Origin of the sequence: Streptomyces durocortorensis, assembly GCF_031760065.1 — a bacterium.
In the GTDB taxonomy this organism is placed as follows: domain Bacteria; phylum Actinomycetota; class Actinomycetes; order Streptomycetales; family Streptomycetaceae; genus Streptomyces.
Genome location: NZ_CP134500.1, coordinates 6,305,907 through 6,363,577 on the forward strand (window position 1 = coordinate 6,305,907; position 57,671 = coordinate 6,363,577).

The 57,671-nt window shown below is 71.7% G+C and carries 50 protein-coding genes (2 of these 50 cut by a window edge); 31 read left to right on the plus strand and 19 right to left on the minus strand.

The features are described from left to right. A protein-coding gene (locus RI138_RS27830; protein WP_311122092.1) for an alpha-mannosidase crosses the window boundary here: on the minus strand, positions 1-696 show its 5' portion. 2,418 nt of this gene lie to the left of the window's left edge; only the first 696 of its 3,114 coding nucleotides appear in the window; its start codon is at positions 694-696; its stop codon lies beyond the left edge, outside the window. Positions 697-1,039: 343 nt separating this feature from the next. Between RI138_RS27830 and RI138_RS27835 the strand changes: the two genes are divergently transcribed. After that, positions 1,040-1,405 carry an ATP-binding protein gene (locus RI138_RS27835; RefSeq protein ID WP_311123037.1) on the plus strand — a complete coding sequence of 122 codons (366 nt, stop codon included), beginning with the start codon at positions 1,040-1,042 and terminating at the stop codon, positions 1,403-1,405. Positions 1,406-1,429: 24 nt separating this feature from the next. On the opposite strand, the gene RI138_RS27840 is transcribed toward RI138_RS27835, so the two are convergent. Both RI138_RS27840 and RI138_RS27845 read right to left on the minus strand, forming a co-directional pair. Continuing rightward, the gene (locus RI138_RS27840; RefSeq protein ID WP_096625510.1) at positions 1,430-2,530 is read right to left on the minus strand and encodes a DUF2637 domain-containing protein; all 1,101 of its coding nucleotides are present in this window, start codon (positions 2,528-2,530) and stop codon (positions 1,430-1,432) included. A gap of 228 nt (positions 2,531-2,758) precedes the next feature. Then, positions 2,759-3,607, minus strand: a complete 849-nt coding sequence (locus RI138_RS27845) for a (2Fe-2S)-binding protein (RefSeq protein WP_311122093.1) — start codon at positions 3,605-3,607, stop codon at positions 2,759-2,761. A gap of 145 nt (positions 3,608-3,752) precedes the next feature. On the opposite strand from RI138_RS27845, the gene RI138_RS27850 reads away from it, so the two are divergent. Next, positions 3,753-4,532, plus strand: a complete 780-nt coding sequence (locus tag RI138_RS27850; RefSeq protein WP_311122094.1) for a GntR family transcriptional regulator — start codon at positions 3,753-3,755, stop codon at positions 4,530-4,532. Positions 4,533-4,649: 117 nt separating this feature from the next. Continuing rightward, positions 4,650-5,162: a hypothetical protein gene (locus tag RI138_RS27855; RefSeq protein ID WP_311122095.1), complete on the plus strand. Its 513-nt coding sequence runs from the start codon at positions 4,650-4,652 to the stop codon at positions 5,160-5,162. A 173-nt stretch (positions 5,163-5,335) separates the two neighbouring features. Here the strand turns inward: RI138_RS27855 and RI138_RS27860 are convergent, their stop codons facing one another. After that, entirely contained in the window at positions 5,336-6,118 is a 783-nt protein-coding gene (locus RI138_RS27860; protein WP_311122096.1) for a hypothetical protein, read from the minus strand. 182 nt (positions 6,119-6,300) lie between these two features. Further along, on the minus strand, positions 6,301-8,091 hold the full coding sequence (locus RI138_RS27865; RefSeq protein WP_311122097.1) for a PucR family transcriptional regulator ligand-binding domain-containing protein: 1,791 nt from the start codon (positions 8,089-8,091) through the stop codon (positions 6,301-6,303). Between the two features lie 325 nt (positions 8,092-8,416). On the opposite strand from RI138_RS27865, the gene RI138_RS27870 reads away from it, so the two are divergent. From RI138_RS27870 to RI138_RS27895, 6 genes are all read left to right on the plus strand, one after another. Next, positions 8,417-9,307, plus strand: coding sequence for an FAD binding domain-containing protein (locus tag RI138_RS27870; protein WP_096625502.1), 891 nt, complete (start codon positions 8,417-8,419; stop codon positions 9,305-9,307). 2 nt (positions 9,308-9,309) lie between these two features. Then, the gene (locus RI138_RS27875; protein WP_096625500.1) at positions 9,310-9,909 is read left to right on the plus strand and encodes a (2Fe-2S)-binding protein; all 600 of its coding nucleotides are present in this window, start codon (positions 9,310-9,312) and stop codon (positions 9,907-9,909) included. Continuing rightward, positions 9,906-12,323 carry a xanthine dehydrogenase subunit D gene (pucD, locus tag RI138_RS27880; protein ID WP_096625498.1) on the plus strand — a complete coding sequence of 806 codons (2,418 nt, stop codon included), beginning with the start codon at positions 9,906-9,908 and terminating at the stop codon, positions 12,321-12,323. Before RI138_RS27875 ends, pucD begins: the two co-directional genes overlap by 4 nt. Before the next feature lie 328 nt (positions 12,324-12,651). Next, positions 12,652-14,109, plus strand: a complete 1,458-nt coding sequence (locus tag RI138_RS27885) for an NCS2 family permease (RefSeq protein ID WP_311122098.1) — start codon at positions 12,652-12,654, stop codon at positions 14,107-14,109. A gap of 35 nt (positions 14,110-14,144) precedes the next feature. After that, positions 14,145-15,287, plus strand: coding sequence for an XdhC family protein (locus RI138_RS27890; protein ID WP_311122099.1), 1,143 nt, complete (start codon positions 14,145-14,147; stop codon positions 15,285-15,287). A 393-nt stretch (positions 15,288-15,680) separates the two neighbouring features. Continuing rightward, entirely contained in the window at positions 15,681-16,352 is a 672-nt protein-coding gene (locus tag RI138_RS27895; RefSeq protein WP_311122100.1) for a hypothetical protein, read from the plus strand. Positions 16,353-16,380: 28 nt separating this feature from the next. On the opposite strand, the gene RI138_RS27900 is transcribed toward RI138_RS27895, so the two are convergent. The 4 genes from RI138_RS27900 to RI138_RS27915 all read right to left on the minus strand — a co-directional run bounded on the left by RI138_RS27900 (position 16,381) and on the right by RI138_RS27915 (position 19,869). Next, the gene (locus RI138_RS27900; RefSeq protein ID WP_311122101.1) at positions 16,381-16,752 is read right to left on the minus strand and encodes a hypothetical protein; all 372 of its coding nucleotides are present in this window, start codon (positions 16,750-16,752) and stop codon (positions 16,381-16,383) included. Between the two features lie 64 nt (positions 16,753-16,816). Next, positions 16,817-18,370 carry a peptidoglycan-binding protein gene (locus tag RI138_RS27905; protein WP_311122102.1) on the minus strand — a complete coding sequence of 518 codons (1,554 nt, stop codon included), beginning with the start codon at positions 18,368-18,370 and terminating at the stop codon, positions 16,817-16,819. Positions 18,371-18,607: 237 nt separating this feature from the next. Then, positions 18,608-19,339, minus strand: coding sequence for a nitroreductase family protein (locus tag RI138_RS27910; protein WP_311122103.1), 732 nt, complete (start codon positions 19,337-19,339; stop codon positions 18,608-18,610). Between the two features lie 83 nt (positions 19,340-19,422). Beyond that, a complete protein-coding gene (locus RI138_RS27915) occupies positions 19,423-19,869 on the minus strand; it encodes a nitroreductase family deazaflavin-dependent oxidoreductase (protein WP_096625482.1) in 447 nt (148 codons plus the stop codon). Positions 19,870-20,121: 252 nt separating this feature from the next. Here RI138_RS27915 and RI138_RS27920 point away from each other — a divergent pair, with 252 nt between their 5' ends. The 3 genes from RI138_RS27920 to RI138_RS27930 are packed head-to-tail and all read left to right on the plus strand — an operon-like array spanning position 20,122 to position 22,539. After that, positions 20,122-20,355, plus strand: coding sequence for an acyl carrier protein (locus RI138_RS27920; RefSeq protein WP_311122104.1), 234 nt, complete (start codon positions 20,122-20,124; stop codon positions 20,353-20,355). Beyond that, a complete protein-coding gene (locus RI138_RS27925) occupies positions 20,352-21,614 on the plus strand; it encodes a beta-ketoacyl-[acyl-carrier-protein] synthase family protein (RefSeq protein WP_311122105.1) in 1,263 nt (420 codons plus the stop codon). The genes RI138_RS27920 and RI138_RS27925 overlap by 4 nt, the downstream gene beginning before the upstream one ends. Positions 21,615-21,636: 22 nt before the next feature. Beyond that, complete coding sequence (locus RI138_RS27930) at positions 21,637-22,539, plus strand: alpha/beta fold hydrolase (protein ID WP_311122106.1); 903 nt, start codon at positions 21,637-21,639, stop codon at positions 22,537-22,539. Between the two features lie 82 nt (positions 22,540-22,621). Here RI138_RS27930 and RI138_RS27935 read toward each other — a convergent pair whose 3' ends face one another. Next, the gene (locus RI138_RS27935; RefSeq protein ID WP_311122107.1) at positions 22,622-25,030 is read right to left on the minus strand and encodes an endonuclease/exonuclease/phosphatase family protein; all 2,409 of its coding nucleotides are present in this window, start codon (positions 25,028-25,030) and stop codon (positions 22,622-22,624) included. Positions 25,031-25,483: 453 nt separating this feature from the next. Then, positions 25,484-26,575 (minus strand): glycoside hydrolase family 5 protein, encoded by a 1,092-nt coding sequence (locus RI138_RS27940; RefSeq protein ID WP_311122108.1) that lies wholly within the window; start codon positions 26,573-26,575, stop codon positions 25,484-25,486. Between the two features lie 160 nt (positions 26,576-26,735). On the opposite strand from RI138_RS27940, the gene RI138_RS27945 reads away from it, so the two are divergent. Together RI138_RS27945 and RI138_RS27950 are read left to right on the plus strand one after the other, a co-directional pair. Next, positions 26,736-28,250 (plus strand): MFS transporter, encoded by a 1,515-nt coding sequence (locus RI138_RS27945; RefSeq protein WP_311122109.1) that lies wholly within the window; start codon positions 26,736-26,738, stop codon positions 28,248-28,250. Beyond that, positions 28,247-29,266, plus strand: coding sequence for a glutathione S-transferase family protein (locus RI138_RS27950; protein ID WP_311122110.1), 1,020 nt, complete (start codon positions 28,247-28,249; stop codon positions 29,264-29,266). The genes RI138_RS27945 and RI138_RS27950 overlap by 4 nt, the downstream gene beginning before the upstream one ends. Positions 29,267-29,401: 135 nt before the next feature. Here the strand turns inward: RI138_RS27950 and RI138_RS27955 are convergent, their stop codons facing one another. Then, on the minus strand, positions 29,402-30,280 hold the full coding sequence (locus RI138_RS27955; RefSeq protein ID WP_311122111.1) for a DMT family transporter: 879 nt from the start codon (positions 30,278-30,280) through the stop codon (positions 29,402-29,404). 121 nt (positions 30,281-30,401) lie between these two features. Here RI138_RS27955 and RI138_RS27960 point away from each other — a divergent pair, with 121 nt between their 5' ends. Beyond that, positions 30,402-31,571 (plus strand): winged helix DNA-binding domain-containing protein, encoded by a 1,170-nt coding sequence (locus RI138_RS27960; RefSeq protein WP_311122112.1) that lies wholly within the window; start codon positions 30,402-30,404, stop codon positions 31,569-31,571. Positions 31,572-31,681: 110 nt separating this feature from the next. On the opposite strand, the gene RI138_RS27965 is transcribed toward RI138_RS27960, so the two are convergent. Next, entirely contained in the window at positions 31,682-32,524 is an 843-nt protein-coding gene (locus tag RI138_RS27965) for a response regulator transcription factor (protein ID WP_096625465.1), read from the minus strand. A 131-nt stretch (positions 32,525-32,655) separates the two neighbouring features. On the opposite strand from RI138_RS27965, the gene RI138_RS27970 reads away from it, so the two are divergent. Both RI138_RS27970 and RI138_RS27975 read left to right on the plus strand, forming a co-directional pair. Beyond that, entirely contained in the window at positions 32,656-34,332 is a 1,677-nt protein-coding gene (locus RI138_RS27970; protein ID WP_311122113.1) for an AMP-binding protein, read from the plus strand. Continuing rightward, the gene (locus RI138_RS27975) at positions 34,329-35,954 is read left to right on the plus strand and encodes an AMP-binding protein (protein WP_311122114.1); all 1,626 of its coding nucleotides are present in this window, start codon (positions 34,329-34,331) and stop codon (positions 35,952-35,954) included. The genes RI138_RS27970 and RI138_RS27975 overlap by 4 nt, the downstream gene beginning before the upstream one ends. A gap of 15 nt (positions 35,955-35,969) precedes the next feature. Here the strand turns inward: RI138_RS27975 and RI138_RS27980 are convergent, their stop codons facing one another. Continuing rightward, entirely contained in the window at positions 35,970-36,545 is a 576-nt protein-coding gene (locus RI138_RS27980; protein WP_096625532.1) for a GNAT family N-acetyltransferase, read from the minus strand. A 93-nt stretch (positions 36,546-36,638) separates the two neighbouring features. Beyond that, complete coding sequence (locus RI138_RS27985; protein WP_311122115.1) at positions 36,639-37,349, minus strand: hypothetical protein; 711 nt, start codon at positions 37,347-37,349, stop codon at positions 36,639-36,641. Between the two features lie 260 nt (positions 37,350-37,609). Between RI138_RS27985 and gcl the strand changes: the two genes are divergently transcribed. Beyond that, positions 37,610-39,394, plus strand: coding sequence for a glyoxylate carboligase (gcl, locus tag RI138_RS27990; RefSeq protein WP_096625459.1), 1,785 nt, complete (start codon positions 37,610-37,612; stop codon positions 39,392-39,394). A 620-nt stretch (positions 39,395-40,014) separates the two neighbouring features. Here gcl and RI138_RS27995 read toward each other — a convergent pair. The 3 genes from RI138_RS27995 to RI138_RS28005 all read right to left on the minus strand — a co-directional run bounded on the left by RI138_RS27995 (position 40,015) and on the right by RI138_RS28005 (position 43,529). Next, complete coding sequence (locus RI138_RS27995) at positions 40,015-41,472, minus strand: catalase (protein ID WP_311122116.1); 1,458 nt, start codon at positions 41,470-41,472, stop codon at positions 40,015-40,017. A gap of 243 nt (positions 41,473-41,715) precedes the next feature. Continuing rightward, positions 41,716-42,609 (minus strand): 2-hydroxy-3-oxopropionate reductase, encoded by an 894-nt coding sequence (locus RI138_RS28000; protein ID WP_096625455.1) that lies wholly within the window; start codon positions 42,607-42,609, stop codon positions 41,716-41,718. An 80-nt stretch (positions 42,610-42,689) separates the two neighbouring features. Continuing rightward, the gene (locus RI138_RS28005) at positions 42,690-43,529 is read right to left on the minus strand and encodes a TIM barrel protein (RefSeq protein WP_096625453.1); all 840 of its coding nucleotides are present in this window, start codon (positions 43,527-43,529) and stop codon (positions 42,690-42,692) included. A 301-nt stretch (positions 43,530-43,830) separates the two neighbouring features. Between RI138_RS28005 and RI138_RS28010 the strand changes: the two genes are divergently transcribed. The 9 genes from RI138_RS28010 (at position 43,831) to RI138_RS28050 (ending at position 52,081) form a co-directional block, all read left to right on the plus strand. Then, positions 43,831-44,082 (plus strand): hypothetical protein, encoded by a 252-nt coding sequence (locus RI138_RS28010; protein ID WP_311122117.1) that lies wholly within the window; start codon positions 43,831-43,833, stop codon positions 44,080-44,082. Positions 44,083-44,219: 137 nt separating this feature from the next. After that, positions 44,220-44,540 (plus strand): helix-turn-helix domain-containing protein, encoded by a 321-nt coding sequence (locus RI138_RS28015; protein ID WP_311123038.1) that lies wholly within the window; start codon positions 44,220-44,222, stop codon positions 44,538-44,540. Between the two features lie 155 nt (positions 44,541-44,695). Continuing rightward, positions 44,696-45,232 (plus strand): 2-oxo-4-hydroxy-4-carboxy-5-ureidoimidazoline decarboxylase, encoded by a 537-nt coding sequence (uraD, locus tag RI138_RS28020; RefSeq protein ID WP_311122118.1) that lies wholly within the window; start codon positions 44,696-44,698, stop codon positions 45,230-45,232. 20 nt (positions 45,233-45,252) lie between these two features. Next, positions 45,253-45,642 carry a hydroxyisourate hydrolase gene (gene uraH / locus RI138_RS28025; protein WP_018514694.1) on the plus strand — a complete coding sequence of 130 codons (390 nt, stop codon included), beginning with the start codon at positions 45,253-45,255 and terminating at the stop codon, positions 45,640-45,642. Positions 45,643-45,649: 7 nt separating this feature from the next. Then, positions 45,650-46,573, plus strand: a complete 924-nt coding sequence (pucL, locus tag RI138_RS28030; RefSeq protein ID WP_006128585.1) for a factor-independent urate hydroxylase — start codon at positions 45,650-45,652, stop codon at positions 46,571-46,573. Positions 46,574-46,641: 68 nt separating this feature from the next. After that, positions 46,642-48,045 (plus strand): nucleobase:cation symporter-2 family protein, encoded by a 1,404-nt coding sequence (locus RI138_RS28035; RefSeq protein ID WP_311122119.1) that lies wholly within the window; start codon positions 46,642-46,644, stop codon positions 48,043-48,045. A 45-nt stretch (positions 48,046-48,090) separates the two neighbouring features. Continuing rightward, positions 48,091-49,479: an 8-oxoguanine deaminase gene (locus tag RI138_RS28040; RefSeq protein ID WP_311122120.1), complete on the plus strand. Its 1,389-nt coding sequence runs from the start codon at positions 48,091-48,093 to the stop codon at positions 49,477-49,479. Between the two features lie 338 nt (positions 49,480-49,817). Next, positions 49,818-51,272: a nucleobase:cation symporter-2 family protein gene (locus RI138_RS28045; RefSeq protein WP_311122121.1), complete on the plus strand. Its 1,455-nt coding sequence runs from the start codon at positions 49,818-49,820 to the stop codon at positions 51,270-51,272. A gap of 143 nt (positions 51,273-51,415) precedes the next feature. After that, on the plus strand, positions 51,416-52,081 hold the full coding sequence (locus tag RI138_RS28050; protein ID WP_311123039.1) for an alpha/beta fold hydrolase: 666 nt from the start codon (positions 51,416-51,418) through the stop codon (positions 52,079-52,081). Between the two features lie 33 nt (positions 52,082-52,114). On the opposite strand, the gene RI138_RS28055 is transcribed toward RI138_RS28050, so the two are convergent. Further along, positions 52,115-52,732 (minus strand): TIGR03086 family metal-binding protein, encoded by a 618-nt coding sequence (locus RI138_RS28055; RefSeq protein WP_311122122.1) that lies wholly within the window; start codon positions 52,730-52,732, stop codon positions 52,115-52,117. Positions 52,733-52,862: 130 nt separating this feature from the next. Here RI138_RS28055 and RI138_RS28060 point away from each other — a divergent pair, with 130 nt between their 5' ends. From RI138_RS28060 to RI138_RS28075, 4 genes are all read left to right on the plus strand, one after another. Next, positions 52,863-53,855, plus strand: a complete 993-nt coding sequence (locus tag RI138_RS28060) for a fibronectin type III domain-containing protein (protein ID WP_311122123.1) — start codon at positions 52,863-52,865, stop codon at positions 53,853-53,855. A gap of 103 nt (positions 53,856-53,958) precedes the next feature. After that, complete coding sequence (locus RI138_RS28065; RefSeq protein ID WP_311122124.1) at positions 53,959-55,332, plus strand: M20/M25/M40 family metallo-hydrolase; 1,374 nt, start codon at positions 53,959-53,961, stop codon at positions 55,330-55,332. Further along, positions 55,329-56,861 (plus strand): YfcC family protein, encoded by a 1,533-nt coding sequence (locus tag RI138_RS28070; protein WP_311122125.1) that lies wholly within the window; start codon positions 55,329-55,331, stop codon positions 56,859-56,861. Before RI138_RS28065 ends, RI138_RS28070 begins: the two co-directional genes overlap by 4 nt. Before the next feature lie 650 nt (positions 56,862-57,511). Then, positions 57,512-57,671, plus strand: partial view of a hypothetical protein gene (locus RI138_RS28075; protein ID WP_398863891.1) — the 5' portion only. Its footprint extends 437 nt past the window's final position; the window shows 160 of its 597 coding nt (coding positions 1-160); it begins with the start codon at positions 57,512-57,514; its stop codon lies beyond the right edge, outside the window.

Below are 57,671 nucleotides of genomic sequence, written 5' to 3' on the forward strand. Positions count from 1 at the left end.
CGCGGTGCCGGAGACCTCGTGCAGGTCCAGCGCGTCGAGCATGGACTCCAGGGCCCGCAGGATCTCGTGCCGCCGCGACCGGTCGGCGGGCAGCTCGTACATCAGCTCGGACAGCACCTCGATGTCCAGGACCAGCTGCCAGACCTCCTCGTCCAGCACCGAGAGGTCGGCCGAGGCGAAGCGGTACAGGGGGCGGTCACCGGAGGTCAGGACGTCACCGAGCGGGGTCGGCTCGAAGCCGTGCTCCAGGACGGCCGGATTGGCCGCCGCCTCCAGGAGGAGAGCGACCGGTTCGCCGCCCGCCGCCGGGCGGGCGACGGTCAGGTGCCGGTTGCGGGGATGAACACCCTTGAGGGGGACGCCCAGATGGTCGTACAGCATCCCCTCCGCCTGGAAGCCGGGCCCCTGTCCGGTGAACCCCGGGTCCACGACCACCTCCACCCGGCGCCCCGCCCAGACCTCGGGCACTGTTCCTTCGAGCCGGAACCAACTCGTGGACCAGGGCCTTCCCCACTCCGTACCGACCGAGAAGGGTTCGAAGCCCGCGCCCCGGGCCTCACCTACCGGCACCGGCTCGCCCGGCACATGCCACACGGACAGGGCGAGCGGAGTGCGGGCGGCGTACTGCGCCGGGCGGAGGAACTGGTTCAGGGCCCGCTCCAGGCGGCCCTCCACCAGGGTGCGGTCGTCGTGCATCACAGCTCCTCGGGGGAGGGGGCGTCCTGCGTGGTAGCTCAGTCTCGTGCTCCGGCCGGGGCTGCGCCCGGGTGATGACGGTGTGCGCGGGTGGGGTGTCCCGTGCGCCCCTCACCGCTCCCGCCCATTCACTTATTGATGAGTCGACAAGCGTGACCGTGTGCGCACAGGGGCATGCATCCCGTGAGGCTGTTCGAGGGGGCAGCCGGACGGAGGAGGTCGGTTCACTGTGCGGGCGGGGGAAATGGCGAAGCGTCAGAAGAGGGCCGGCGTCGTCGAGGGGTGCGGCCCCCGGGGCCGGAGACCGGGTCAGGCGCCGCAGGCGGCCCGGATGCGCCGCAGAGTGGGTCATACGGAACGGTCGGCGGTGGGGGAAGTACGCCGAGAGCTGCGGGAGTTCCTGCGACATCGCTCCTGTCCCCTGGAGCGGACGGAGGAGGCGGAGCTCCTGGTGAGCGAACTGGTGACCAACGCGCTGATCCACACCCGGCACGGGGCGGTCGTCACCGCGACGGCGACACCCGCCACGCTGCGCGTGGAGGTTCAGGACTTTGAAGCGGACCTGCCCGCGCCGTACGTACCGAACGCCGACGACGGTACGCACGGCAGGGGCCTGATCCTGGTCCGCAGCCTGGCCGACGCCTGGGGCGTGGAGGCACGGGCCCTGGGCAAGGTGGTCTGGTTCGAGCTGCACGGCGAAAGGCCCTGAGGGTCCCTCCACCGCGCAGTGAGCTCAGCCGAACTGCTGCTCCAGATCCTTGAGTTTCTGTTCCAGTGAATCGAGCCGCGGAAGCGTCTGGGTGTCGTCCTCGGCGGTGAGGTCGACCGTCCGCGGGTCATGTCCCTGGTTCGAAGCGTCCAGGCTCTTCGAGCTCGAACCGTCCGCCGACGGCTTCGGGCCGACGGCTTGCAGGGATGGCCGGGGTCGCAGAGGCAGCTGTCCCGGCTCTGCTATGGCAGGCTCCGCGACGGGCGGCGGGGCGCCGCCCGAAGCCGGGGGGAGGCTCTGGACCTCCATCCGGTGGCCGGTGCGGCCGCGCCCCCAGGCGCGGTTCTGCCGGTTCAGGGCCTTGATGCGGGCCCGGTCCAGCTTCGCCTGCTCCCTTCGGCGCAGCCGGTTCTGCTCCTGCTCCTTGCGGTCCTCCCGCACCTCGTCGACCGCCTCGTCCAGCGTGCGTACGCCTTCGAGGAGCATCAGCGACCAGGCGCCGAAGGTCTCCCGGGGCGCCCGCAGCCAGCGGACGATCCGGATCTGCGGCAACGGACGGGGCACCAGGCCCTGTTCGCGCAGCGCGGCCCGGCGGGTCTGCTTCAGCGCGCGGTCGAAGAGCACCGCGGCCGAGAGGGACATCCCGGCGAAGAAGTGCGGAGCGCCCGCGTGGTCCATGCCCCGGGGCGCGTGCACCCAGTTGAACCAGGCGGCGGCCCCGGCGAACGTCCACACCAGCAGCCGGGAGCCGAGCGCCGCGTCTCCGTGGCTCGCCTCCCGTACCGCCAGCACGGAACAGAACATCGCGGCACCGTCCAGCCCGAACGGGACCAGATACTCCCAGCCTCCGGTGAGGTTCAGGTTCTGCCGACCGAAGCCGACGAGCCCGTGGAAGGAGAGCGCGGCGGCGACCGCCGCGCAGCAGAACAGCAGGACGTACGAGGCGGTGGCGTAGAGCGCTTCCTTGCGTCTGCGGCGTTCCTCGCTGCGTTCCCAGGAGTCGTCGGCCGCGGCCTTGCCGGCGGCACGCTTGCCGCGTGCGACCACCGTCACCGCCGCCATGACCCCCACGAGCAGCACGGCGCCCGGAAGCAGCCAGTCAAGCGATATGTCGGTCAGTCTCATGCGCGGTCCCTTGCGTCACGTAGGGCGTTTCGTGCGCCATCGTGACGGAATTCCCGTCCCGCTCCGGGGGTTTCGGGACAAGAGCACGCCATGGGGGTGGGAGAGGCTATCGATGGGTGGAATCTTCTCGAACTCCCGCCCGGTTCAACCGGGTTGCGTTCGATTCCTCGTCCTCCGGACGGGCGGTGTGGATCAGGAAGCCGCGGCTGAGGGCTGTCCCGCCAGGGATTACGGGGCAGCCCTCAGCTTCCGCACGCGGTCCGCGTCGCAGGTACGCGGGCAGGTCACACAGGTGTCCTCGGGGCGCAGGGTGTAGAAGAGGCAGCAGCTCGCCCGGTCGCGGGTCGGCAGGGGCTGACCCTCGGGCCCGGTCAGTTCACGGAACCCGGCCGTGCCGACGTACGGCTTCGTGGTGCCGGGGAGCAGCAGCTCCAGCTCGGCCATCGCGCGCCGCTCCTCGCCCAGTAGATGCGCGATGTACCAGAGGCCCTCGACGATCTCGTCCGTCGCCATCCCCCACAGCGCCCGCTTGCCGCGCCGCATGCGTGGCCCGAAGCCCTCCAGGACGGGGGCGAGGTGCTCGGTCAGGGAAGCCAGGACCTCCGCCCGCAGCGCCGCCTCGTCCGGGACGACCTTGGCCCCGGGGAGTCCGGCCGCCGGGTCGTCCGGCAGGCAGGCGAATTCCCTCACCCGCACGGTCAGGTGCCCCAGCGCCCGCTGGAAGGAGACGTCCTCGACCGGGATGCGCACCACCCGCCGCTGGAGGAACCAGGGCACCGTCACCAGCAGGCAGGCGGGCCAGGCATACCGGTGCAGACCGAAGCTGGCCACCACGTCCGGGCGGGCCTGCTGGCCGTAGTCGCGCAGCACCTGGGCGTTGTCCCAGGCCAGGAAGGTGTCCACGGCGGCCCCGCCGGCTGCCAGCTCGGCCGCGCCGACCCAGCCCGCGCCGGACGGAGCGACCGCGTCGCCGTCGAGCACGTCGGCGCGCAGACCGGGGAAGACCTCGGTCAGTCGGGCGTACGCGGCGGTCACGGGGGACGTCGCGGTACCGGTGAACGGCGGGGAGAGGGTCATGCAGGGACCACCGAATCGGGATCGTGTGCAGGTAAGGCTTACCTTACCCGATGCCGTCGATGTTTGAACTGCAGCCTCCTGCCTCTATCGTGCACAGGAGGTTCGGCGTACGCGAGTCGGCCCGCGGCAGGTGGAGGAGGTCCCGGTGGAGCAGGGCAGCGCGCGCGAGGGCGCACGTCCGGCGTACGCTCCCGGCGCGTCCCCGCACACGCAAGAAGGGGAGGGCCGGGTGCCGCATCAGGCGCGCGGCGAGGCCTTCGCCCGGGGCGAGCACACCCACAGTGAACCGCCCGCCCCCCGGGTGGTGCGGCGCCACTCCGTCCGGGGGCAGATTCTGGAGTCCCTGCGCGCCGCGCTCGTCGACGGCGAGCTGATCCCCGGCCAGGTGTACTCCGCCCCGGTCCTCGGCGGCCGCTTCGGGGTCTCCGCGACGCCGGTGCGCGAGGCGATGCAGCAGCTGGCCCTTGAGGGCGCCGTCGAGGTCGTGCCGAACCGCGGCTTCCGGGTCACCGAGCGCGGCCCCCGCGAGCTGGCCGAGCTGGCCGAGGTGCGCGCCCTGATCGAGGTCCCGGTGATGCTGCGTCTGGCCCGTACGGTTCCGGTCGCCCGCTGGGGCGTGCTGCGCCCGCTCGCGGACGCCACGGTCGCGGCGGCCGCCGTGGGCGACAGGGCGAGCTACGCCGAGTCCGACCGGGCCTTCCACCGCGCGGTCCTCGCGCTCTCGGGCAACGAGCAGCTGGTCGCGATCGCCGACGAGCTCCACCGGCGCTCCCAGTGGCCGTTGGTCTCGGGTCCCGCCACCCGCCGGGCCGATCTGCTGGCGGACGCGGCCGAGCACACCGCCCTGCTCGACGCCCTCATCGCCCAGGACCTCACCGTCGTCCAGGCCCTGGTCCGCGAGCACTTCGCCGGCGCCGACGGCTGACCGGTACGGCCCGCGTATCCACCCGGCCGCCCTGCGGATAGGGTGTGCCCGCACCGCGCGATCATGATCGTTTCCGCGCGGCGGAGAGCGCGGGAAGCGCGGGAAGCGGGGGCGGGGATGATGCGTACGGAGTCGGCGACGGTACGAAGACGCGCGCGGGGGCCGGTCGCCGGGGCGCTGGCCGCGGCCGCCCTGGCCGTGGGACTCGCGGGCTGCTCCGGCGGGGCGGACGACCGTACGCCCCCCGCCCGGACGCCTTCGCCGACGCAGAGCGGGTCCACCGGCACGCCGACCCCCGGCACGAGCACGTCACCGAGCCCGAGCCCGAGTCGGAGCGCTTCGCCGAGCCCCACCGCCGTCCCCGCTCCCACGGAGACCGCCCCGCCCCGGCCCTCGCCCGCGGCGACCCTGCCCCTGCCGCGCACGGCCAAGCCGGAACCGCCCAAGGCGCCGGTCCCGCCCCCGCCCCGGAACGGCGGCGGCGCGGGCTCCGGGTCCGCCGCCGTACCGCAGAACCCCAACAGGGGCCCGAACCCGCCGCCCGCGCCGCCGCGCCCGACCCCGAAGCCGGACTGGACCGACGCGCGCTGGAGACCGGGAGACCCGGTCGACGACCGCACCCAGGGCTGACCGACGCCGGCCCGGCCCGGGTCCGTACCAGCCAGGGCCACCCCGCCCCGTACCAGCCGGGCCGGAACCCGTGTGAGCCCGGCCTCGGACCGCAGGGGCCCGGCCCGGAGCCGGCCCGGCCGCCCCGGCCCGATCCGGCCCGGGCACCTGGACCGGCACCCGGCCCGCCCGCCTCAGCTCGCCTCGGCCGTCCGCTGGGCCGGAGGTCCCAGGTACGGGGCCAGCCAGGTGGGCACGCCGCCGAGGAGGCGGAACAGCCGCCCGGCCTCGGCGCGCAGCCGGGCCGCCTCCGGTTCCGGCTCCGCCCCCGCGAGGGAGATCAGGGCCGGGGCCGTACCGACCAGGAAGCCCAGCTCCTCGCGTATCCGCAGGGACTCCGCGAAGCCGTGCCGGGCCTCCGCCAGCTCGCCCTCCCGCAGGGCCAGGGCGGCCAGATGCCGCCAGGTGGAGGACAGCAGCAGCTCGTCGCCCTGGTTGGCCGCCCCGGCGTGCGCCCGGCGGAACGCGGCGCGCGCCGACTGCGGCGAGTCCGCGATGTTCTGGGCGATCAGCCCGCGCCGGAAGTCCAGCAGCGGCCGCGCGGGGGACGCGGGGGCCAGCAGGGCCGCCGACCGGCTGAGCGCCACGCTCGCCTCGTCGGCCCGGTCCCGTACCGCGAGGAGCGTCGAGGCGTACGCCAGGTGCCCCCGCTCGCAGGCGGCCGCACCGCGTTCGTCGTCGGTGCGGGCGATGGCCTCCGCCGTGCGCAGCGCGTCCTCGGCTTCGGTCCAGCCCTGTCCGGTGTACAGACACCGTTCGGTCAGCAGGGCGGTGCGCTGGAGCGCGGCCGCCGGGTCGGTCGCCGCATGCGGCTCCAGCAGGGCGGCCGCGTCCAGCCAGCAGGCGCGGGACCGCAGCCGCCATACCGCTGTCTGGAGCGGCGGATCGTCATCTGCTGTCGTTCCGGAACCAGACATGGCGGTATGCGCCACATTGCCCTCCCCGAGCGCGCCATTGTGCTGTTGAGTGCTTGAGTACCGCCGCATCTCAGCACGGATTGGCACGCCGGGCCAAGGGGTCCGGACAATGTCAGGTGAAAGAATTCACAATCGGCGGGAACTCGACGAAGGCCGGGAGGACCCCCACGCGGGCCGGAGGATCAGCTCATGCGCAGGGCGAGGAAGAAGTCGAGCTTGTCCTCCAGGCGCGAAAGGTCACGCCCCGTCAACTGCTCGATACGCCCGACGCGGTAGCGCAGTGTGTTGACGTGGAGGTGCAGCCGGGCCGCGCAGCGGGTCCAGGACCCGTCGCAGTCCAGGAAGGCCTCCAGCGTCTCGATCAGCTCCGCGCGGTGGCGCCGGTCGTAGTCGCGCAGCGGGTCCAGCAGCCGGGCGGTGAAGGCGCGCCGGACGTCGTCGGGGACGAACGGCAGCAGCAGCACGTGCGAGGCCAGCTCGTGGTGACCGGCCGCGCAGACCCGCCCCGGACGGGCCGCGGCCACCCGGCGGGCGTGCCGGGCCTCCTCCAGCGCGCCGCGCAGCCCTTCGGCGGAATGCACAGCCGCGCTGACACCCAGTGTCAGCCGGCCGTCGTCGGCGAGCCCGGCCGAGAGCGGTTCGCGGACGGCGGCCAGCAGGGCGTCGGCGTGCAGCGCGGGGTCCCCGTCGGCCGTCTCGGCGTCCTCGTCGGACTCCGCGCCGAGGCCCTGCGCCGCCTCCTCCCCGGCCTCCGGCAGGGGGGCGGTCAGGGCAGGCAGCGGGACGAGGGCGATGGCTTCCTCGCCCGTGTGGGCGACGGCGATCCGGTCGGCGGAGTCGGGGCCGCTGACCGCCGGGTCGACGAGGATCTCCTCCAGCAGCGCCTGGGCCACCGGGCCGCTCGCGATCTCCCCGGCCGCGGGAGCCGTGGAGCCCGCGATGACCGCCGAGCCCTGGGCGGAGGCCGCCCCCGGGGCGGTCCAGTCGACCCGGGCCACCACGACCTGCCACTGCGGGGCCACCCCCAGCCCGGGCAGCAGGACCGGTGCGGCGACCCGCAGCCTGGCGGCGATCTCGGCCGGTGCGGCGCCCGTCTGGACCAGCTCCAGGACCTCCTGGGCGAGCCTGCGGCGTACCGTACGGGCCGCGTCGCGGCGGTCGCGTTCGACCGCGATCAGCTGGGTGACGCCCTGGAGCAGGTCGAGCCGGGGCGCCGGCCAGTCCGACGCGTCCGCCTCGACGGCCAGCAGCCAGTCCGAGAGCACCGACTCGCGTACGTCGCGGGCGGCCGGGACCGCGCCCCGGCCGGTGTTGCGGATCGGGAAGAGCGAGTACGTCGTACCGGCGACGGACGCCCGGTGCGGGCCCCGGCGGCCGGTGCGGGTGGCCGCCAGATGGTGCCCGGCCAGGGTCGCGCCCAGCGGTCCGGGCAGCGGTTCGCCCGCGCCGGCGATCTGCCGGCCGGTGGGGGACAGCACCCAGGCCCGCAGGTCCAGGTCGGAGGTGAGCAGATCCAGGACGACCTCGGGGCCGCCGCCCGCCGGGCCCGCGGTCATCAGCCTGCGGTGCCGGTCCACCACGGCCGCCAGATCGCCCGCCCGTTCGCCGGAGACCTGGCGCACGACATGCTCGGTGATGGTTGCAAAGGCCACGGTCTCGTGCACGGCGAAGAGTGGGAGGCGGTGGTGCAGACACGCCTCGACCAGGTCGGCGGGGATGTCGCCGAGCTCCGCTTCACCGGCCGCGAGACCGGCCACCCCGGCGCCCGCCAGGATGCGGATGAACGGCTCGGAGTCCGCCGCGTCCCGGCGCCAGGCGAGGCCCGTCAGCACGAGCTCGCCGCCGGAGAGGTAGCGGCTTGGGTCGCGCAGGTCGGTGGTCATGACGCCCCGGACCGTGCGGTCCAGCTCGTCCTCGCCGCCGAGCAGCCGCAGGCCCAGCGCGTCGGTCTCCAGCAGTGCGCGCAGCCGCATCTCGTCGCCGCCGATCTTTTCCGTAGGGGAGGAGCAGGTGGATGAAGGGGTTCGTGGGTGGGGGAGCGCTGAGGTCGGGGGGTATCTGTGAATTGCGGTGAGGTTACTGATCTCCGCCATTCGTTCGAATCTACAAGACAAGGGCGGAGACCAGCCAACTCCTTCAGTGTTTCGGTGACTGCACCGGTCGGAGCTGGGCTTGTGTACTGGGCCACACAGAACATGAACGCCACGTGAACGAGCCAGACAAGCCAGAACGAGCCAGTCGAGGGCCGGCCGTCCCCAGCCCCAGCGAACGACCCGATTGAGAAGAAGAGAGCCACTCATGGACTTCCTTCGCCCCGCCAGCTGGGAGGAGGCGCTCGCCGCCAAGGCCGAGCACCCCACGGCCGTGCCCATCGCGGGCGGCACCGATGTGATGGTCGAGATCAACTTCGACCACCGGCGGCCCGAGTACCTCCTGGACCTGAACCGCATCGGTGAGCTGTCCGAGTGGGAGGTGGGCCAGGAGAGCGTGCGGCTCGGCGCCTCCGTGCCGTACAGCAGCATCATGGACCACCTGCGGGCCGAGCTGCCCGGCCTGGCGCTGGCCTCGCACACCGTCGCCTCGCCGCAGATCCGCAACCGCGGCGGCGTCGGGGGCAACCTCGGCACCGCCTCGCCGGCGGGTGACGCCCACCCGGCGCTGCTCGCCGCGGGCGCCGAGGTCGAGGCCGAATCCGTACGCGGAATCCGGCTGATTCCTATCGACGCTTTCTACACAGGCGTCAAGCGCAACGCCCTGGAGCCGGACGAGCTGATCCGGGCCGTGCACATCAAGAAGGCCGACGGGCCGCAGCAGTACTCCAAGGTCGGCACCCGTAACGCGATGGTCATCGCCGTCTGCGCCTTCGGCCTCGCGCTGCACCCCGAGACCCGCACCGTGCGCACAGGCATCGGCTCCGCCGCCCCGACGCCCATCCGGGCCAAGGAGGCCGAGAGCTTCCTGAACGCCGCGCTCGAAGAGGGCGGGTTCTGGGAGAGCGGCAAGATCATCACCCCCGCGATCGCCAAGCAGTTCGCCGCTCTCGCATCCGGCGCCTGCAACCCGATCGACGACGTACGCGGCACGGCGAAGTACCGCAGGCACGCGGTCGGCATCATGGCGCGCCGCACGCTCGGCTGGACCTGGGAGCAGTACCGCGGCGCGGGCCGCACGCTGGAAGGAGCTGCGTAACCATGCGAGTCAATTTCACGGTCAACGGCCGTCAGCAGGAAGCCGACGACGTGTGGGAGGGCGAGTCCCTCCTGTACGTCCTGCGTGAGCGCATGGGCCTGCCCGGCTCCAAGAACGCCTGCGAGCAGGGGGAGTGCGGCTCCTGCACGGTCCGCCTGGACGGCGTCCCCGTGTGTTCCTGTCTGGTCGCCGCCGGTCAGGTCGAGGGCCGCGAGGTCGTCACCGTCGAGGGCCTGGCCGACTACGCCAAGCACCGCGAGGACGCCCACCCGGGCGGCGGCTGCGCCTCCGGCGCGTGCGGCACCACCCTGGACGCCGCCAAGCGCTGGCAGGCCCGGCCCGCCGACGGCCAGACGGGCGAGGCCGCCCCGCTCTCCCCGATCCAGCAGGCGTTCATCGATGCCGGAGCCGTCCAGTGCGGCTTCTGCACCCCCGGCCTCCTCGTCGCCGCCGACGAGCTGCTGGAGAACACCCCCTCGCCGTCCGACCAGGACATCCGTGAGGCGCTCTCCGGCAACCTGTGCCGCTGCACCGGCTACGAGAAGATCCTCGACGCGGTCCGCCTCGCGGCCGCCCGTCAGGAAGAGGCGGTCCAGTCATGACCACGTCCCCGAAGGCCCAGACCGTACCGGCGGGCACCCCCACCGAGATCACCCAGGGTTCGCCCACCAAGGGCGGCATCGGCGAGTCCACGCTCCGCCCCGACGGCACCCTGAAGGTCACCGGAGAGTTCGCGTACTCCTCCGACATGTGGCACGAGGACATGCTGTGGGGCCAGACGCTGCGCTCCACCGTCGCGCACGCGGAGATCGTCTCCATCGACACCTCCGAGGCGCTGGCGACGTCCGGCGTCTACGCGGTGCTGACCTACGACGACCTCCCGGCCGAGATGAAGAACTACGGCCTGGAGATCCAGGACACCCCGGTTCTCGCCCACGGCAAGGTCCGCCACCACGGTGAGCCGGTCGCCATCGTGGCCGCCGACCACCCGGAGACCGCGCGCCGCGCCGCCGCGAAGATCAAGATCGAGTACCGGGAACTGCCCGTCGTCACCGACGAGGCCTCCGCGCTCGCCGACGACGCGCCGCTGGTCCACGAGGGCCGCACGGACGAGTACATCAAGTACGTCCCGCACGCGAACGTCGTGCACAACCAGCCGATCATCCGCGGCGACGCGGAGAAGGCCGCCGAGCGGGCCGACGTCATCGTCAAGGGCGAGTACACCTTCGGCATGCAGGACCAGGCCTTCCTCGGCCCCGAGTCCGGCCTCGCCGTGCCCTCCGAGGACGGCGGCGTCGAGCTGTACGTCGCCACCCAGTGGCTGCACTCGGACCTCGAACAGATCGCCCCGGTCCTCGGCCTCCCCGAGGAGAAGGTCCGTATGACGCTCTCCGGCGTCGGCGGCGCCTTCGGCGGTCGCGAGGACATCTCGATGCAGATCCACGCCTGCCTGCTGGCGCTCCGCACCGGCAAGCCCGTCAAGATCGTCTACAACCGGTTCGAGTCCTTCTTCGGCCACGTCCACCGGCACCCGGCGAAGCTCTACTACGAGCACGGCGCCACCAAGGACGGCAAGCTCACGCACATGAAGTGCAGGATCGTGCTGGACGGCGGCGCCTACGCCTCCGCCTCCCCGGCGGTCGTCGGCAACGCCTCCTCGCTCTCGGTCGGCCCGTACAGGATCGAGGACGTCGAGATCGAGGCGGTCGCCCTCTACACCAACAACCCGCCCTGCGGCGCGATGCGCGGCTTCGGCGCGGTCCAGGCCTGCTTCGCCTACGAGGCGCAGATGGACAAGCTCGCCGCGAAGCTGGACATGGACCCGGTCGAGTTCCGGCAGCTCAACGCCATGGAGCAGGGCACCCTGCTGCCCACCGGACAAGCCTGTGACTCGCCGGCCCCGGTCGCCGAGCTGCTGCGCCTGGTCAAGGCCCGGCCGCTGCCGCCCGAGCAGGAGTGGCTGACGGCGGGCAGCGAAGGCACCGCCGTCGATGTCCGCTCGCTGCCCGGCGGGCTCTCCAACACCACGCACGGCGAAGGCGTCGTCCGAGGCGTCGGCTACGCGGTGGGCCTGAAGAACGTCGGCTTCTCCGAGGGCTTCGACGACTACTCCACCGCCCGCGTGCGGATGGAGGTCATCAACGGCGAGCCGGTCGCGACCGTGCACACCGCGATGGCCGAGGTCGGACAGGGCGGCGTCACCGTGCACGCCCAGATCGCCCGTACCGAACTCGGCGTCAACCAGGTCACCATCCACCCCGCCGACACTCAGGTCGGCTCCGCCGGATCGACCTCCGCCTCCCGCCAGACGTACGTCACCGGCGGCGCGGTCAAGAACTCCTGCGAGGCCGTCCGGGAACAGGTCCTGGAGATCGGCCGCCGCAAGTTCGGCACCTACCACCCGGCCTGGGCCACCGCCGAACTCCTCCTGGAGGGCGGCAAGGTCATCACCGACGGCGGTGAAGTGCTCGCCGACCTGGCCGACGTGCTGGAGGACGAGGCGATCGACATCGAGCTGGAGTGGCGCCACCGGCCCACCGTGGCGTTCGACAAGCGCACCGGACAGGGCAACGGCCACGTCCAGTACTCCTTCGCCGCGCACCGCGCCGTCGTCGAGGTCGACACCGAACTCGGCCTGGTCAAGGTCATCGAACTGGCTTGCGCCCAGGACGTCGGCAAGGCGCTCAACCCGCTCTCCGTCCTCGGCCAGATCCAGGGCGGCACGCTCCAGGGCATGGGCGTCGCCGTCATGGAGGAGATCATCGTCGACCCGAAGACCGCGAAGGTGCGCAACCCCTCCTTCACGGACTACCTCCTCCCCACGATCCTCGACACGCCGACGATCCCGGTCGACGTGCTCGAACTCGCCGACGAGCACGCCCCGTACGGGCTGCGCGGCATCGGCGAGGCCCCCACCCTGTCGTCCACCCCGGCCGTCCTCGCGGCGATCCGGAACGCGACCGGGCTTGAGCTCAACAGGACACCGGTACGCCCCGAGCACCTCACCGGCACCTGAGAGCCTGCCGGGTGATCTCCCACCGGTCGTCACCCGGCAGTTTCTGAGCGGTCCCCCCGACTCTCCGGGCGGTGTGCTGAGCCGAGAACGTCACACTTTTCCGCATCCCGCACCGCCCGGAGACACCAAGCACCGCACCGCTCGCGGTTCTTCGCCGTGCTCCCCGCACGGCAGCGCCTCACGGACACCCGTGCCTCCGGCACATCCGTATCTGCTTCAACAGTTCGTCCCGGCCGTCCCCGGGTCGTGCAGCCGACGCAGTCATCCCAAATCCCGCATTCAGGAATCTCCACGCGGGTGCCCCTGTGAACCTTGGGAGTCAGGCATCATGACCCAGCAGTCAGTGGAACCGAAGACCAGCGCGGAGGCCGCGGGCCCCGGCTCGCGCGTCCCCGCCGGAAGATCATGGCTCGACCGTTACTTCCACATATCCGAACGAGGCTCCACGGTCGCGCGCGAAGTGCGCGGCGGCGTCACGACCTTCATGGCCATGGCGTACATTCTCCTCCTCAACCCGCTGATCCTCGGCGGGGAGGACGTCAACGAAGACCTCCTCAGCCAGAGCGGCCTGATCACCGCGACCGCCTTCGCGGCGGCCGCGACGACCCTGCTCATGGGCTTCGTCGGCAAGGTGCCCCTGGCGCTCGCCGCCGGACTCAGCGTCTCCGGTGTGCTCGCCTCGCAGGTCGCGCCCAGCATGACCTGGCCGCAGGCCATGGGCATGTGTGTGATCTACGGTGTGGTGATCTGTCTCCTGGTGGTCACCGGCCTCCGCGAGATGATCATGAACGCGATCCCGCTCGCGCTCAAACACGGCATCACGATGGGCATCGGGCTCTTCATCGCCCTCATCGGCCTCTACAAGGCGGGCTTCGTCCACAAGGGCGAGGCGACCCCCGTCTCCCTCGGCCCGGCCGGGGAACTGGCCGGCTGGCCCGTTCTGATCTTCTGCGTGACGCTCCTGCTCATCTTCATGCTCCAGGCGCGCAACATCCCCGGCGCGATCCTGATCGGCATCATCGTCGGCACCATTGTCGCCATCGCCGTCAACGCGATCGTCGACATCGACGGCAAGGCCTGGAGCAGCGGCCCGCCCGCCCTGGAGGGCAGCGCGGTCGCCATGCCCGACTTCTCGCTCTTCGGGAACGTCGAGTTCGGCGGCTGGGGCGACGTCGGCGTGATGACCGTCGGCATGATCGTCTTCACCCTGGTGCTGGCGGGCTTCTTCGACGCGATGGCCACCATCATCGGCGTCGGCACCGAGGCCAAGCTCGCCGACGAGAAGGGCCGTATGCCGGGCCTGTCCAAGGCGCTGTTCGTCGACGGCGCGGGCGGTGTCATCGGCGGTGTCGCCTCCGGCTCCGGCCAGACGGTCTTCGTCGAGTCGGCCACCGGCGTCGGCGAGGGGGCCCGGACCGGGTTCGCGTCGGTCGTCACCGGCCTGTTCTTCGCCGCATGCCTCTTCTTCACCCCGCTCACCGCGATCGTCCCGACCGAGGTGGCCTCCGCCGCCCTCGTCGTCATCGGCGCGATGATGATGCAGAACGCCCGGCACGTGGACTGGAGCGACCGCTCGGTCGCCATCCCGGTCTTCCTGACCGTGGTCCTGATGCCCTTCACCTACACCATCACCACCGGTGTCGCCGCGGGTGTCATCTCGTACACCGCCATCAAGGTCGCCCAGGGCCGGGCCCGAGAGATCGGGGCCTTCATGTGGGGGCTCACGGTGATCTTCATCGTCTTCTTCGCCCTCAACCCGATCGAGAGCTGGCTCGGCGTCCACTGACGCCCGACCTCCCTTCACGCCTGAGGAGACACGTGATGCTGGACATCGCCGAAGAGCTGCACCGGTGGGTCTCGCAGGGACGCGAGTTCGCCGTCGCCACCGTGGTCGCGGTCGGCGGCAGCGCGCCCCGGCAGCCCGGTGCCGCCCTCGCCGTCGACCGGGACGGCACGGCCATCGGGTCGGTCTCCGGCGGATGCGTGGAGGGTGCGGTCTACGAACTGTGCCAACAGGCCCTCGATGACGGCAATTCCGTTCGCGAGCGCTTCGGCTACAGCGACGAGGATGCCTTCGCGGTCGGCCTGACCTGCGGCGGCGTCATCGACATCCTGGTCACACCGGTACGGGCGGACGACCCTGCCCGCCCGGTGTTCGCCGCCGCGCTCGCGGCCGCCGCCGAGGGGACGGCGGCCGCCCTGGCGCGGATCACGGACGGGCCCGAGGAACTGCTCGGGCTCCCGCTCCTGGTCCGCCCCGACGGCAGTTACGAGGGCGGGCTCGGCGGCCACCCGGCGCTCGACCGGACCGCCGCCGCCGAGACCCGGGCCCTGCTGGACGCGGGCCGCACCGGACCGCTCGCCATCGGTGAGGAGGGCTCCCGCTGCGGCCGGCCCGTCCAGCTCCTGGTCGAGTCGAGCGTGCCGCCGCCCCGCATGATCGTGTTCGGCGCCATCGACTTCGCGGCGGCGCTGGTGCGGGCCGGGAAGTTCCTCGGCTACCGGGTGACCGTCTGCGACGCCCGACCGGTTTTCGCCACCGCGGCGCGCTTCCCGGAGGCCGACGAGATCGTCGTCGAATGGCCCCACCGCTACCTCGCCGGAACGGACACCGACGCCCGCACCGTGCTCTGCGTCCTCACGCACGACGCCAAGTTCGACGTACCGCTGCTGGAGGCCGCCCTGCGCCTCCCGGTCGCCTACGTCGGGGCGATGGGCTCGCGCCGCACCCACCTGGAGCGCAACGAACGGCTGCGCGAGGTCGGCCTCGGCGACCGTGAACTGGCCCGGCTGCACTCGCCGATCGGCCTGGACCTCGGAGCCCGTACGCCGGAGGAGACGGCGCTGTCCATCGCCGCCGAGATCGTCGCGGTGCGGCGCGGCGGCAGCGGCGTACCGCTCACCGGGGCGCACACCCCCATCCACCACGACAGCAGCGGACAGCCACTCGCCTCGGTGGCCTGAGGTGCCCTGAAACACCGGTGGCCCGGGGGGCCTGAAAGATCCGTCCGCGCCGAGCGGTTGACCGCCACAGTGGTGCCACACCCGGTCCCGCACTCCGCCCGGGGTACGGGACCAGGTGCGTGCGTCAGGCCTCGGCGGCCACGGGTACGGGTGACCGGCCGAACCGGGCCAGCAGATGCCAGACCCGCTTCAGGTCCTGCGCGTCGTGGCGCCCGGCCCGGACCGCGTCGCCGCGGAGACATGCCGCAGAGCGTTCTGCCGGGGCGAGCGGGGGTGGGCGTCCATCGCCACAGTCTGCCCGGCACCCTTCCGGGGGCGCACGCCCGTTCCGCCCGGCCGGGGCAGGGCCAGGGGCATGGCGGTCGCGTCCGGCCGTTGCGGTTGGATGAGCCCATGAGCGTTCACGACGTGGCCCGCAGGCTGCCGGGCATACCCGCCCTCACCGATCTCTGCCGTTCCCTGGCGATGCTGGACGCGATCCTGCAGCCGGAGTGGGACCACCGCTGGCACAGCTTCGACGCGCGGTGGTCGCCCACGGAGGTGATGGCCGCGATGCGGGACGGGTCGGGAGGCGAGTACTCCGTGGTCTTCTCCGCCGCCGGCGCCTACGCGCGCGGGTTCGACCACGAGTCCCCGATGAGCCCCTACGTGAACGACGCGCCCTGGCCCGGAGTGCTCGACGAGGTGCCCGCTGTATTCCGCCCTTACGTGGACGAGCCGTCGTTCGCCGACGAGTTCGGCCTGCCCGTGGTCACCGCCTGCCTCTGGCGCGAGGCCGCCGACGACCGCTGGCGGGCGGGCAGTGTCGAGTTCCCGGAGGACGGTGAGGACTCCGACGGCGCCGACTGGCTCTTCCAGCTCCTTGTCGCGGGCACCCCCGAGTCGTACCAGGAGTGGGCGGAGGACTACTTCGAGGTCTCCGTCGACCTGGAAGCGGTCCGTCACGTCTACGCCCTCCGGCCGCTCACCGACGAGGTCGTCGCCGCTCTCAACCCGGAGCGGGTCCTCGCCGAACTGGCCGAAGACGTCAAGGAGATCGGATACCCGGCCGACGCGGGGGAGTGAGCGGCACCGCCCCCGGCGGCCGTAGCGGTCAGTCCGGCTCCGGGACCGACGCGTCGCGGCGGGCCAGGGCCTCGGCAGCGGGCACCCCGTCGCGGTCCGCCACGGCCAGCCGGGCCCGCACCTCCGCACGCGTGCGGGGGCGGAAGCGCGGCTCCTTGCCGCAGCCGCACACCTCCAGCCCCTCGTAGCGCAGGCCCGCGGCCAGGACGGCCGACACCGCGCCCCAGGCCGCGGTGTCACGGCGCGGCGGTGGGGCGAAGTCGTGACCCGCGCAGACGAGGGCGCGGCCGCAGTTCGGGCAGGGCTGCTCCCGGTCCTGCGCCGGATGCCGCTTGAAGCTGACGCGGCAACCGACGCAGGCGAAGTGCAGCTTGTACCGGGTCATGGCGTAGTGGCACACAGGGCGACGGTACCGGGGCGGGGGCGCGCACGGCAGTCCCGGGCGCCCCGCGCCGGTCCCCGCCTCACCGTCCGCCCTGCAACGCCTTCCACGTCTCCGGCCCCACCTTGCCGTCGACGCCCAGCTTGCGGCTGTTCTGATAGCCGCGTACCGCGGTTTCCGTGGCCGGGCCGAAGCTGCCGTCCGCGTCGACGGTGGTGCCGAGCGCCGCTGTCAGGGCGCGCTGGAGGCGCTTCACCGCGTCGCCCGAGCTGCCCTGGGACAGGAGCGGGGTCGTGCCCGCCGACAGCAGGGCCGTCCAGGTCTTCGGGCCGACGATGCCGTCGGCGCCGAGGGAGCGGGCCCGCTGGAACGCCTCCACCGCGCTCTTCGTGTTGGGCCCGAAGTGGCCGTCCACCGTGCCCGGCTCGTAACCCTGCTGGGTGAGCAGCGTCTGGACGGCCGTCACCTGCGGGCCCGCCGAGCCGGACTGCTGGGTCGTGTACACGGGGAAGGTCAGGCCGTCGCCGCCGTTGCCCGGGTCGCCGCCGATCAGCTCCATGTAGTAGTCCCAGTCCCAGTGGTCGCCCGGGTCGGTGTGGTCGTTGCCCGGAACCTCGCTGTGCCCGACGATGTGCGACCGGTTCTTCGGGATGTCGAACTTGGCGCTGAGGTGGGAGGTCAGGGCGGCCGAGGAGCGGTACATCGCGTCCGTGAACCAGGCCGGGTTGTCGACCCATCCCTCGTGCTCGATCCCGACGGACGAGGCGTTGGCGCTGCGGGCGTGCCAAGCCGTGTCCTTGTCCCGGACCGTCTGGGTGACCTCGCCGTCCGAAGAGCGGATCACGTAGTGGGCGCTGACCTGGGAGGCAGGGTTCTGGAACCAGCTGATGGAGCCCGCGTACGAGCCCTGCGTGACATGAACGACCACCTTGTCGACGGTCGCGGATCGGCTGACGGTGTAGTTCGAGGAGTGGGCGGGCACCCAGCGCGCCGAGGGATAGTCCTGGCTCTGGGCGTAGAGGCCGGACGCCGACAGCGCCCCCTTGTCCGGGTCGACCGGGCGGGACGGTACGAGCACCTGCTCGCCGTCGCCCACCGTCGCGGTCACACCCTCGGCGAGGAACGTGAAGACGGCGTCCGCGTAGAGCGCGGCGGCCGGTCCGTCGGCGGCGCTGTACCGGGCGACCGCCGGGTACCAGGCGTTCACGTCGCGGCGCTCGGCGGCGTCCAGGCCCAGCGCGTCGGCGTGGTCGCGCAGGACGGCCGCACCGCCGAGGATGTTGGCCGCGGTGTCCCGGCGCAGCCGCGCCGTGCTCTCGCCGGTCAGCTCGGAGGCCTTCTCCAGGGAGCGGTTCACCGGGTTGCTCGCCAGGTGCATCACGCCGTAGCCGTTCGCCTGGCTGGGCTCGCCCGCGTGACCGTTCAGCCGGGACTCGCCGTAGCCGACGGCGGCCAGCAGATCGCGCGGTACGCCGTGCTCCTGGGCCGCTTCGGCGAAGGCGCGGTTCATCGGGTCGGCCGTGTCCCGTTGCGGTGCCGCGTTGGCCGGGTGCCCGGTGGCGAGGAGCGCCGTGGCGGTGAGGACCGCCAGGGCGCAGACCCGGGCCCGGGTGCGGGCTGCGGTGCGTAGGGGCATGAGGGCTCCTGCTCTGTGGAGTGGGGAGAGAAGAGAAAAGCCCTCCGGCCGGGGTCGGCCAGAGGGACGTGGAGCACGGTCAGGCTATCGATACGGGCTGGGCATGACAACGAGTTGAAGGGGTGTGTCGGGCTGCAACGCCCTTAATTGCGAAGGGAGTTGAAAGTCCGGTGGGCCTGCCGGGTGAACACGGGCATCACCCGGCAGGGGAGCCCGTGCCCGTTGACGAAACCTCGGCTACCAGCGGTCGCGGTGGATGACGTCGGCCACCGGGCGACGCCGTACGGGCCCGAAGTTGCCCCGCGGCCACCCCACCGGGATCGCGGCGAACGTCGCCATGTCCTCCGGGATGCCGAGCTCCTGCTTCCACTCCTGTTCGAGCATCAGATGCCAGATGGTGATGTTCGCCGCGAGCCCCAGTCCCCGGGCCGCGAGGAGCAGGTTCTGCACCCCGGGGTAGACACAGGAGCCCTCCGCCAGCGCCTGGAAGCGCGTCCGCGTGGTCATCATGTGCTCCGTGCCCGCCGGGCCCAGCGCCCGCGCCGAGGCCGCGAGCCCCTCCTCGTCCAGGCGCGGTTCCGGGAACCGGTAGCACGGCACGATCAGCACCGGCGTCTCGGCGAAGTGGTCGCGCTGGTACTCGATCGCCGCCACCATCCGGCCGTATGCCGCCTCGTCCATGCCCTCGGGCGCGTACTTCCCGGTCGTCGCCAGATACGCGTCCACGCACCGCTTCCACAGCGGCGCCAGCCGCGCCATCACCTGACGGTCGGTCACCACCACGTACTCGTAACACTGCATGTTGCCGCCGCTGGGCCCCCAGACGGCGGCCTGTATGAGCTGCTCCACCGTCTCGTCCGGCACCGCGTCCGGCTTGAGGCGGCGCATGGCGCGCATCGTGGACATGGTGGCGAAGAGGGCGGGGCCGCCGGAGGCGGACGGGTCGGTCTGAACCTTTTCCATGGTCATGATCGCGGAGTGTACGGTCCGGACCGGCCCGCCATCAGTGCTGCCGGACCGGGGCTGTCGGGGCCCGCCCCCGGCGGCCTCCCTCAGCGCCGTGTCAGCCGGACGACGGGGATGTCCCGCTCGGTGGCCGCCTGATACTGGGCGTAGCGCGGGAACAGCTCCACCAGACCCGGCCACACCCGCGCCTTCTCCTCCGCCGGCAGGGTCGCCGCGATCGCCCCGAACCGCTCGGTCTCCACCCGGAGTTCGACCTCGGGATTCGCCAGGAGGTTCAGATACCACTGCGGCGGCCGTGCCGAGCCGCCGTTGGACGCCACGATCAAGTAGTCCTCGCCGTCCCGCCCGTAGATCAGCACCGTGCGCCGGACGAGCCCGCTGCGCCGGCCCACGTAGTCCAGCAGCAGGCAGGGCACACCGAGCTGCGTGGTGCCCTTCGTGCCGCCGGAGGACTCGTACAGCTCGGCCTGCCGGGCGACCCACTCGGTGGGGTTGAGCACGACCTCGCCGCGTCCGTCCTGCTCCGTCGTCATCCGGTTTGCTCCTTCTCTCTCTCGCTCTCCCGTACGGGCTGCGCACCATCCTGGCACCCGCCCACCCCCGCAGCGGGGGATTCGCACACCTGGACTGACCGCCCTCCGCACGGGGGAACGCGGACCGGGAACCCGTCCGCGAAGGCGTATAAAGGGTCCTTCCGGAGCAGCCGGCGTCCCCCGATGGCCCCTCCCCCCACCTCCCCTCACACGCGGCCGGCGTCACCGCGTCACCGAGCCCAGGAGAGCCGAATGAGCACTTCGGAAGAGATCAGCACCCTGCTGGTGACGAAGTTCGGAACCGACCCCGAGGCCATCCGCCCCGATGTCCCGCTGCACCGGCTGCGGCTGGACTCCCTCGCCCTGGAGGAGCTGCGGCTGCTCATCGAGGACCGGCTGGACGTGGACCTGGAGGACGTCGCGCTCACCTCCCGCGACACCGTCGGACGGCTCATCGAGGCCGTCCACGTCAAGGTCGCCGCGTGAGCGCCGCCGCCCGGGCCTACCGCCGCCCGGCACCCGCCCCGTACGCCGCGGCCGTCACCGGGGTCGGCCTGGTCACCGCGGCCGGTACGGGCGCGGACGCCGCCTGGCGCGGCGTCACCGAGGGCCTCGCGCCGAACGTGGGACCCCGGCCCGAACTGGCCGAACTGCCCTGCGACTTCTTCTACTCCGTCACCGACTGCGACCCGGGGGCCGCGCTCGGGGTCGCCGCCCAGCGGCTGATGGACCGTTTCGCCCAACTCGCCGTCATCGCCGCCCGCGAGGCCGTCGCGGACGCCGGGCTCGACCCGTCCGTCTGGGACAGCGGCCGGGTCGGCGTCGTCATCGGTTCCGCCCACGGCGGGCTGCCCTTCTACGACGAGCAGAGCGCCGCCCTCGCCGACCGCGGCCCCCGCCGGGTCTCCCCGAAGCTCGCCCCCCTCAGCGTCGTCAACGGCGCGGCCAGCAGCGTCAGTCTGGACCTCGGCCTCCACGGACCCAGCCAGGCCGTCTCCACCGCCTGCTCATCCGGCACCGTCGCCATCGGCACCGCCCACCAGATGCTCCGCTCCGGCGCCTGCGACATCGTCATCGCGGGCGGCGCCGAATCCACCTGCACCCGCCTCCTGATCGCCAGCGCCTGCCGCCTCAAGGCCGTCTCCACCCGCCGCGAGGACCCCGAGGCCGCCTGCCGCCCCTTCGACACCCACCGCGACGGCTTCGTCGTCGGCGAGGGCGCCGGGCTGCTCGTCCTGGAGCACCCCGACCACGCCCGCGCCAGGGGCGCCACCGTCCGTGCCCACGTGGGCGGTTACGGCGCTTCCAGCGACGCCCACTCCGCGGTCGCCCCCGACCCGGACGGCCTCGGCATTGAACGCGCCCTGCGCAGCGCCCTGGCCGACGCGGGCCTCTCCCCGTCCGACGTCGGGCACGTCAACGCGCACGGCACCTCGACGGTCTCCAACGACCTGATCGAGGCGACCATGCTCCGCCGGGTACTCGGCGAGAGCCCGCTCGTCACCTCCACCAAGGCCATGACCGGGCACACCCTCGGCGCGGCGGGCGGCATCGAGACCGCGCTCGCCGTTCTCGCCCTCCAGCACCAACGCATCCCGCCCACCGTCAACCTGGACGCGCCCGACCCGGCGATCCCGGTCGACGTGGTGGCCAAGGAGGCCCGCAGCGCCTCCTTCGACTGCGCCGTCAAGACCTCGCTCGGCTTCGGCGGCCACAACGCGGCACTCGTCCTCACCAGGGCCTGACCGGAAGGGAACGCAGGAGTACATGCCCAAGGAGATCATCCGGACGCTGTCGGTCGACGGAGTGCGCTACGGCTACCGCGTCCTGCCGTACGACAGCGGCGGCGGGGCGGCCCCGGCCACCGCACCCACGCTCATTCTCGGCGGCGCGCTCCAGGGCATGTTCGGCTGGCCCCAGATGGACGACCACCTGGGCCCGGCCACCGACGTGGTCACCGCCGACCTGCCCGGCATGGGCACCGCCGACCCCCTTCCGCCCGGTCCGAGCGCCGGCCTCCTGCGCCGGGCCGTCCTGCGGATCGCTGACGACCTCGGCGCACCCCGGATCAACCTCTTCGGCTTCTCCTACGGCACCGCCATCGCCTTCGGGTTCGCCCAGCACCATCCGGAGCGGGTGGCCCGGCTCGCCCTCGGCGGCGTCCCGGTGCACATCGACGAGGCCCAGGTGGACCGCTGGGAGCGGGCGCGGGAGCTGCTGGCGGGCGGTGACCGCGAGGGGTTCGCGGCGCTCGCGGCCGACGCGCTGATGTGCCTCGACCCCGAACGGCCCGTACACCGCAGGGAACTGGCCCGACGCTATGTCCGGCGCTCGTTCCTGCACGCGCTCGCCCACTCCCCGCACGCGGCGGACTCCCTGCACCGGGCGCTGGGCGACCGGCCCGACTTCTCCGGCGGGCTCACCGGCGTACCGGCGCTGGTCTTCGCCGGAGAGCACGACACGGTGACGTCGCCCGCGCGGCAGCGGGAGTTCGCCGCGACGATCGAGGGCAGCCGGTTCCTGACGATCGAGGAGTCCGACCACTGGGTGGTCCTGGAGCGGGCCGGCGAGGTGGCCGCGCTGGTCTCCCGGTTCCTCACCGAGCGGGAGCCGGTGACCGGTGCGGTCGCCCTGCCGCGCCAGGCGGGCACCCCGGTGGGGCGGACCTGAGGGAGACCCCGGCGGGCCGGACCTGACAGCGCCCCGGGCGGGCGGACCTCATAGCGGCCGGTCCGCGCGCCGGGGCAGTGCCTCAGTGCCAGAACCCGCCGACCTTGATCCGCACCACCTGCGGGTCGTGGTCGCTCGCCTGGTCGGCGAACTCGGCGTTGATGTGCACCACGTCGTAGTCGAAGCGCCGGATGCCGGGGCTCGTCAGGATGTGGTCCAGCGTCTGCGAGTTGCCGTCGTAGACATAGCTGTACCGCTCCGAGGCGGGCAGCGTCGTGATCAGGGGCTTGAGGACTCCGCCCTTGGTCAGCGTCTTCATCGTCGGGGAGAACTCGAAGTCGTTGATGTCCCCGAGCGTGATGACCTTCGCGGACCTGTCCGCCTTCAGCAGGTCGGCGGCGAAGGCGTTGACCTCGGCGGCCTGCTGGATCCGGTCCGTCTCCGAGGGCCGTGTCGGCTCCTGGTAGCGGCCGTGCAGCGGCTGGTCGCCGCCCTTGGACGCGAAGTGGTTGCCGATGACGAAGACCGGCCTGCCCCGGAAGACGAACTCGCCCACCAGAGGCTTGCGGCTGTTGTTCCACGCCGGGCTCGTCGGGTTGATCCGCCCCGGGGACGCGGAGAGCTTCACGCCCCACCACGTGTCCACGGCCCGCACCGCGGTGGTGGCGTCCCCGCCCGGCCGGTCGGTGAAGGAGACCCGCTTCGGGTTGAACAGGAAGACGTTACGGATGTTGCCGCCGGGCTGACCGCCGTCCTTGTTGTTCTCGGGGGCGATGTAGCGCCATTCGTAGCGCGGCCCGCCCTGCGCGACGATCGCGTCCGTGAACCGCTTCAGCGTGGCCTCGGAGCCCGTCGTGCCGTCGTTCACGGGGCCGTTGTCGTCCTGGATCTCCTCCAGCGAGACGATGTCGGGGGAGGAGAGGTTGACCGCGACGCCCTCGGCCAGGGTGTCGAACTTGTCCTGGTCGTCCAGGGCGTCGAGGTTCTCCACGTTGTACGTGGCCACGGCGAGCTCGTTCCACCTCTGCTTGCGGGTCACCTCGCGCCGCAGCTTCTTGTCGACGAGCGTGCCCATCTCGGTGGCCTGCACGTTGTAGCCGCCGTACGAGGCGTAGTCGAGGACTCCGGTGGTGCGGCCCTTCAGCACGTCACCGACGTTCGCGGTCGGCACCGGACGCGCCGGGTCCAGCGACATCACCTTGAGCCGGCCGGTGTTCTGGTCCTCGTACGAGGCGTAGACCGTGCCGCCGCGCCGGTTGCGGTTCTCCCAGGGCTTCACGGTCACCCAGATCTCGTCGTACGCGGTCGTCGCCCCGGTCACCCGGGTGTCGGCGATCTCGACCCGGGAGCCCTCCAGCGCCTCGTACAGGTCCAGGGCGTACCGGGACGGGTCCAGGGTCAGCGCGTCGATCGTCCCGCCGTCCGCAGACGGCACGTAACGGCCGGGCACCGAACGGGCGTTGAGCACGACCGGGTCGGGCAGCGCGTTGCCGGACGACAGCACGGTGGTGCGGGGCGCGGTGAGCTGGGTGATCGACTGGGTGCTGCTTCCGGGGCGGTACTCGCCGACCTTGCCACTGACCAGGACGGAGTCCCCGACCGCCACGGACGGTGCGGTGGAGCCCGTGTAGACGAACAGGCCCTCGCTGGTGCGCGGGTCGTTGTCGGGCGCGGTGTCCTGGATCCAGAAGCCGCGAGAGCCGCTGCTCCGTACGCCGGTGACGACGCCCGGGACCCCGTCCACCATCGTGCCGTCGAGCGGGGAGAGGCGGGTGGTGCCCTGGATGTCGTGAATCCTCACGTCGCCGGGCTCGGTGGGGCCGGGCTCCTCGGGCTCCTGCCCGCCGCCGGACGTCTCGCCCTTCGTGTTGACCGGCGTCGGGGTTCCCGCGGTGAGATCGGCGGCGTTGTCGTCGGTGTCGGCGAGCGAGGCGGCCCGCGCGACGGACGCGGTGGCCGAGGCGCCGGGGACCGGGCCGCTGCCCTCCCGGACGACCGCGGAACCGTAACCGACCAGATCGACGATCCGGGTGTCCGCCGCGCAGTCCGCCGCCGACTTGCAGGTGAGCGGGGCCGTCCCGGAGACCAGGGCGACGGTGCCGCTGCCCGCCGCCATGGCGATCGTGCCGGTGGCGTCGGCGGTGGGCAGCGCGACCGTTCCGCCGTTGCCCTTGGCCTGGGCGACCAGGTAGCGGCCACCGGGCGCGATCGACCCGGACAGCTCGGAGACCTGCCACCGCGAGCCGGCCGACGGGCTGCCCGGCAGGTACTGGACGCTGAGGCCGCCGACCTCGAAGGGCGCGGAGCCGGCATTGGCCAGCTCGACGAAGTCCCGGGTCAGCGTCGCGCCGGAGTTGCCCCCGCCGCCGTACACCTCGGAGATGACGGCGGTGGCGGACGGGGCCGCCTGGGCGGCGGGCAGGGCGGTCACCGCGAGCGCGGCGGCGACGGCGCCGGTCAGCAGAACGGAACCGGATCTGTATATCTGCACGGGAGGTGCCCCTCAGCTTGGTGGTAAGAGCCAAAAACTATGCGCGTAGAACGGGGCATGACAAGGCATCATCGGTTAATTCCCGGCGTCGCCCGTATGGAGAACCGGCTGCCGGGCCTCGCGAGAACCCCACGGGAGCTCGTCGCACGCCTGCCATGCGCCTGTCATATGCGGCAATGTCCGGGCAAAGCGCCCCTCTGGGGCGGCCGTCCGCCCTCCGGTCGACACTTCGACCGGCTTACGCCGTTCCGGTTGCGTTGCGCGCCGCGCGACGATCCGCACACCTGGCGACGCGAGGTCGTGTCGACCTGAAGCGCGTGTGCTCCGTCGGCGCGCCGACGGAGCCCCGGGCCGGACAGGCTCCGGCCCGGGGCTCCGCCGAGGAGCCTCCCCGCACGATCCGATCCCTGTGCCGCCGTTCGGACCGGCGGCACAGGGCTGGACGGGCCGGGGTCAGTTGCGGATGCGGTCGCGGATCCAGACCCCGGCCTCCTTCAGGACCCCGGTGCCCGTCCAGTTGCTCCCGCTGCACGTGCCGGTCTTGAAGACGGCACCGGAGCGGTGGTCGTCGGAGTAGTTCCAGTTGGTCCAGGAGATCTTCTTGCGCTTCATCAGGTCGAGGTAGCGCTGAGACATGGCGAAGTCGTTGGCGCCCTCGCCCGAGTAGTTCTGCGTCCCGAACTCCGTGACGAATACGGGGAGTTTGTCGGAGGCCCGGTCGAGCGTGCTGAGGTACGCCTCGCGGTGCGAGGCGGCGTAGAAGTGGAAGGTGTACATGATGTTCGAGGCGTTGACGGGGTTGTTCACGACCTCCGACTCGTTGGAGCCCTCGGACACCCCGAACGAGGACCAGGCGCGCGTCCCGACCAGCACGACCGCATCGGGGTCCTCGGCCCGGATCACCGGGATGATCTGCTCGGCGTAGGACTTGATGGCCGACCAGCTCACCCCCGAGGGCTCGTTGGCGATCTCGTAGAGCACGCCCGGGTGGTTCCGGTACTTCTTCGCCATCGCCCTGAAGAACGTCTTCGCCTTGCCCAGGTTCGCGTTCGGGTCGCCCGGGGAGAGCATGTGCCAGTCGATCACCGCGTACATACCGCGCGCGTGCGCCGCGTCGACGAACTTCTGCGCACGGGCGGTGAATCCGGCCGGGTCGGTCTCGTAACCGCCCTCCTGCACGTAGGTGGAGACGCGCAGCACGTCGGCGCGCCAGTCCCGGGCCAGGGCGTCGAGCGAGCCGCCGGTGACGCACTGGGCGTACCACTGGGTGCCGTGCGTGCTCATCCCGTTGAGGGCGATCGCCCGGCCGGAGGAGTTGCAGAGCCGCACGCCGCAGACGGCGAGCTGACCGTTGGCCGCGAGCGGGGTGGCGGCGGTGGGGGAGACCGGGGCCGGTGCGGGGGCCGGGGCCGCGCCCGCCCGGACGGGAGCCATGAGTGCGGTGACCACACCGAGCGCGGACGCGGCGAGCAGGGCCTTGCGGGCGAACCGGCGGCGACCGGCCGTGGGGGTGGGCTCGGTGGGGGGATTGGTGCGCTGGTGCATGGTGGTGCTCCCTTCGGAGGGGGGTGGGAGGCGCCATGTCGGCAGAACTGAAAGTAAAGCTTCCTTCCAATTGACGTCAACAGTGTTGGGAAACTTTCCTGTCTATTAACGCGCGTGGCGGAGGGGGCCGTTGGGGGGCGCGGCACCTAAGGTGCGAACCATGGCACGGAGCGCGGCGCATCCCGGGCCGACCGGGCGCGGCGCCGACTCCGGCGGCCACGACGCCGACGGCCCCGACCCCCGGCGCTGGCAGGCGCTCGCGGTCTGCCTGGTCGCGGGCTTCATGACGCTGCTGGACGTCTCCATCGTCAACGTGGCGCTTCCTTCCATCCGGGAAAGCCTGAACACCTCCGAGTCCGCCCTCCAGTGGGTGCTCTCCGGGTACGCCCTCGCCTTCGGCCTCTTCCTCATCCCCGCCGGACGCCTCGGCGACGCGCGCGGCCGCCGGGCGGTCTTCATGGCGGGCCTCGCCCTGTTCACCCTGGCGTCCGTCGCCTGCGGAGCCGCCCAGTCCAGCCTGTGGCTGGTGATCGCCCGGCTGGTGCAGGGCATCGCGGGCGGGCTGATCTCCCCTCAGATCTCCGCCCTGATCCAACAGATGTTCTCCGGGCGAGAGCGCGGCCGCGCGTTCGGCATGTTCGGCACCGTCGTCGGGATCTCCACCGCCGTGGGCCCGCTGCTGGGCGGCCTGCTCATCCAGCTGGCGGGCCCAGAGCACGGCTGGCGATGGGTGTTCTACGTCAACCTCCCGCTCGGCGTCCTCTGCCTGCTGCTCGCCAGGCGCCTCCTCCCGGACACGCCCTCGGCGCGGCGGGTGCGGCCGCGCGACCTGGACCCGGTCGGCGTGGTGCTTCTCGGGGCCGGGGTGCTGGCCCTGCTGCTCCCGTTCGTCCAGGCCCAGCAGTGGTCCGGCAACGGCAAGTGGCTCCTGCTCGTCCTGGCCGCTGTCCTGCTCGCCGCGTTCGTCGCCTGGGAGTCGCGGTGCGGGGGCCGCCGGACCACGCCGGTGCTGGACCTGTCGCTGTTCCGGCTGCGCTCCTACTGGCTGGGGTGCCTGCTGATCCTGCTCTACTTCGCCGGGTTCACCTCGATCTTCTTCGTCACGACCCTCTACCTCCAGTCCGGTCTGGGCTACTCCGCTCTCCTGGCCGGTCTCGCCATCACCCCCTTCGCCCTGGGCTCCGGCGTCGCCGCGGCCGTCGGCGGCCGGCTCGTCGGGCGCTTCGGCCGCCCCCTCGTGGTGGCGGGCCTCGCCATGGTCGCGCTCGGCCTCGCGGGCACCGCCCTCGCCGTCCACCGGGTCCCCGGCAGCGGAGCGGGCTGGGCCATGGCCGCCCCGCTGCTGCTCGCCGGACTCGGCAGCGGACTGGTCATCGCCCCGAACCAGACCCTGACCCTGGCCGAGGTGCCGGTCCACCACGCCGGAAGCGCCGGGGGCACCCTCCAGACCGGCCAGCGGGTCGGCTCCGCGATCGGGATCGCCGCCGTCGGCGCGGTGTTCTTCGCCCAGGTCGGCCCGGACGGCTGGGCCGACGCGTACGACCACGGGCTCATCGTCTCGGTCGCCTTCGTGCTCGCCGCACTGATCGTGGCCCTGGCCGAGGTGGGGGCGGACCGGCGGGACAGACGAAGCACAGCACGCACACCCACCGACGCATCGAGGAGCGCGGCATGAGCGACACGGCAGCGGACAGTGCGGGAACAGGCCGCGCAGACAGCGACGGCAACGCCTCCTACGGCCACAAGCCGTTCAAGCGGTCCCGGAGCCACTTCGCGGACCGGATCACCGCCGACGGCCGCGACGGCTGGCCCGTCCAGGCAGGCCGCTACCGGCTCGTCGTCAGCCGGGCCTGCCCCTGGGCGAGCCGCGCCCTGGTCTCCCGGCGGCTCCTCGGCCTGGAGGACGCCCTCTCCCTCGCCGTCGCCGACCCCATTCAGGACGACCGCAGCTGGCGCTTCACCCTGGACCCGGGCGGCAAGGACCCGGTCCTCGGCATCCGCCATCTCAGCGAGGCGTACGACGCCCGGGAGCGCGACCACCCCGGCGGCGTCAGCGTGCCCGCCATCGTCGACGTACCGAGCGGGAAGCTGGTCACCAACGACTACCAGCAGCTCACCCTCGACCTCGCCACCGAGTGGACCGCCCTGCACCGCCCCGGCGCCCCCGACCTCTACCCCGAGCCGCTGCGCGCGGAGATCGACGAGGTCATGGAAGGCATCTACCGGGACATCAACAACGGCGTCTACAAGGCCGGGTTCGCCAGCGGCCAGCAGGAGTACGAAGAGGTGTACGAGGCCCTCTTCGCCCGCCTCGACCAGGTTTCCGCCCGGCTCGCGGACCGCCGCTACCTCGTCGGCGACACCATCACCGAGGCCGACATCCGGCTCTTCACCACCCTGGTCCGCTTCGACGCCGTCTACCACGGGCACTTCAAGTGCAACCGGAACAAGCTGGCCGAGGAACCCGTCCTGTGGGCGTACGTCCGCGACCTCTACCAGACCCCCGGGTTCGGCGACACGGTGGACTTCGACCACATCAAGCGCCACTACTACGAGGTCCACACCGGCATCAACCCCACCGGCATCGTCCCCCTCGGCCCCGACCTCTCCGGCTGGACCACCCCGCACCACCGCGAAGAGCTCGGCGGCCGCCCCTTCGGAGACGGCACTCCCCCGGCAGCGGCCTCCTGAGCCTCGGCGGCGACAAGAGGTCGTCCGGCCGCACAGGAACCGGACGGCCACGCAGGACGCGCATACGAACCGGCACGGACGGCCCCGCCGGGAGACACGTCTGCGCCGGCCAGTACGACCACGCCCCGGGGACGCCTACCGCGTTCGGGGGGCCGGGGGCGGCGGTGCCAGCGTGCCCCTGGCCAGCGGGGTACGGGCCAGACGCACGCAGCCGGTGGCGATGAGGGCCAGCGCGACCAGCTCGGGCAGCAGCCACCAGCCGGTCCGCAGCTCCTCGTCGAACAGCGTCACCCCGTACAGGATGCTGATCAGCGCGTCCCCCAGCGTCAGCATCGGCTGAACGGCCACCAGACTGCCCGCCTGAAGCGCGTTCTGCAGCAGGAAGAGGGCGCCCACCCCGGCCGCCGCCGTGGCGTACAGCTGCCAGGACGACAGCAGCGCGAGGGCCCCGCCGTCGTCCAGGTGCGCCATCGCGTCCTTCATCAGCGCCGCCGTCAGCGCATAGCCGCAGGCGGCGGCCAGCCCCAGCAGCGCTGCCCGGGGGTTGCCGCGCGTCCTGAGCGCGGCGACGATCAGCCCCGCCTCGAACAGCCCGGTCAGCAGCAGCGCCGGAATCCAGTCGGCGCCCCCGACCGTGTCGCTGCCCTCGACCGGCGCGGCCGACACCATGCCGAGCGCCAGGCCCACCGTGACCGCCGCGACCCCGTACCAGACGGTCCGGTCCGCCCGCACCCGCATCACCAGCCCGGCGATCAGCAGGGTCAGGGGCAGCTCGATCACGAAGATCGGCTGGACCACCGCGATCGGCCCGGTGGCCAGCGCGACCGCCTGGCAGACCGCCGCCACGATCACCAGTCCGATCCCGGCCAGCCACACCTTCTGCCGCACCAGACGACCGATCAGCGAGAGCCGCATCGCCTCGCTGTCGGGCACCTCCATCGCCGCCCGGCGCTGGAGCACCGAGGCGGAACCATTGCTGAGGGCGGTCAGGACGGCGAACAGAACACTGATCACCCGGCCCATCATGGAGTCGGCCGTCCCGGGGCGCACGGCGCACGGGTCCGGTGGGCGTAACGGCCACCGGGCCCCGCCTTGCGGACCGTAGGTGTCCGCAAGGCCCGGTAGCGTGCGGACCATGGCCGCGAAGACGCCCCGCACCCCCGCTCCCCGCACCCCCGCACACCGAACTCCCGCTCACCCCGTCGTCCTCTCCGACCGGGCGCTGAACCGGGCGACCCTGGACCGGCAGCTCCTGCTGCGCCGGTCCGCCATGCCCGCGAAGGACGCGGTCGCCCATCTCGTCGGACTCCAGGCCCAGAACACCAAGCCGCCGTACTTCCAGCTGTACGCCCGGCTCGCGGACTTCGACCCCGAGGAGCTGTCCGCCCTGATGGAGTCCCGTGAGGTGGTCCGGATCGTCAGCCTGCGCTCCACCCTCCACACCCATACGGCCGACGACGCGCTGACCCTGCGCCCCCTCGTGCAGCCGGCGCGTGAGCGGGAGTTGAAGAACTTCCGGCGCGGCCTGGACGGGGTGGACCTGGACCGGCTCGCGGCGGTGACCGTGGAGCTGGTCGAGGAGCGTCCGCGCCCGGTCAAGGAGTTGCGCGAGGAGCTGCTCACGCGCTGGCCGGACGCGGACCCCCTCGCGCTCACCGCGGCCGCCCGTTGTCTGCTGCCGCTGGTCCAGGTCACCCCGCGCGGGCTGTGGGGGCGCGGCGGACAGGTCGCCCTGACCACCCTGGAGCACTGGCTCGGCAGGCCCGCCGGACCCGCGCCCGCGCCGGACGCCACCGTCCTGCGCTACCTGGCGGCGTTCGGACCCGCCTCGGTGAAGGACTTCCAGGCCTGGGCGGGGCTGACCCGGACGAAGGAGGTCTTCGAGCGGCTGCGGCCCCGGCTGCTCACCTTCCGGGACGAGCGGGGCGTCGAGCTGTTCGACCTCCCCGACGCCCCGCGCCCGGACCCGGACACCCCGGCCCCGCCGCGCTTCCTGCCCGAGTTCGACAACGTCCTCCTGGGCCACGCCGACCGCACCAGGGTCGTCCCGCAGGCCAACAAGGGCCGCAACTGGGTGGGCAACCAGTCGTTCGGGACCGTCCTGATCGACGGCTTCTTCGAGGCGGTCTGGCGCGTCGAACCCACCGGCGGCACCGCGACCCTCACCGTCCAGCCGCTCCGGAGGCCGTCCCGCGCCGAGCGTGCGGAGATCACGGAGGAGGCGGCACGGATGCTGGCGGTGATGACGGACGCGACGGCGTACGACGTCCGCTTCGGCACATTCCTGGACTTCGGCGACGGCTGAGGGCCCACGGACCGCACGTCGTCACGGATCGCGGGCCGAGTCGGCAGCCGACGCAGACCGCACGTCGTCACGGATCGCGGGCCGATTCAGCAGCCTACGCAGACCGCACGTCAGGGCAGCAGCCCCGCCCGCCGTGCAGCCACTACCGCCTCCAGCCGCGTCTGCGCCCCCAACTTCCGCATGGCGGACCGCAGATAACCCTTCACCGTCTCGGGGCGCAGCCCCAGCCGTTCGGCGGCCGCCGCGTTCGTCGCCCCCGCCGCCACACACGCCACCACGTCCACCTCGCGTGGAGCCAGCCGCACTTCGCGGGAGGCCGGAACCCGCGCTCCCGACGCCGTGGCCAGCCGCCCGCAGACCTCCAGCAGCTCCTCGCGCAGATCCGGGTCGACGATCCTCGGGGCCAGGGCGCGCAGTTCGCGGTGGGCCTCGCGCACGTCCTCCCAGGCCCCCGGCGCCCGGTCCGGATCGGTCACCCGCTCCCGGGAGGCGGCCAGCAGCTGCCGTGCCTCGTCCCGTACGACGAGCGCCTGCTCCACATCGCGGGCCGCAGCCACCGCCGCGTCGAACGTCCGGTCCCCGAGTGCCACCGGGGTGCGCAGCGCCCCGTACAGCACGCCCCGCACCCTTCTCCGTACGACGACGGGCACCGCGACCACCGAGCGCAGCCCCTCCGCCGCCACCGCCGTGTCGTACTCGTGGCTGATGTGGCGCGAGGAGGGATAGTCCGTCACCGCGCAGGGGCGGGACAGCGCGATGGCCTTGCCGCCCAGACCGCTCCCGGCGGAGACGACCAGGCCTCGCAGCGCACTGGTCTGCGCCCCGTTCAGCTCGGCGATCCGCGCGTGGCGGGCGTCGGACAGCAGGCCGCCGAACACCACGGGAAGCCCGCTCGTGCGGCGCAGCCTGAGCAGCGCCGCCTGCATCTCGACCGCATCGACCGGTTCCGGCACTCCGACGCCCCTCCGCCCGGCCCGTGCCCCTCCCGGGCCGGGGAGGGACCCCCCCGTTCGGGGGTGGTGAGACCTGGGTCACTTTTTACATGATGTTAGGCGACCGGTCGGGTCCGCAACGAGGAGGGCACATGTCGGCGACGAACGCGACGGAGACGTTCCGGGCCGCCCGGGACTTCCTGCTGGAGCACCGCGAGGACTACGAAACGGCGTACGCGGGCTTCCGCTGGCCCCAGACCGACCGCTTCAACTGGGCGCTGGACTGGTTCGACGTCATCGCTGAGAACAACGACCGCACCGCCCTGCACATCGTCGAGGAGGACGGCCGGCGTACCGAGGTGTCCTTCGCGGCGATGTCCGAGCGCTCCGACCGGACCGCCAACTGGCTGACGGAACAAGGGGTCCGGGAGGGCGACCGCATCCTCGTGATGCTCGGCAACCAGGTCGAGCTGTGGGAGAGCGCGCTCGCCGCGATGAAGCTGCGCGCCGTCGTCATCCCCGCCACCCCGCTGCTCGGCCCCGCCGATCTGCGCGACCGGGTGCAGCGCGGCCGGGTCCGCCATGTGCTCGTACGGGACGCGGACACCGCGAAGTTCGACCAAGTGCCGGGGGAGTACACCCGGATCGCGGTGGGTGAGGAGGTTCCGGGCTGGCTGCCGTACGGGGAAGCGGCGAAGGCGCCCGCGGGCTTCACGCCCGATCGCGGGACGGACGCCGACGAGCCGCTGATGCTCTACTTCACCTCCGGCACGACCGCCCGCCCAAAGCTCGTCGAGCACACCCATGTGTCCTACCCCGTAGGCCACTTGTCGACGATGTACTGGATCGGCCTCCGCCCCGGGGACGTCCACCTGAACATCTCGTCGCCCGGCTGGGCCAAGCACGCCTGGTCGAACCTCTTCGCCCCGTGGACCGCCGAGGCCACCGTCTTCATCGTCAACTACACCCGCTTCGACGCCTCCCGTCTGATGGCCGAGATGGACCGCGCGGGCGTCACCAGCTTCTGTGCTCCGCCGACCGTCTGGCGGATGCTCATCCAGGCCGACCTGTCCCGGCTGGACGTCCCGCCGCGCGAGGCCGTCGCGGCGGGGGAGCCGCTGAACCCCGAGGTGATCGAGACGGTCCGGCGGGAGTGGGGGGTCACCATCCGGGACGGCTTCGGTCAGACGGAGACCGCCGTCCAGGTCGCCAACACCCCCGGCCAGCACCTCAAGACCGGTTCCATGGGCCGCCCCAGCCCCGGCTTCACCGTGGAGCTGCTCGACCCGGTGACGGGACGGCCCGGGGCGGCGGAGGGGGAGATCGCCCTCGACCTGGCCGACCGGCCCGTCGGCCTGATGACCGGCTACCACGGCGACCCGGACCGCACGGCCGAGACGATGGCGGGCGGCTACTACCGCACGGGCGACATCGGCGCCCGCGACGACGACGGCTACATCACGTACGTGGGCCGCGCCGACGACGTCTTCAAGGCCTCCGACTACAAGATCTCGCCGTTCGAGCTGGAGAGCGCCCTCCTGGAGCACGAGGCGGTCGCCGAGGCCGCGGTCGTCCCCGCCCCCGACCCGCTCCGGCTGGCCGTACCGAAGGCGTACGTCGTGCTGGCGGAGGGCTGGGAGCCCGGCCCGGACGCCGCGAAGGCGCTCTTCGAGCACTCCCGGGCGGTCCTCGCCCCGTACAAACGCATCCGCAGGCTGGAGTTCGCTGAGCTGCCCAAGACCGTCTCGGGCAAGATCCGCCGCATCGAACTCCGCGAACGCACCGCCGCCGGTGACGGCACCGAGTTCGACGAGGGGGACTTCAAGTGAGCGAGCTGACGCGCGGGAGCCGCCTGTCCTACGCGCACGGCACCGGCACCACCGCCCTGCTCGGTGACACCGTCGGCCGCGACCTGGACCGGACGATCGCCGCCCACGGCGACCGCGAGGCCCTGGTGGACGTGGTCTCCGGCCGCCGCTGGACGTACACGGAATTCGGCGCGGACGTCGACGAGCTGGCCCGTGCCCTGATGGCGTCCGGCGTGGAGAAGGGCGACCGGGTCGGCATCTGGGCGGTCAACTGCCCCGAGTGGGTGCTCGTCCAGTACGCCACCGCCCGCATCGGGGCCGTCATGGTCACCATCAACCCGGCCTACCGCGCCCACGAGCTGGCGTTCGTCCTGAAGCAGGCGGGCATCTCCCTGCTGGTCGCCTCCCTCGCGCACCGCACCAGCGACTACCGAGCCCTGGTCGACGAGGTCCGCGCCGACTGCCCGTCCCTGCGAGCCGTCCACTACATCGGCGACCCGTCCTGGTCCGAGCTGACCGCCGCCGCCCCCGCCGTCACCCGGGAGCAACTGGCCGCCCGCGAGGCCGCCCTGTCCTGCGACGACCCGATCAACATCCAGTACACCTCGGGCACCACCGGCTTCCCCAAGGGTGCCACGCTCTCCCACCACAACATCCTCAACAACGGCTACTTCGTCGGGGAGACGGTCGCGTACACCGAGGCCGACCGGGTCTGTCTGCCGGTGCCCTTCTACCACTGCTTCGGCATGGTCATGGGCAATCTCGGCATCACCTCGCACGGCGCGTGCATCGTGATCCCAGGCCCGTCCTTCGAACCGGCCGCCGTGCTCGCCGCCGTCCAGCAGGAGCGCTGCACCTCGCTGTACGGCGTCCCCACCATGTTCATCGCCGAACTGAACCTGCCGGACTTCGCCGCGTACGACCTCTCCTCGCTGCGCACCGGCATCATGGCCGGTTCCCCCTGCCCGGTCGAGGTGATGAAGCGGGTCGTCGCGGAGATGCACATGGCCGAGGTGTCCATCTGCTACGGGATGACGGAGACGTCCCCCGTCTCCACCCAGACCCGCCGCGACGACGACCTGGAACGCCGTACGGGCACGGTCGGCCGGGCGCTGCCGCACATCGAGGTCAAGATCGTGGACCCGGCCACCGGGATCACCCTGCCGCGCGGCTCCGCCGGCGAGCTGTGCACCCGGGGCTACAGCGTGATGCTCGGCTACTGGGACCAGCCCGACCGCACCGCCGAGGTGATCGACGCGGGCCGCTGGATGCACACCGGGGACCTCGCGGTCATGCGCGACGACGGCTACGTCCAGGTCGTCGGGCGGATCAAGGACATGATCATCCGGGGCGGCGAGAACGTCTACCCCCGGGAGATCGAGGAGTTCCTGCACGGTCACCCGAAGATCTCCGACGTCCAGGTGGTCGGCGTGCCGGACGAGCACTACGGGGAGGAGATCCTGGCCTGCGTGATTCCCCGCGACCCGGCCGACCCGCCGACCCTGGAGGAGCTCACCGCGCACTGCCGGGAACGGCTCGCCCACTACAAGATCCCGCGCAGGCTGCGGATTCTGGAGGCCTTCCCGATGACGGTGAGCGGCAAGGTCCGCAAGATCGAGCTGCGCGAGTCGTACGCGGACTGAGCCCCGGCGCTCAGCTCATGCGCCGCCGCCGACCGCCATGGTGGGCGAGGCCTCCGGGGGCCGGGCGGCCGGCACCAGATCGCGTCGCATGCAGACCCGGGGCCAGCGGTCCAGGCCGTGCTGGGCCTCCTCGGTGCGGATGGCCCGCAGCCCGTCGGTGAGTTCGTCCTCGGTCAGGACCCGGAAGCCGATCCGGGTGTAGTAGGGGGCGTTCCACGGCACGTCGGTGAAGGTGGTCAGGGTGAGCGCCTTCATCCCGCGTCCCACCGCGAGGGCGGCGAGCCGGTCGATGAGGGCGCGGCCGATGCCACGGCGGGCGGCGGCCGGGTCGACCGAGACCTGTTCGATGTGCAGGGCGCCGTCGACGGGGTCGGCGAGCACATAGCCGAGCGGCCGGTCGCCGGTGGCGGAGAGGGGGTCGGTGGCCACCCAGCAGCGGCCTGCGAGCCGGTAGTTCTCCAGCAGGTCGAGCGGGGGCGGGTCGTCGTCGGCCACGAAGGCCATGCCCAGGGTGCGGAACGGTTCCCCTGCGGCGCGCTCGATGTCCTGGAGAAGCGGGAGATCGGAGCGTCTGGCGGAGCGGATACGCATGCACTCAGTGTGCCGCGCCGGACGGCGGACCGGTACGCCGTGGCCGGATTCGCCCTCCGGGAGAACCTCGGGGGGCGGAGCCCGGACCGCCGCTCAGGCTCCGGTGCTGACCAGCTCGTGCGCCGGACTGTTGACCGGTTGCGGGGTCCCCGTGAGGTCGATGACGAAGAGCGGGAGTCCGACGCCGTCCGCACGGGCCCGGGCGTCGGCCGCGTACCCCGCGAGGGAGAAGAACACCCCGGTCACGGAAGCGCCCAGGGCGTTGAGCCAGAGGCACTCGACCGCGCGCAGCGTGGCCGGGCGGGTGCTGGAGTCCACCTGGGCGATCAGCCCGTCGGCCCGCAGGTCGATCCCGGAGGCGGGGCCCGCCCCGGGACGGCCCACGTCGCGGTAGCCCAGCCAGGTCAGATAGAGCCCGGCCGCGCTCACCGCGTCGTGGCCCGTACGGATCGTCATCGGCCGGAACGTCGGGCGCGGGTGCGCGGCGGTGCGGGGCAGCGGGATATGGGCGGGGGAGACCGGTGAGTCCGGGGCCGGGGCGGCGGCCACCGGGCGCACCGGAATCCGCAGCACGGTCCCGCACGGGCAGCACAGCTCCGGCTGGGGCCACTGGTCCTCCCGGCCGCAGGACGTGCAGCGGACGGTGACCCACGCGTCGTTCCAGCTGCGGTGGGTGACCTGGACCGCCGGTGCGCCGGGCAGCAGCGGCGGGGTGGTGGGCGCCCCGCACGGGCACGGGTAGGCCGGTGTGCTGTAGGCGTGGTCCCGGCTGCAGACCGGGCACCGTACCGGCACGGACTCCACGATCGTCTCCCTCCGGCACGGCTGCGCGGCCGACTGCGCTCCGTGCCTCCCTCGTCACGCCATCGTCCATCAGGGGCGAGGCTCTGGGGAGGGGATTGGCGCACTCCGTACGGGCGAGCGGCGCTGTACGCCCTTGACGGCGATCGCCCCAGGTTCTAGATTGCTTCCATATCGCAGAACTAAGTTTCCGTAATACGGAATTGGTGCTCTCAGGTGGCGCGACAGAGCCCGACTCCACCAATCCCGAGCAGGAGCACTCAATGCCTCGTATGACCGCTGCCCGAGCGGCAGTTGAGATCCTCAAGCGTGAAGGCGTCAGCAACGCGTTCGGTGTGCCGGGTGCGGCGATCAACCCCTTCTACGCGGCCCTCAAGGCCTCCGGCGGGGTGCAGCACACGCTGGCCCGGCACGTCGAGGGCGCCTCCCACATGGCGGAGGGCTACACCCGGGCCAAGGCTGGCAACATCGGCGTCTGCATCGGTACGTCGGGCCCGGCGGGCACCGACATGATCACCGGTCTGTACTCCGCCATCGCCGACTCCATCCCGATCCTGTGCATCACCGGCCAGGCCCCGACGGCCGTCCTGCACAAGGAGGACTTCCAGGCCGTCGACATCGCCTCGATCGCCAAGCCGGTCACCAAGGCGGCCACCACCGTCCTGGAGGCCGCGCAGGTCCCCGGCGTCTTCCAGCAGGCCTTCCACCTGATGCGCACCGGCCGTCCCGGACCGGTCCTCATCGACCTGCCGATCGACGTCCAGCTCACCGAGATCGAGTTCGACCCCGAGCTCTACGAGCCCCTCCCGGTGCACAAGCCGGCCGCGTCCCGCAAGCAGGTCGAGCGGGCCGTCGAGCTGCTGAACGCCTCGGAGCGCCCGGTGCTCGTCGCGGGCGGCGGCATCATCAACGCCGACGCCTCCGAGCTCCTGGTCGAGTTCGCCGAGCTGACCGGCGTCCCCGTCATCCCGACCCTGATGGGCTGGGGCATCCTGCCCGACGACCACGAGCTGAACGCCGGCATGGTGGGCCTCCAGACCTCGCACCGCTACGGCAACGCGAACTTCCTGGAGTCCGACTTCGTCCTCGGCATCGGCAACCGCTGGGCCAACCGCCACACCGGCAAGCTGGACGTCTACACCCAGGGCCGCACCTTCGTCCACGTCGACATCGAGCCCACCCAGATCGGCAAGATCTTCGCCCCCGACCTCGGTATCGCCTCCGACGCCAAGGCCGCGCTGGAGCTCTTCGTCGAGGTGGCGCGCGAGCTGAAGGCCGCGGGCAGGCTGAAGGACCGCTCGGCCTGGGCCGCCTCCACGCAGGAGCGCAAGGCGACCCTCCAGCGCCGCACCCACTTCGACAACGTGCCGCTCAAGCCGCAGCGCGTGTACGAGGAGATGAACCGGGCGTTCGGCCCCGAGACCCGTTACGTCACCACCATCGGCCTCTCCCAGATCGCCGGCGCGCAGATGCTCCACGTCTACAAGCCGCGCCACTGGATCAACTGCGGCCAGGCGGGCCCCCTCGGCTGGACGATCCCGGCCGCCCTGGGCGTCGCCACCGCGGACCCGGAGGGCACGGTCGTCGCCCTCTCCGGCGACTACGACTTCCAGTTCATGCTGGAGGAGCTGGCCGTCGGCGCGCAGCACCGCATCCCGTACGTCCACGTCCTGGTGAACAACTCCTACCTGGGGCTCATCCGCCAGGCCCAGCGCAACTTCGACATCGACTTCCAGGTCAACCTGGAGTTCGAGAACCTCAACTCCCCGGAGCTGGGCGTCTACGGCGTCGACCACGTCAAGGTCGTCGAGGGCCTCGGCTGCAAGGCGATCCGGGTCACCGAGCCGGACCAGCTGCTGCCCGCCTTCGAGGAGGCGAAGAAGCTGGCCGCGGAGTTCCGGGTGCCGGTGGTCGTCGAGGCGATCCTGGAGCGCGTCACGAACATCGCGATGAGCGGCAGTGACATCGCGTCGGTCAACGAGTTCGAGGACATCGCGACGGACCCGTCCCACGCGCCCACCGCGATTCGCCCCCTGACGGTCTCCTGACGCACCCGTCACCCGACGAGAGGGCCCCCGCCCCGGAGCGAGTCTCCGAGGCGGGGGCCCTCCGCCGTGCCCGGCCTCCGCCCTTGCGGGGTGCGCCACTCCGGCCCGTCCGGCGTGTGCCACTCCGGCGGCCTGTCCGGCGTTCGAGGACGGGACCCTTGGCATGGTGGGCGCCGCTTCCCGCGTGAGGAACGTGGTGGACACCCCTGCCCGTGGGATACGGGACCACCCACTCCAGGGGCCGTCCTCGAACGTCGGACAGGCTGAGATGGTGCGGGTCCACCGACGCGACGGTTCCGTCCTTCAAACGCCGGACGGGCTCGATTGCCGGGCCCGGGCCTGGATCGTGCCCGCGCACGCGAAAGGGCGCGGAGTACGGGACCGTATCCGTACTCCGCGCCCTCGTTCAGGGAGCGACAGAGGTGTCGCCGGGTGACAGGGACCGCGGCGGCGGCGATCGCCCCGGGGAGGCGTCTCCTTCAGGTCAGGAGACGGCCCCCGGGCCTTCACCACCGCACTGGCATCGCACAGCCGCCGCGGCCTCGTCGTCCTGCCCGTGCCGCGCGGCACCCCTCATCCGGGTGCGCGGTACGGGCAGGGTCCATGGGCCCAGGTGCGGGCTAGTCCTCGCGCAGGGCGCGGACGGCCTCCTCCACGCGCTTGCCGTAGTCGGCGTCGGCGGCGTGGAAGTGGGCGAGGTTCTTCTCGATCACGTCGTCGCGGGTGACCTGAGAGAGGCCTCCGGCGATGTTCGCGACCAGGCGGCCCTTCTCGTCCTCGGACATGAGCCGGTAGAGCTCGCCCGCCTGGAAGAAGTCGTCGTCCTTGGCGTGGGCGGCCGTCTCGTACGTGCCCGTCCAGCCGTGGATCGCGAGCGGGGCGGCGAGCGCCGCGTCGGTCTGCGCCGGACCGGAGTACGAGTTGGGCTCGTAGTTCTTGTCGTGGCGCGAGCCGTTGCGGGTCGCGTGCAGCCCGTCGCGGCCGTAGTTGTCGGCCTGCGTCGCCTTGGGGGCGTTCACCGGCAGCTGGGTGTGGTTGACGCCCAGGCGGTACCGGTGCGCGTCCGCGTAGGCGAACAGCCGGCCCTGGAGCATCTTGTCCGGGGACGGGCCGATGCCGGGCACGAAGTTGTTCGGGGAGAACGCGGCCTGCTCGACCTCCGCGAACACGTTGTCCGGGTTGCGGTCCAGGACCAGGCGGCCGACCCGCTGGAGCGGGTAGTCGCTGTGCGGCCACACCTTGGTGAGATCGAACGGGTTGAACCGGTAGTCCGCGGCCTCGGCGGCGGGCATCACCTGGACGTACAGCGTCCAGGACGGGTTCACGCCCCGCTCGATGGCCTGGAGCAGGTCCGTCTGGTGCGAGTTGGCGTCCTTGCCGACGAGCTCGGCGGCCTGCTCGCCGGAGAGGGACCGCACACCCTGGTTCGTCTTGAAGTGGTACTTGACGAAGAAGGCCTCGCCCTCGGCGTTCGTCCACTGGTAGGTGTGCGAGCCGTAGCCGTTCATGTGACGGTACGAGGCGGGGATGCCGCGGTCGCCCATCAGCCAGGTGACCTGGTGCGTCGCCTCGGGGGCGTGCGCCCAGAAGTCCCAGACGTTGTCCGGCTCCTGCTTGCCCGTGAACGGGTCGCGCTTCTGCGAGTGGATGAAGTCGGGGAACTTGATCGGGTCCTTGATGAAGAACACCGGGGTGTTGTTGCCGACCAGGTCGTAATTGCCCTCGTCCGTGTAGAACTTGAGGGCGAAGCCGCGCGGGTCGCGGACCGCGTCCGCGCCGCCGAGCGAGTCGGCGACGGTGGAGAAGCGGAGGAACGTCTCGGTGCGTTTGCCCACCGAGGAGAGGAAGTCGGCGCGGGTGAAGCCGGTGACGTCGTCGGTGACCTCGAAGTAGCCGTACGCACCGGAGCCGCGGGCGTGGACCACGCGCTCCGGGATGCGCTCACGGTTGAAGCGGGCGAGCTTCTCCAGGAGGTGCTGGTCCTGGAGGAGGATCGGTCCACCGACACCGGCGGTGGCGGAGTTCTGGTTGTCGGCGACCGGGGCGCCTGACTCGGTCGTGAGCACACGCTTAGCCATGTGGCGGGATGACCTTTCGTACGAGCTGCTGACGGCTTGAGGAGCGTAGATTCGCCGCGAAGCAACGTCAACAGTTTGTTGAAATCGAAGTTTGTGGTTCCGGGCCGCGGCAGCGCCTGGGCGCGACAGGACAGGTGTCAGCGCCACCGCGGCCCGGAGATGTGGGGGCCCGTCGTGCGGGCCGTGGCCCCGGGGGCGGACCGGCGATCGTGGCCGGTCGCCCTTTCACGGGGCCGGGGGCGTTCAGACCTGGGAGCCGGACAGCCGCTCGACCGAGCGCAGCAGCGCCGAGTGGTCCAGGCCGCCGTCGCCCTGGGCGCGCAGCGAGGCGACCAGCTGGGCGACCACCGCGCCGACGGGCAGGGCCGCGCCGACGTTGCGGGCGGCGTCGGTCACGATGCCCATGTCCTTGTGGTGCAGGTCGATCCGGAAGCCGGGGGCGAAGTCCCGCTTCAGGAAGTTGTCCTTCTTGCGGGTCAGCACGGTCGAACCGGCCAGACCGCCGTTGAGGACGTCCAGCGCGGCGGCGAGGTCCACGCCGGACTTCTCCAGGAAGACCACGGCCTCGGCGCACGCCTGGATGTTGACGGCGACGATCAGCTGGTTGGCGGCCTTCACCGTCTGGCCGGAGCCGTGCGGGCCGCAGAGCACGATCGTCTTGCCGAGCGCCTCCAGGAGGGGCTTCGCGGTGTCGAAGTCCGCCTGCTCACCGCCGACCATGATGGACAGGACCGCCTCGATGGCACCGGCCTCGCCGCCGGAGACCGGCGCGTCCAGGACCCGGATGCCCTTGTCGGCCGCGTTCTTGGCGAGGTCCACCGAGGTCTGCGGGGTGATGGAGGACATGTCCACCAGCAGTGCGCCGCGCTTGGCGTTCTCCAGGATGCCGTCGGGGCCGTACGCGATGGCCTCGACCTGCGGGGAAGCGGGCACCATCGTGATGACGACGTCGGCGTCCCTGACCGCGTCCGCGATCGAGGCGGCGCCGGTGCCGCCGGCCGCGACCAGCCGGTCGATCTTGTCCTGCTCCAGGGTGTATCCGGTGACGGAGTAACCGGCCTTGATCAGGTTCTCCGACATGGGGGAGCCCATGATGCCGAGACCGATCCACGCAACCTTGGGGAGGTTGTTGCTCATGAGGGTGCCTTCCTGAAAAACGTGTGTACGTAAGGGGGGTTGGGCTCACCTGCCGGTGGACCCGGCCCGCCCGCGGCCGGTCAGCGGGCCGCTCGGGCCGACGCCGGGAGCCAGTCGAAGGAGTCGGCGCTCGGGCGGTCGCCCGGCTTGTACTCCAGGCCGACCCAGCCCGTGTAGCCGGCGTCCTTCAGCTCGTCGAGCAGCTGCTCCAGCGGGAGCGAGCCGGTGCCCGGCGCGCCGCGGCCCGGGTTGTCGGCGATCTGGACGTGACCGGTCTTCGCGGCGTACGCCTTGATGACCTGGCTCAGGTCCTCGCCGTTCATCGAGAGGTGGTAGAGGTCCAGCAGGAACTTCGCGTTCCCGAGGCCCGTCGCCGCGTTGACCTTGTCGACGACCTCGATCGCGGCCGGTGCGCTGACCAGCGGATAGAGCGGCGACTCCGGCTTGTTGAGGGTCTCGACGAGGAGGATCGCCCCGATGCGGTCGGCCGCGCGGGCCGCCAGCACCAGGTTCTCCAGGGCGAGCGCGTCCTGCACCACCGGGTCCGCGCCCTCGACGCGGTTGCCGTACAGCGCGTTGAGCGCCTTGCAGCCGACCGAGGCGGCGAAGTCGGCCGCCACCTCGATGTTGGCCCGGAAGCGGTCCGACTCCGCGCCGGGCACGGAGAGCGCGCCGCGGTCGGGGCCGGGCAGCTGTCCGGCGTAGAAGTTCAGCCCCACCAGCTGGGTGCCGGCGTCGTCGAGCGCCTTCTTGAGGGCGTCGAGCTCCGCCTGCGGCGGGGTGGGGGTCTCGATCCAGGGCCACCACAGCTCGACCGCCGTGAAGCCCGCCGCGGCGGCTGCCGCGGGACGCTCCAGGAGCGGGAGTTCCGTGAAGAGGATCGAAAGGTTCACATCGAAGCGCTGGTCCGGGTATCCCATGAGGATTTCGGCGCTCCTTCCGTATTGCGGAAGTTAGTTTCTGCTTAACGGAAGATTGCCCGGAGGGTGGCGGGGCTGTCAAGGGGGTGCCGCGAAATTCGCCCCGGTCGACGGCGTGCGGAACCGGCCGCCGGGGCGCCTTCCGCCGCGGGTCCGTTGCGCCTGCCCGGTCTCCGGGCGCTGTGCGACGGGTGCGGCCGGACGCACCTCGCGCACACCGGGGGCGGGTCCGCTCCAGCGGCTACAGTCGTGGCCGAGCCGCGCGAGCCCGCACCCGCGGCGAGGACATCAGGGAGGCACAGTGCGCTTGAGGGTGGAATTCACCACCGAGCCCTTCGATCTCGACGAGGCGCCCGCCCACGCGGTGGTGGCCCGCGAGGTCATCCAGGGAGCCGAGCTCGACGCGGTGGACGTCGGCCCGTTCGGGAACACGGCGGAAGGGGGCGCGGACGAGGTGCTCACCGCCGTGGACTCCCTGCTGCGCCAGGCCCTGGCCTCGGGCGCCACCCGGGTCTCGCTCCAGGTCAACGTGATCGGGGAGGGCACCCCGTGACCGAATCCGCCGATCAGTCCCGGGGGGCGGTCGATCATCCCCATGGGTCAGCCCGTCGCTCCTCGGAAGCAGCCGGTCGCTCGTCGGGGCCGGCCGATCACCCTCTGGTCTCCGCGGTCAAGCCGCTCGTCGACGCGATGGGCGCGGAGCTGCTGGGCCCCGAGCAGGCCCAGCCGGACGACGTGGTGCTCGCCTGGGAGGGCCGGGACGTCATAGCCGTGCGCCTGCCCCAGCTGTCCGACTCGCTGGACCACATCCTCGCCGCCATGGCGAGGCGGCACGGGATGCCGCTCGCCGACCTGGACCGCAAGGCCAAGCAATCCGTCGTCCGGACCCTGGAGGCACGCGGTGCCTTCTCCGTACGGCATGGCGTCGAAACCGTGGCCGGAGCCCTGGGGGTCTCCAGGTTCACCGTGTACAACTACCTCAACCGGGAACTTTCACCCAAGGGTGAGTAGTTGGCCGAACGCCCAGGAAAGCCGCTGTCCGCATGTCGGGACGGCGGCTTTCTTCGTTCGCGAGATTTCAACAAAGTGTTGACGTCGTGTTGTGGAGGGCGTTAGCTATCCGCAGCCCGAACAACGCACAGCGAAAAACAGCCACGGAGGCTCCCGTGACTTCGAGCTCCACACCGGGCCTCACCCGGTTCAACACCCTGGCGGTCGGCGAGGCCACTCCCGTACTGCACGAGGTGTGTGCCAGTGGGACCTGGGGAAACACCATTCTCGCCGGGCGTCCGTACGCCACCGTGGAAGCCCTCCTCTCCGCGAGCGACGCCGCCATGGCCGAGCTCACCGCGGAGGATCTGGCCGAAGCGATGGCAGGCCACCCGCCGATCGGCCGCCCGAAGCCCGGCGACCCGACCTCCTCCCGCGAGCAGCGGGGCATGGCCGGCGCCTCCGAGGAGCTCAAGACCGAGATGCTCGAACTGAACCTGGCCTACCAGGAGCGGTTCGGACATGTCTTCCTGATCTGCGCCACCGGCGCCACCGGTGAGCAGATGCGCGACGCGGTGAAGTCCCGGATCGGGAACTCACCCGAGCAGGAGCAGGAGATCGTGCGCACCGAACTGGGCAAGATCAACCGCATCCGGCTGACCCGTCTCGTACAGGAGACCCTCGCAGAGGGCGCTCCCGCGCAGGACTCTTGAGATCTAGGAGAGTGACGGTCTTGAGTACCGACACGACCGCATCGGTGTCCACGCACATCCTGGACACCAGCATCGGCCGCCCCGCCGCGTCCGTCGCCGTATCGCTCGCCGCCCGCAGCGGAAGCGACGCGCCGTATGTGACGCTCGGCGCATCGGCGACGGACGCGGACGGGCGTTGCAAGGACCTGCCGGCGCTGCCGGAGGGCACCACCCACGTGCGTCTCGACTTCGACACCGAGACGTACTTTTCCAAGAAGCAAGCCGAGGCGCAGCAGGACGCCCCCCGCGTAAGGGACAGCGGCGCGTTCTTCCCGGAAGTGACGATCGCGTTCGCGGTCGTCCCGGGCGAGCACTATCACGTACCGCTGCTGCTCAACCCGTTCGGCTACTCCGTTTACCGAGGGAGCTAGCACCGACATGCCCACGATTCTCGGCCAGAACCAGTACGGCAAAGCAGAGAACCGCGTCGTCAAGATCACGCGGGACGGCGACACCCACCACATCAAGGACCTGAACGTCTCGGTCGCCCTCTCCGGCGACATGGACGACGTGCACTACTCCGGCTCCAACGCCAACGTCCTGCCGACCGACACCACCAAGAACACGGTGTTCGCGTTCGCCAAGGAGCACGGGATCGAGTCCGCCGAGCAGTTCGGCATCCACCTCGCCCGGCACTTCGTCTCCTCGCAGGAGCCGATCCACCGCGCCCGGATCCGGATAGAGGAGTACGCCTGGGAGCGCATCGCGACCTCCGACGGCAACTCCAGGTTCATCGGCGCCGACGACGTCAAGCACTCCTTCGCCCGCAAGGGCCAGGAGACCCGCGTGTCCCAGATCACCTACGACGGTGAGAACTGGGAGGTCATCTCGGGCCTCAAGGACCTGACGGTGATGAACTCGACCAACTCCGAGTTCTGGGGCTACGTCAAGGACAAGTACACGACGCTGAAGGAGGCGTACGACCGCATCCTGGCGACCGACGTCTCCGCGCGCTGGCGCTACAACTGGACCAGCGACGAGCAGCGCATGCCGAACTGGGAGAAGTCCTACGAGCAGGCGCGCAAGCACATGCTCCAGGCCTTCGCCGAGACGTACTCCCTCTCGCTCCAGCAGACCCTGTACCAGATGGGTTCGCGCATCATCAACAGCCGCAGCGAGATCGACGAGATCCGCTTCTCGCTGCCGAACAACCACCACTTCCTGGTGGACCTCGAACCGTTCGGCCTCAAGAACGACAATGAGGTCTACTTCGCGGCGGACCGTCCCTACGGTCTGATCGAGGCCACCGTGCTCCGGGACGGCGTCGAGCCGAAGATCCCGGTCGACATGACCAACCTCTGACGCGGCACTGAACCGGCCCCCGTCCGCCCGCAGTCGGGCGGGGGCCGGTCATCCCGGAGGGAACACCCATGGCACAGCCTGCATCGGGGCCGGCAGAAGGCCCAGCCAGAACCTCACCGGCCACCACTGCCGACACGGCGGTTCACCCGGTCGACGAGAAGCTTCCTCCCGCGCGGCTCGTCCCCGCCGCGCTCCAGCACATCGCCGCCATGTACGCGGGCGTCGTCACCCCTCCGCTGATCATCGGCCAGGCCGTCGGCCTGGACGCCGCCGGAATGACCCGGCTCATCGCGGCGAGCCTCCTGATCGCGGGACTCGCCACCATCCTCCAGACGATCGGCCTCGGCCGCTTCGCCGGGAACCGCCTGCCGTTCGTCAACGCCGCCTCCTCCGCCGGTATCGCCCCGATGCTCGCCATCGCCGAGACCAGCGCCCCCGGGCACCAACTGCCCGCGATCTACGGGGCGGTGCTCGTCGCCGGAGCGTTCTGCCTGCTGGTCGGACCGTTCTTCGGCAGGCTGCTGCGCTTCTTCCCGCCGCTCGTCACCGGTGTGGTCATCACCCTCATCGGCGTGACGCTCATGCCGGTCCCGGTCGCCTGGGCCCAGGGCGGCGACGCAACCGCCGCCGACTTCGGCGCCATGAAGTACCTGGCGCTGGCCGCCTTCACCCTCGTCGTCATCCTGCTGATCCAGCGCTTCGGGCGCGGCTTCCTCAAGCAGGTCGCCCTGCTGATGGGCATGTTCGTCGGCACGCTGGCCGCGATCCCGTTCGGACTCGCCGACTTCTCCGCGATGAAGTCCGCCCCGCTCGCCGCCCTGCCGACCCCCTTCGCCTTCGGCGCGCCCGAGTTCCAGCCCGCCGCGATCCTCTCCCTCTGCATCGTCATGCTCGTCCTGATGACGGAGTCCTCCGCAGGCATGCTGGCCCTCGGCGAGATCTGCGAGCGCCGCACCGACGGCCGTACGATCACCCGGGGTCTGCGCACCGACGGCATCGCGACCCTGATCGGCCCGGTCTTCGGCTCCTTCCCCACCAGCGCCTTCGCCCAGAACGTCGGCGTCGTCTCGCTGACCCGGGTACGCAGCCGGTACGTGGTCGCGGCGGCCGGTGGCGCGCTCCTGATCCTCGGCGCCTTCCCGGTCCTCGGCGCGGTCGTCTCGCTCGTCCCGATGCCGGTGCTCGGCGGCGCGGGCATCGTCCTGTTCGGCTCCATCGCCGTGAGCGGCATCCGTACGCTCTCCGAGGCCGGACTCGACGACAGCTCCAACATCATCCTGGTCGCCGTCGCGCTCGGCGCGGGCATCATCCCGCTCGCCGCGCCCACCTTCTACGCCGGTTTCCCGGCCTGGGCGCAGACCGTCCTGGGCTCCGGAATCAGTGCGGGAGCGCTGGTCGCCGTCGTGCTCAATCTGTTCTTCCACCATCTCGGCACCCACAGCCGCACCGCTGTGGCACTCAAATCCTCCTAGGGTCCTGCCGTGCCCACATCGCCACAGAAAGAAGAAGGAAGCACCATGGCAGCTTCGGCAGACCCTCAGCGCATCATCATCGAGAACTGTTCGATCGCCACCGTCGACGCCAACGACACGGAGTACGCCTCCGGCTACATCGTCGTGGCGGGCAACCGCATCGAGTCCGTCGGCGCCGGCAAGGCACCGGAGGGCCTCGCCGGGGTCGTCCGGCGCATCGACGCCACCGGGCACCTCGCGACGCCCGGCCTGGTCAACACCCACCACCACTTCTACCAGTGGATCACCCGAGGCCTGGCCACCGACCACAACCTCTTCAACTGGCTCGTGGCCCTCTACCCGACCTGGGCGCGCATCGACGAGCCGATGGCCCGCGCCGCCGCGCAGGGCTCGCTGGCCATGCTGGCCCGTGGCGGCGTCACCACCGCCATGGACCACCACTACGTCTTCCCGAAGGGCTCCGGCGACCTGTCCGGCGCGATCATCGGGGCCGCCCGCGAGATGGGCGTACGGTTCACCCTCGCCCGGGGCTCCATGGACCGCAGCGAGAAGGACGGCGGCCTGCCGCCGGACTTCGCCGTCGAGACCCTGGAGGGCGCGCTCGCCGCCACCGAGGCGACGATCGACGCCCACCACGACGCCTCCTTCGACGCGATGACGCAGATCGCCGTCGCCCCCTGCTCGCCGTTCTCGGTCTCCACCGAACTGATGCGCCAGGGCGCCGAGCTGGCCCGCCGCAAGAACGTCCGGCTGCACACCCACGGGTCGGAGACCGTCGAGGAGGAGCAGTTCTGCAAGGAACTGTTCGGGATGGGCCCGACCGACTACTTCGAGTCGACCGGCTGGCTCGGCAGTGACGTGTGGATGGCCCACTGCGTCCACATGAACGACTCGGACATCGCCGCCTTCGCCCGTACGGGTACGGGCGTCGCCCACTGTCCGTCCTCCAACGCCCGCCTCGCCGCGGGCATCGCCCGGGTCCCCGACATGCTCGCCGCGGGCGTTCCGGTCGGCCTCGGCGTGGACGGCACGGCCTCCAACGAGTCCGGCGAACTGCACACCGAGCTGCGCAACGCCCTGCTCATCAACCGCCTCGGCGCCCACCGCGAGGCCGCTCTGAACGCCCGTCAGGCCCTGCGCCTCGGGACCTTCGGCGGCGCCCAGGTCCTGGGCCGCGCCGACCAGATCGGTTCCCTGGAGGCCGGCAAGCTCGCCGACCTCGTCCTGTGGAAGCTGGACACCCTGGCCCACTCCTCGATCGCCGACCCGGTGACCGCGCTCGTCTTCGGCGCGGCCGCCCCGGTGACCCTCTCCCTCGTCGACGGCAAGCCGGTCGTCGAGGGCAACCACCTCACCACGGTGGACGAGGACGCCATCGCCCGCGTCACCCGCGACGAGGCCCGCCGCCTCGCGCAGATCGCCGCCGGGGCCTGACTCCGGCGGAATCCCCGAACCGCCGGGCAGCCACTGGTCCCCGGCGGAATCCCCGACCGGCCGGTCGAGGGGGACGGCCCGAGACCGGCCGCCGTGGACCCGAGCGGGGTCCACGGCAGCCGGTCCGGCGGACGCGCACCCCATGGTGCGCGCCCGCCGGACCGGTGAAGACCCCTGCCCGTACGCGCCCCCACCGCGCCACCCGCCCGCAACAAGCGCACCACCTGCACCATCTGCACGACCTGCACCACCTGAGAGAGCCGCACCACCGCACTCCTACGCACCACCTCCCTGACACCCGCGTCGCCGATGACGTGTAACCGACCGGAGGAACCGCCGTGGCCGCCAAGCCCAGGTTTCACAAAGACGCAGATGCAGCCGCCGAAGCAGCGGACGATGCCGTCGCAGAGGCAGGAACCGACCGGAAGCATCCGGTCGACGAGACCCTCCCCCCACTGAAGATGTTCACCAGCGGCCTCCAGCACGTGGCCGCCATGTACGCGGGCGTGGTAGCACCGCCGCTGATCGTGGGGCCGGCCGTCGGCCTCACCGCCAAGGAGACCGCCTTCCTGATGGGGGCGAGCCTGTTCACCGCGGGCATAGCCACCCTGCTCCAGACCATCGGCTTCTGGAAGGTCGGCGCCCGGCTGCCCTTCGTCAACGGCGTCTCGTTCGCCGGGGTCGCCCCGATGATCGCGATAGGCAAGGACCGGGGAGACGAAGGGATCGCCGTGATCTTCGGCGCGATCATCGTCGCGAGCCTCCTCGGGTTCGTCCTCGCTCCGTACTTCGGGAAACTGGTCCGCTTCTTCCCGCCCGTCGTCACCGGCACGGTCATCACCCTGATCGGCGTCTCGCTGCTGCCGGTCGCCTTCAACTGGTCCCAGGGCGGCAACGCCGCGGCGGACGACTACGGTTCGATGACCAACATCACCATGGCCGCCGTGACCCTGGTGATCGTGCTGGCCATGCGCAAGCTGCTGCGCGGCTTCCTCCAGCAGATCGCGATCCTGCTCGGCCTGATCATCGGCACCCTGGTCGCCATCCCGGCGGGCATCACCGACTTCAGCGCCATCAAGAACGCCGATGTGGTCGGCTTCCCGACGCCGTTCGCCTTCGGCGGCCCCCAGTTCGAGATCGCCGCCATCGTCTCCATGTGCATCGTGATGCTGGTCTGCATGACCGAGTCCACCGCGGACATGCTGGCCCTCGGCAAGATCGTCGGTCGGCCGGCCGACGAGCGGATCATCGAGGGCGGTCTGCGCGCCGACACCCTGGGCAGCGCCATCAGCCCGATCTTCAACGGTTTTATGTGCAGCGCCTTCGCCCAGAACGTCGGACTCGTCGCCATGACGAAGATCCGCAGCCGCTTCGTCGTCGCGGTCGGCGGCGGGATTCTGATCCTGCTCGGCCTGGTCCCGGTCGCGGCCTCGGTCATCGCCCTCGTACCGCTGCCGGTGCTCGGCGGCGCGGGCATCGTCCTCTTCGGCACGGTCGCGGCCAGCGGCATCCAGACCCTGGCCACCGCCGCCCTGGAGAAGGGCGAGAACGCGCTGATCGTCGCCGCCGCCGTCGGTATCGGCCTGATCCCGATCGCCGCGCCGCAGTTCTACCACGCCTTCCCCGAGGACCTGCTGGTCGTCCTCGACTCGGGCATCTCCACCGGCTGTGTGGTGGCGATCGTGCTGAACCTCGCCTTCAACCACTTCGGACGCAGGCCCGACGCGGAGGACGAAGAACAGCACAGCGGTGACCGCGCGGTACCGGCGGCCGCCGGGGTGGGCGTCCACTGACGACACGACCGGTGACCGACTCGGCGGGGCCCCGCGCACGACGCGGGGCCCTCGGCCGTGTCCGGCCCGGCCGTGCGACGGCCCCCCGGAGCCGTACGCCGCCCGGCGGCTGTAGCGTCAGGGGCATAGAAGATCAGTCAGTGGTGGATGTCGGCGATGTACGCCTCGCGTACCGGACCTGGGGCGACTCGTACGGCTCGCCCGTCGTGCTGCTGCACGGCCTGGGCGGTTCGGCCGCGGACTGGGAGGCGGCCGGCTCCCTGCTGGGCCAGGAGTGGCGGGTCTTCGCCCTGGACCTGCGCGGCCACGGCGAGAGCGACTGGCCCGACGCGTACGACCTGGAGCTGATGGCCGAGGACGTCGTGGGGTTCCTCGACGAACTGGAGCTGGACCGGGTGGGACTCGTCGGCCACGGCATGGGAGGCGTCGCCGCCCGGCTGCTGGCCCAGGAGCATTCGGACCGGGTGGAGCGGCTGGTGCTGGTGGAGACCCCGGCGCCGTTCCCCGGCGACCCGGGCCCGGCGGGGCGGCCCGAGGGCCCGGTGGACTACGACGAGAACGCGGTGGCGGCCGTACGGGACCAGCTCGCCGACCCGGGACCGGACGCCGCGGACGGCCTCGGCGACATCGTCGCCCCGACGCTGATCATCGGCGGCGGCCCGGAGAGCACGATGGAACAGCACCGCCAGGCCGACACGGCCTCCCTGATTCCGGACTGCCGGCTGATCACGGTCCCGGGCGGCCACCGGATGCACCAGACCCGCGCGGACCAGGTGGCCGCGCACATCACGGAGTTCTTCACCAGCTGAGGACGGGCCCCGCGGCGCTTCGCCGTCGCCTGCTCAGCCCTCCGGCCGCCAGTCCGGACGGCGGCCGCTGAGGGCGATCACCCGGTCCAGCAGCGGGGCGCCGGCCGGCACCGCGACCGGCGGCCCGAAGATGCCCCCGCGGTCCGGGTCGTCCTCGTCCGGGGCGAGGAGCGCCTCGCAGGACCGCAGCTCGGCCTCGCCCGCCTCGTACGGCTGACCCGTCGAGCGGGCCAGGTCCCAGCCGTGGACGACGAGTTCGTCGAGCGCCACGGCCCCCGCCACCTCGCCGGGCAGGTCCACGCCGCCCGCCCGGGTCATGCCCGTCCAGGCATCGGGGGAGCGCCAGGCCGCCGCCACCTCCTCCAGGAGCCTGGGCAGCACCTCTCGCCAGTCGTCGTCGAGGACGGGGAGGGCGCTGTCCGGGGCGACGGCCGTGCTGGGCCCGAGGTCCTTGCGGGCCGCGTCCCGGAAGGCGGCGGCGAGCATGGCGAGGTGGCCGAGCAGCTCACGCACCGCGTAGTCGGGGCAGGGGGTGGGCGCGTCCAGGCGGGCGTCGTCGACCCCGCCGAGCAGGCCCGCGATCCGCCTGGCGGCCGGTCCCAGGTCCGGGGCTGAAGCGGTGCCGGACACAGGTGTCTCATGCGTATCCATGCAGGGAAGACTCCGTCGCCGCCGGAAACTCATCGTCGCGCGCACCGCCGGACAGCGGAAGGTTCCCCGGCCCGACCCTTGTCGGCGGCCCCCACGCCATGTCATACAGGTCTGGACCATTGCTGTCCGGATGGAAGGCACCCCCGTGCAACGCCCCCACATATCTGCCGCGTTGACCTGTTCCGCCGTCCTGCTCCTCGCCACCCTCACCGCGTGCGGCGGCACCGCCGACGCCGACACGCAGCGGCCCAGCGCCCCGGAGGGCGTGACCGCGCAGGCCAGCAGCTCCACCTCGGTGCACGTCATGTGGGAGCCTGCCACCGACGACAGGCAGATCGCCGGTTACGAGGTCTATCGAGGAAAGACCAAGGTCAAGGCCGTCCCCGCGGTCAAGCGCATGATCGACGTCGACGGGCTGACCGCCTCGACGGACTACACCTTCACCGTCCGGTCCAAGGACACCGCCGGGAACCTCTCCGTCCCCAGCGCCGCCATCCCCGTCACCACCCGGGCCACCCCGCCCAAGGACGAGGAGCCTCCCACCGCCCCCGCGAAGCTGACCGCAAGGGCCGACGGCAGCCGCGCGGCCACCCTGACCTGGCAGGCGGCCAAGGACGACGTCGGCGTCACCTCGTACGACGTCTACCAGGAGGACTCCCGCATCCACAGCGTGCCGGGCGATGCGACGACCGCGAAACTGACCGGCCTGCGCCCCGGAACCGTCTACAGCTTCACCGTGCGGGCCCGCGACGCCTCCGACCAGTCCTCGCCCGACAGCAACACCGCCGACCTCACCACGGCCTCGGCCCCCGGCGCCCCCGCGAGCACCGCTCCCACCGGGCTGCGCGCCGAGATCGGCAAGGAAGGCGCGGAGTTCACCGTCGACCTCTCCTGGGACCAGCCGGAGACGGGCGGGGCGGTACCGGCCTACGAGCTGTATCTGAACGGCAGGCTCACCACCACCATCGTCTGGGGCGGTACGCCCCCGAAGGGCCGGGCCGCCTACCGGCTGAACCTCGCGGACCCTCCCGGCACCCGGTACTCCATGAAGCTCCGGGCCAAGCTGCCGGACGGCAAGTGGGGCGACTTCTCGGCCCAGCGCACGGTCGTCCTGGCCGGCTGACGCGGGTCGGCGCACCGGCTGCCGCAGGCATGCGGCGATCCGCCCCTTATGGTCCATTGATCCCAGAAGGGCCAGAAGGCCGAGGGATCGAAGGGGCTGAACCATGGACCTGGGAGACGACCTGTGTACGCGGGCCGACGCGCTGATGGACGGTCTCGTCGCCGACCTGGAACGGCTGACGGCCATCCCGTCCATCGCCTTCCCCGGCTTCCCGCCCGAGCCCGTGCGGCAGGCCCACGACCTCCTCGTGGAGCTGCTGCGGGGCGCGGGCGTGGAGCACGTGGAGCGGCTGGACCTGCCCGACACCGCACCGGTCGTCATCGCGGAGGTCCCGCCGCCGGACGCCGGAGCGCCGACGGTCCTGCTCTACGGCCACTACGACGTACAGCCGCCCGGCGACGAGGCGCTGTGGCTCTCCCCGCCCTTCGAGCCCACGCCCGTCGAGGGCGGTCTGCGGGCCCGGGGCATCGCCGACGACAAGTCCAACATCATCGTCCACCTGGGTGTACTCCGCGCCTACGAGGGACGTCCTCCGGTCGGCCTGAAGATCGTCCTGGAGGGCCAGGAGGAGTACGGGAGCGCCTTCGACGACTACCCGCCCACCGACCCGGACCGCTTCGCCTGCGACGCGATGGTCATCGCGGACATGGGCAACCTCCGCCCCGGCAGCCCCACCCTCACCACCGGCCTGCGCGGCGCCGCGGAGGTCGTCGTCGAGGTCCGCACGCTCGCCGAGCCCCGGCACAGCGGCGAGTTCGGCGGAGCCGCCCCCGACGCCCTGCTCGCCCTCCTCAAAGCGCTGGCCACCCTCCACGACGTCCACGGTGACGTCGCCGTCGAGGGCCTGCGCCGCGACGACTGGAGGGGCACCACCTATACGGAGGACGAATTCCGCTCCCTCGCCGGAGTCCGGGAGGGCGTGCCCCTCATCGGCTCCGGCAGCCTCGGCGAACGCCTCTGGAGCGGCCCGGCCATCACCGTCATCGGTATCGACGCTCCGAGCGTCGACCACGCGGCCTCCGCCGTCGTTCCGTACGCCCGAGCCAAGCTGAACCTCCGCTTCCACCCCGAGCAGGACCCGGGACAGGCGCGCGACCTGCTCGTCACCCATCTGGAGTCCCTGCGCCCGTTCGGTATCCCGCTCACCGTCACCCCCGGCGACACGGGCCCCGGATTCGAACCCGCAACCGACGGACCGGCCTACCGCGCGGCCCTCACGGCACTGCGGGAGGGCTGGGGGAGCGAGCCGTCCTTCGTCGCGAGCGGCGGCTCGATCCCGCTGGTCAACGGCCTGGCCAAGGCGGTCCCGAACGCCGAGGTGCTCCTCTTCGGAGCCCAGGACAGCATGTGCAATCTGCACGCCCCCAACGAACGCGTCCTCTTCTCGGAGCTGCGGTCGGCGGTGATCGCGGAGGCCGCGTTCCTGAGGGAGTACGCGGCGACGTACGCCTCCCGCACCCGGGGGAGCACCGCATGAGCAGCGCCGCCGACACGAAACCGGCTCTGGAGGAGGAGCCCCCGGCCGGGCCGAAGTTCACCTTTCCCAGCGCCCTCACGATCCTCGCCGTCGTCACGCTCGCCGTCTGGGCCCTGGCCTTCCTCGTCCCGCCCGGCGCCTACGACCGCGACGAGGACGGCGCCCCGGTCCAGGGCACGTACCACCGCGTCGACTCCGACCAGAGCTTCGTCGACCGCCTGAACGACCTCTTCCTCTCCCCGGTCAACGGCCTCTACGGCGTCCAGGACGCGCAGACGGGCCAGGTGGGCCCGGACCTGGCGGGCGAACTGTACGGCAGCGCGGGCGTGTTCCTGTTCGTGCTCGCCATCGGCGCGTTCATCACGGTGGTGTTCGCCACCGGAGCCCTGGACCGGGGCATCGGCCGCCTCGCCCACCGGCTGCGCGACCGGGGCGCGCTGCTCATCGCCGGGGTGATGCTGGTCTTCGCGCTGCTCGGTACGGTCGAGGGCTTCGCGGAGGAGACGCTCGGCTTCTACGGCCTGATCATCCCCCTGATGCTGGCCCTCGGTTACGACCGCATGGTGGCCACCGGCACCATCATCCTCGGCGCGGGCGTCGGGGTGCTCTGCTCCACGGTCAACCCCTTCGCCACCGGCGTCGCCTCGTCCGCGGCGGACATCTCGCTCGGCGACGGCATCGTGCTGCGCGCGATCATGTGGGTGGTCCTCACGGCGGTGACGATCGCCTACGTCATCCGGTACGCCAACCGCGTACGCAGGAACCCCGAACGCTCGCTCTCAGGCTTCCTTCCCGGCGACCGCGACCACAACGCGGCGGACGCGGCGGAGCCCCCGGAGCTGACCCGGCTCCACCAGATCATCCTGATCCTGGTCACCCTGGTCTTCACCTTCATGATCTTCTCGGTCGTCCCCTGGTCCAGCGCCCTTACAGGCGACGCCGACGCCACCCCGTACGGCTTCGAACTCGGCTGGTCCTTCCCGCAACTGGCCGCCCTGTTCCTGGTCGCGGCGGTCCTCGTGGGCGTCGTCGCCCGGTTCGGCGAGCAGAAGCTCAGCGCGACCGTCATCCAGGGCGCGGCCGACTTCATCTCCCCGGCGCTCGTCATCGTCCTCGCCCGTGGTGTCACGGTCATCATGAACAACTCGCAGATCACCGACACCGTGCTGCACTCCATCGAGGGCGTGGTCTCGGGAACTTCCTCGGCGCTCTTCGCGGTCTACGTCTTCCTCGTCAACCTGCCACTCGCCTTCCTCATCCCCTCCACCTCCGGCCACGCCACCCTCGCGATGCCGATCCTGGCCCCCCTGGCCGACTTCGCGGGCGTCTCCCGCGCGGTGGTGGTGACGGCCTGGCAGGCGGCCAGCGGCTGGATGAACCTCTGGGTCCCGACGACGGCGGTCACCATCGGCGGGGTGGCCCTGGCGAAGATCGGCTACGACAGGTACCTGCGCTTCGTCTGGCCGCTGCTGGCGATCCTGGCCGCCTTGATCTGCGGGTTCGTGGCGCTGGGGGCGGTGTGGACGTGAGGGGGTCTCGCCTACTCTGGATCACCGGTCGTGGTACGTGAGGGGCGGGGAGATGCGAAGCATACGAAGTGGCTTGTCCGGTCTGCTGGTTGTGGGAGTCCTGGCGGTGGCGGGATGCAGTTCCGGGGAGGCGGACTCCGGTGCCCCGAAGGATGGCAAGGGCGACCGGAACGTCGCCTCGAAGCCCGCCAAGAAGCCGGAACTCACGGCGTACGAAGCCCCCGTGAAGTTCGCCGCCGATCCCACGGGCGAATCGTTCGGCCAGACCGGACCCCTGCTGAGTTCGACGCTGGCCGGGCGCTATCTCTTCACCAAGGACATCACAGGCGTGCAGGTCCGGGATGTGGCCACGGGGCAGCAGGCAGGGCCGGAGCTGACCCCGCGCAACACCGTCCAGCGGGTGTTCCCGAAGGACTACTTCCGCAAGACGGACCGGCGGGACGACCTGGCCCCCTTCGTGCTGGAGCGGGCGGACGGCGATCCGCTCGTCCTCGTTCCGTACCACGTGTCCAAGGCCGGCCGGGGCACCACGGCCTCCCGGCACTTCGTCGAGCTGCTGGTCATCGACTCCGGCACCGGCAAGCTGCGCAGCAGCCTGGAGATCCAGCTGGGCGACGGTTTACGGCGCGCGGTACCAGGTGCTGACAGCCGTGAGCATGAAGGACGGCGACACGGCGTGGCAGGACCGTTCCCACAAGCGCACCGCGGGCGTGAACCCCGCGTTCCAGGCGCAGTGGACGACGTCGGCGGGCCCCGACGGGATCATCACCACGAAGGTGACGCGCAGCGGCATCTTCTCGTCCTGCAGCC

Bases quoted from the DNA above. Each gene is read 5' to 3' on its own strand.
- RI138_RS27995 (WP_311122116.1), bottom strand. From the start codon at position 41,472: ATGGCTAAGCGTGTGCTCACGACCGAGTCAGGCGCCCCGGTCGCCGAC.
- RI138_RS27960 (WP_311122112.1), top strand. From the start codon at position 30,402: ATGGCCGCGAAGACGCCCCGCACCCCCGCTCCCCGCACCCCCGCACAC.
- RI138_RS27845 (WP_311122093.1), bottom strand. From the start codon at position 3,607: ATGACCCTCTCCCCGCCGTTCACCGGTACCGCGACGTCCCCCGTGACC.
- RI138_RS27885 (WP_311122098.1), top strand. From the start codon at position 12,652: ATGACCCAGCAGTCAGTGGAACCGAAGACCAGCGCGGAGGCCGCGGGC.
- pucL (WP_006128585.1), top strand. From the start codon at position 45,650: ATGCCCACGATTCTCGGCCAGAACCAGTACGGCAAAGCAGAGAACCGC.
- RI138_RS27865 (WP_311122097.1), bottom strand. From the start codon at position 8,091: ATGCGGCTGCGCGCACTGCTGGAGACCGACGCGCTGGGCCTGCGGCTG.
- RI138_RS27940 (WP_311122108.1), bottom strand. From the start codon at position 26,575: ATGCACCAGCGCACCAATCCCCCCACCGAGCCCACCCCCACGGCCGGT.
- RI138_RS27945 (WP_311122109.1), top strand. From the start codon at position 26,736: ATGGCACGGAGCGCGGCGCATCCCGGGCCGACCGGGCGCGGCGCCGAC.
- RI138_RS27930 (WP_311122106.1), top strand. From the start codon at position 21,637: ATGCCCAAGGAGATCATCCGGACGCTGTCGGTCGACGGAGTGCGCTAC.
- RI138_RS28015 (WP_311123038.1), top strand. From the start codon at position 44,220: ATGGGCGCGGAGCTGCTGGGCCCCGAGCAGGCCCAGCCGGACGACGTG.
- RI138_RS27895 (WP_311122100.1), top strand. From the start codon at position 15,681: ATGAGCGTTCACGACGTGGCCCGCAGGCTGCCGGGCATACCCGCCCTC.
- RI138_RS27910 (WP_311122103.1), bottom strand. From the start codon at position 19,339: ATGACCATGGAAAAGGTTCAGACCGACCCGTCCGCCTCCGGCGGCCCC.
- gcl (WP_096625459.1), top strand. From the start codon at position 37,610: ATGCCTCGTATGACCGCTGCCCGAGCGGCAGTTGAGATCCTCAAGCGT.
- pucD (WP_096625498.1), top strand. From the start codon at position 9,906: ATGACCACGTCCCCGAAGGCCCAGACCGTACCGGCGGGCACCCCCACC.
- RI138_RS27855 (WP_311122095.1), top strand. From the start codon at position 4,650: ATGATGCGTACGGAGTCGGCGACGGTACGAAGACGCGCGCGGGGGCCG.
- RI138_RS27950 (WP_311122110.1), top strand. From the start codon at position 28,247: ATGAGCGACACGGCAGCGGACAGTGCGGGAACAGGCCGCGCAGACAGC.
- RI138_RS28040 (WP_311122120.1), top strand. From the start codon at position 48,091: ATGGCAGCTTCGGCAGACCCTCAGCGCATCATCATCGAGAACTGTTCG.
- RI138_RS27970 (WP_311122113.1), top strand. From the start codon at position 32,656: ATGTCGGCGACGAACGCGACGGAGACGTTCCGGGCCGCCCGGGACTTC.
- RI138_RS28065 (WP_311122124.1), top strand. From the start codon at position 53,959: ATGGACCTGGGAGACGACCTGTGTACGCGGGCCGACGCGCTGATGGAC.
- RI138_RS28060 (WP_311122123.1), top strand. From the start codon at position 52,863: ATGGAAGGCACCCCCGTGCAACGCCCCCACATATCTGCCGCGTTGACC.
- RI138_RS27840 (WP_096625510.1), bottom strand. From the start codon at position 2,530: ATGAGACTGACCGACATATCGCTTGACTGGCTGCTTCCGGGCGCCGTG.
- RI138_RS27860 (WP_311122096.1), bottom strand. From the start codon at position 6,118: ATGTCTGGTTCCGGAACGACAGCAGATGACGATCCGCCGCTCCAGACA.
- RI138_RS28070 (WP_311122125.1), top strand. From the start codon at position 55,329: ATGAGCAGCGCCGCCGACACGAAACCGGCTCTGGAGGAGGAGCCCCCG.
- RI138_RS27870 (WP_096625502.1), top strand. From the start codon at position 8,417: ATGGACTTCCTTCGCCCCGCCAGCTGGGAGGAGGCGCTCGCCGCCAAG.
- RI138_RS27920 (WP_311122104.1), top strand. From the start codon at position 20,122: ATGAGCACTTCGGAAGAGATCAGCACCCTGCTGGTGACGAAGTTCGGA.
- RI138_RS27875 (WP_096625500.1), top strand. From the start codon at position 9,310: ATGCGAGTCAATTTCACGGTCAACGGCCGTCAGCAGGAAGCCGACGAC.
- RI138_RS27980 (WP_096625532.1), bottom strand. From the start codon at position 36,545: ATGCGTATCCGCTCCGCCAGACGCTCCGATCTCCCGCTTCTCCAGGAC.
- RI138_RS27890 (WP_311122099.1), top strand. From the start codon at position 14,145: ATGCTGGACATCGCCGAAGAGCTGCACCGGTGGGTCTCGCAGGGACGC.
- RI138_RS27915 (WP_096625482.1), bottom strand. From the start codon at position 19,869: ATGACGACGGAGCAGGACGGACGCGGCGAGGTCGTGCTCAACCCCACC.
- RI138_RS28035 (WP_311122119.1), top strand. From the start codon at position 46,642: ATGGCACAGCCTGCATCGGGGCCGGCAGAAGGCCCAGCCAGAACCTCA.
- RI138_RS28055 (WP_311122122.1), bottom strand. From the start codon at position 52,732: ATGGATACGCATGAGACACCTGTGTCCGGCACCGCTTCAGCCCCGGAC.
- RI138_RS28005 (WP_096625453.1), bottom strand. From the start codon at position 43,529: ATGGGATACCCGGACCAGCGCTTCGATGTGAACCTTTCGATCCTCTTC.
- RI138_RS28000 (WP_096625455.1), bottom strand. From the start codon at position 42,609: ATGAGCAACAACCTCCCCAAGGTTGCGTGGATCGGTCTCGGCATCATG.
- RI138_RS27905 (WP_311122102.1), bottom strand. From the start codon at position 18,370: ATGCCCCTACGCACCGCAGCCCGCACCCGGGCCCGGGTCTGCGCCCTG.